This window comes from Wolbachia pipientis (genome assembly GCF_001752665.1).
Lineage (GTDB): Bacteria > Pseudomonadota > Alphaproteobacteria > Rickettsiales > Anaplasmataceae > Wolbachia > Wolbachia pipientis_A.
On record NZ_MJMG01000001.1, the window covers coordinates 160879 to 218549 of the forward strand.

Genomic DNA, 57671 nt, shown 5'->3' on the forward strand with positions numbered 1-57671 from the left:
TAATGTTTCCTGTGGAGATGAGTAATATAGTACAAAAGATCTTATCTAATAGTGCTGCTAATTGGAATATTATAGTTGCTTCTACTAAGTCTGGTGGATATAGACAACTGGTTACGCAGAATGATAAAATTGTGTTTACAACACTTTTGACTTCTACTAATGATACTCTTCCTGGAATTATTGCTGGTAAGATATATCAAGAAATAAAAAATACTGTTAAGTCTCTATCTAAATTTGGCTTTAAAAGTGGTGATCTTGTAGATTTATGTATTATAGTACAAGAAGATATTAAAACTAGTTTATCTGTTATTGATTTTGCAGAAAATAGTATCAGTATATTTACTCCGTATGAACTCAATAAATTGTTAAAATTAGGGCTAGCAATTACTGAAAAAGATAAATTTTGCGATACGGTTGTTCTGTTTCATAGTTTTAAGAATCAACCAGTATCTCTATTTAATACAAAAAAAACAAAAGAATTATATCTATTGAATGCTTTATATTTACATTCTTCTAAATTTTTTCTATTTTTAATTTTAATTTTAATTTTTATTAATGCTGTATGTGTATTAAACTTGTCATCTAATATACACATTACAGATCATTTAATCATTAAAGAACAATGTTTAAATGATCAGTTAATAGCACTAGAACAAGGTTATCCTATAAAAGAAGTGAATGAAATTTATGACTTTATTAATATAAATAATGTGTTATCAAAAATAGAATATTCTCCTTTAACACAGGTTCAGTATGTAGAGAAACTAAGAACGTCTGATACTGAGTTAAGGACATTTGAATGGTATTATGACGAAATAAATAATTCTATAGTTACAAAGTTAAAATTTTATCTCAAACATGGTACAGATGGGTATCGTAAATTACAAAATCGTTTGAATAGTAATTTCCGTACTCAGACAGTTAATATATACAGCCCGCCACTGCTTGAAGAAAAGCAAGATGTAGCTGTATATATCAATATTGAGGAAAAAACGTGACACTTTATCAGTTGAAAAAGGAAGTTGCAATACAGCTTGGACTGTACATTCTGTTATCTGTAATTCTTATTATATCTTTGGTATATATTGTGATTTATAATAAAGCAATCTGTAGTAAAAATCAGAATATTATTGATGGGATAGATCGTATTAATTTCAGAATCCTTGAGGTTCATAATGAAACCGATAAAAAGGAATCTTTGCTAAATAAATACTCAGATTTATGGAAAAGGATTTCTTTTTCACATTATAAATATATTGTTAATTTAGACTTTAAACTTAATAGTTTATATAAAAAATATTGTATATTAAGCCCTGAGATATATGTTGCAGTGCCAGAAGACGTTGAAATTTCTTACATCAGTAAATATACTAAAGTAGTCAAACGGAAAGTAAATCTAAGTTTCAGCGCAATAAGTGATAAACATGTATTTTTGTTTCTAAAATCTGTACCTAGTCTTCCAGGTTATGTTATGATTAAGTCTTTAATTTTAAGTAAAGAGAAGGATCTTGATACGATGGTCATAAATCAAATTTTAAATGGTGATATGATAGAGACAATACGAGCAAATGTAGTGTTTGATTGGTATACTATACTTAAAAATGAAAACTAAGTTAACTTTGGCATTATTAATTTTTATTTATACTGACGTATATTGTGATTGTGATAATATAATAGAAAGCATGATGCATTGCAAGAAATATACTTGCATAAGACAACTTGGTGATGGGACATATATTCATTATAAAATACTTGGACTAAACAATAAAAATTTATGCATCTACATGGAAAAATATGGTGATGATGAAATGGTTTGTTACTATTCTCAAGATGAAATGAGGATGGAAAAGAAATATTTTGAAAGTATTTCTGAGCAAGAGTTTAATGCAATAGAAAATTTACGAGCAAATAAATGCTTTTTTACGTATCTAAATTATATAAATCAAGATAATGTAATAAAAGAAGCGATGGGTAATGACATTGATTTGCTATCGCAATTTAATGGTATAAAAAGCATCTTTTTCGATGAAAATTCAGTTAATAGACTAGTAAATGAAGTGGAAAAATTTAATACAAGATATTCTACAGCTATAAATGAACCAGTTGTTGGCAATTTTAACGCTAAAACAGTGAGATTAGATTCAATAATCTACTTTTTTGTTGGTACATGGAAAATATGGGTAAATGGGAAATTATTTACTGATACTAAAGATCTTAAAATTCAGATGGTGACAGAAGATTGTGTGATTTTTATATGGAATATAGATCACAAAATGATAAAAAAGCCAATTAACGACTCTCAAAATATCACAATTGATGATAATAGCATTAAATTTACACTTTATCCCAAGCAGGAATTTGATTTAGAAAGCCTGTCTATTAAGTAATCTATGCGCTTATAGCTCAGCTGGATAGAGCATTGCCCTCCGGAGGCAAATGTCGTGGGTTCGAGTCCCCCTAAGCGCACTCTTTTATATTGCTTTAACTTGAAGAATGAAAAAGGTGATCAGGATTTGAATTAAACCAACCACTAAATACATTAGGAGGCAGTATACTATATAGGTCAATTATCTTTTTTTAATGTTTGAAATATTTCGTTTGCTCTATTTAACACTAATTCTGGAAAACCAGCAAGTTTTGCTACGTGTATTCCGTATGATTCATCAGCAATACCTTCATCCACTTCATGTAAAAATACTACTTTTCCTTCCCATTCTTTTATTTTGACACAAAAACATTTAACATATCCATTCATTTTTGTAAGTTCATTATAATGAGTAGCGAAAATAGCTCTGCATTTATTAACGTCATGTATATGTTCTATAACTGCTTGAGCAATTGATAACCCATCACATATACCAGTTCCTCTACCTATCTCATCAAGAATTACCAATGAACGTTCTGTAGCTTGATTTACTATTGTTGCAGTTTCAATCATTTCGACCATAAAAGTAGAATATCCAGCTGCTATGTTATCTGTTGCTCCGACTCTACTGAATATCTTGTCAATAGCTCCAATATGTGCATTATCTGCAGGCACAAATGATCCTATGTGAGCCAGAATTGCGATTAAGGCATTCTGTCTTAGAAAAGTACTTTTTCCAGCCATGTTTGGCCCAGTGATTAAGTGTATACCATCTAAATCAATACTGTTTGGAATAAATTTATCATTAGTCTCAATTACTGGATGTCTACCATTTTCAGTCTTAAATTTCTTGCTATCATCGATTATAGGCTTTACATATTTATTTTTAACAGCAAGTTCCGCAAATGCAGTTCTTATATCAAGCTTTGCCAGTGTACTTGCAGCAAGTACGATTTGCTCGTATTTTTCAGCAATTTTGCTGCATAATTCGTTAAAAACTTTGATTTCTAAATCAATTACAGCATAGCGTGCTGTTAATACTCTATTTTCTAATTCTTTTAATTCACTAGTAGTATATCGATTGCTATTTGCTAGATTTTGCCTAAGGATAAATATATCAGATGTTATTTTATGGTTTGATGAAACTTCAATATAATAACCTAGTATATTATTATGTAATATTTTAAGCGTTGCAATACCAGTGATATCACGGTAAGAGCTACGCAGTTTAGTTATTAACTTATTACTATTATTTAGTATATAATGTAATTCTGATAATTCTTGGTTGTATTGTGGATCAATACAACCACCTTCCTTTAGATTATTAATGTTATTATCAAGAATAGCTCTGTTAAGTAGTTTATATAGATCTTCATGTCTACCAAGATTTTTATGTATAATTCCTAACTCATTTTCACATTCACAGAATCCAGACAGTAACTCAGACAATTCAATAATTTTGTTTAGCCCTATTTTCAATAGATGCATGTCTTTTGGTGAACAGCGTGCTAGTATTAAACGCGATAATGACCTTTCAATATCTGGAACGTGAGACAATATTTCTCTGACTTTTTTACGTAATTCATGGTTATTTACAAAAAACTCAACAGTGCTAAGCCTGAAGTTAATTGCTCTAGGGCAAGTTAACGGTGAAGAGAGCATTTGTTTTAATAGACGTCCACCAAGTGCTGTTAACGTATTGTCAATTACTGAAATTAGTGAGCCTTTTTTTTCTCCAACTTGAGTTACGAACAGCTCTAAACTTCTTCTTGCTGAAGCATCTATAAGCATAAAATTTTGTTGTTTATAGGTTTTAGGCAATCCAAGTTTTGGAACAGAACCTCTTTGGGTTACCTTAACATATTCTAATAAAGCACCGCATGCTATAATTTCTGCTTTGTCAAGATTGCCTATCGTTCCGAGCTCTTTTATCCCATAAAATTCACATATTGTTCTATAGGATTTATTGTATTCAAAAAAACTATGGACATGTTGGGTTATCGATATTTTATAGTTTTTTAAAATTGATCTAAATTTTTCTTCCTCATTCATCTTTTCGGGAATTAATAGTTCTTTTGGTAAAATACGTAAAAGATCATTATCTAGCATTTCAAGACTTGTGCTGGAACAAAAGAACTTTCCTGTAGATAATTCAAGCCAAGCAATAGCATATTTGCCATCTTTCTCAACAATTGATGCAAGATAATTGTTACTTTTATCGTCTAATAATGAATCTTCGATTATTGTACCTGGCGTAACTATACGTACTACATCACGTTTAACGATTGACTTATGTCCTCTCTTTTTTGCTTCCTCAGCTGTCTCTAGCTGATCACATACTGCTACTTTAAAGCCTAAATCTATTAATTTGTGCAAATATGACTCACTAGCGTGTACAGGTACGCCACACATGGGTATATGTTTTCCATTTGAGCCACGCCTTTTGGTTAATACTATATTAAGTAGTTTTGCAGTTTGAATGGCATCATCAAAAAATAACTCATAAAAATCCCCTAATCTATAAAACAGTAGATAATCTTTGTAATATGCCTTCAAATTTAAATACTGCTCCATTGCTGGAGTTTCTTTTTCTTTCATCGTTAAGTTCACAATATCTTTTATCTTTTATTTAATAGTTCCATCAAGTCAGATTCTTTGTTTTTAGATTTACTTAATTTGCTTACCACTGAACTCATTTTATTGTATTGTTTGATTAAAAGATTAACATCAGATACGCTTGTACCTGATCCTTTGGCAATTCTCAATCTTCTTTTCCCATTTAAAACATCAGGATGTTTTTTTTCTTTTTTAGTCATTGAATTAATAATGGCTATATATTTCTTTACCTTACTTTCATCTTGTATGCCATCACCTAGTTTTTTTGTAAGTGAACCAGGAATAAATTTAATTATACTTGCTATTCCTCCCAGCTTATTCAAAGTTTGAAGTTGGTTTACCAGATCATTAAGATCAAATTTACCCTTTCTTACTTTCTGCTGTAATTGATCTATTTCTTCTTGTCCAACAATTTCTGTAGCTTTTTCAACCAGAGATACTACATCTCCCATGTTGAGTATTCTTTTCGCAATTCTATCAGGATGAAAATCGCTTAAATCACTTAATTTTTCACCACAAGCAATAAATTTTATCGGGCAATTAGTAATCATCTTCATAGAAAGAGCTGCACCACCACGCGCATCGCCATCAACACGTGTTAGAATAATTCCTGTTATACCGATTATTTCGTTAAATGACTTGGCAATATTAATTGCGTCTTGACCTGTTATAGCATCAGCTACTAGAATTGTTTCTACTGGTGAAGTAAGTGCCTTAATACTTTTCAATTCATCCATCATACTGTCGTCTATATGTAACCTGCCTGCAGTGTCAAGAATTAGTACATCATACACTTTTGCTTCTTCTATGGCCATTTTTACAATTTCAAGTGGCTTTTTGTCAATTATTATGGGTAAAGTTTTAACATCTATTTGCTTACCTAATATTTCAAGCTGTTTTTGTGCAGCAGGTCTGTAAACATCTAAAGAAGCTAGTAGGACTTTCTTTTTTTGTTTTTTTAATTTTAAAGCAAGCTTTCCTGAGGTTGTAGTTTTACCTGCACCCTGTAAACCTACCATCATAATTACAGCAGGAGGCTTAACTGTCAGGTTTAAATCGCTTTTTTCTGACCCAAGAATGGCTACTAAATTATCCTGAACAATTTTAACTATCATCTGTTCAGGAGAAACACTTTTTATGACTTTTTCCCCTATAACTTTATCTTTTATATCATTGATAAACTTTTTAGCTATTTCTAAAGCAACATCAGCCTCAATTAATGCTATACGTATTTCACGCATAGCAAGATTAAAGTCGTCTTCAGAGATAAAAGTTTTACCCTTTAATTTATTAAATACAGCACTTAAATTATCAGTTAATGATTTAAACATATTAACATTAAGAGAGTCGTAATTAAAATAACAGAAGCAACTGGTACTGAAATTTTTTCATATCTGGTAATGTTATTGAAATATGAACCAACAGTCAAGTTTTGTAGAACTTTTTTTCTTACAGTTAAACATGAAATAATATATGGTATTACTGCTCTAAATATCCAATCAATATCCATCTGAAAGCTTATTCTAGGGTAAAATAATTTGCGTAAAAGAATAAATAATAAAGTGGTGCAAAGTAGCATGTTGAATTGGTTGTAAACCGGTAATGATTTTATATGGATAAGTAAATATGGGTTAACGCACATTAATGCGAGTACCACCATAGGAATACTGGTTTTACTAATTATTGCAGATTTCTTACACTTTAAAGTAAATGTATGATAGATAAATTTTAACCCGATACTTGCGTAAAGCAGAAGATTTAAGGCTTTAAATAAATATTCGCCACCAGTGTATGCTTTAATTTCAGTTGTAATATGTGATTTAATGATAAATCCAGCAGTTCCAGGAAATGCCGCCATTGTTAATACTGCTATTGTAGCACATATACCTTCAATTGATATAAACCCAGTTATCCTATTAAAGCTCACCACTTTTGTTTTTAAAATAATTGAATTTGCAACGGAAAATAGCAGTAACTGATAAAACAAGGAAACAATAATGTATTCTACTAGAAGTGGTATGGCATTGTGTGATTTTGCAAGTAAACTCCCTGTCAATATTAACATCCCCATTTGTGCTATAATGCCGTAACATAAAAACCTGCGCATATTTTGTTCAAGAGAAGCAAACATAATGCCATAAATTACAGTAATAGATCCTAAAGTTGCTATTATTGCAGTATAATTTTTCCACAAATGATAAGTATGTATAATCATTACCAAAAAGGAAATTTTGGTTGTGAATAAAGAAAGGTATGATGTGCCATGTAGCGATGCGGCAGGATATGCATCTGTTACCCAAAATGAAAAAGGAAAACATGCACAATTCATTAACAAGCATAAAATTATCATTAAAGTGGATAAGTTATTATTATTAATAGATATACTTGCTGTTAACAGTACCCCTATTAGAAGATGTGTACATGCATATCGTATTGCTGGCTCGTAATTTTTACACCCAGATGCAATAATGAAAAATGCGCTGAGACTCATTAATTCAAGAGATATTATAACTAATTCGATTTGTTGAAATAATATCGCTCCTAATGAACTTATGGTATAAATGGTAAAAAACAGCATTTCTGAAAACGCAAGCTTGTGTGCTGATAATACAACTACTGCAGCGCATAATAAAAAAGGTGCAAATATGATAAAAATGGATAAATCTAAATTATTGATATAAAGATTATTGAATGCTAATGTTATAGTTAATATAATGAGTAAAGATAGCGATAATAATTTATAAAATTGCATAAAATAAAAACCAAGTGCTACACACCTGCCTTAACCACTAATTAAATTAATTCCTGTACAATTTAAAAGATTGAGAGGGGTTGTATAAATCGTTCAGGCCAGATTAATCTGGCCTGAACGATAGCTTTAATAGTGAGGTAAGCTTAAATATAACATGCTCAGTTCATATTGCTATGCTTATGTATAATTTTTCTTTAATTTGTGCACTTGTGTTAATACACTATTAATCTTTTATTCCAAAGCAAGTCAATAACCAAATTAGAGTGCTAGATTATAGGGCAAGTGTAGCTTGTTTAATTTGACTTTAACTTTATTCAGCAGAAATCATCTAATGAGATTGTTATTAATATCATTAACTGGGGAATGTACATCCTGCAATGTAGTATTTAATTTTTCTGTTATATTTATGTTGTTGGAGCCAAAAAGTTTATTAACCATCTCACGGAAAAATCCCACTATAATATCAAACAAATTTTTTCTTGATTGTTGCGTATCATCGTCTACTTTGTACTTTTTTAAATTTTTAGGCAGTGTAAGAGATATTTGACCATTTTTATATTCTATTTTGTTCATATTAGACTCAAGTGCAAATCCTAATGAATACGACATGTTACATATTTTTTTACCATTTTCCATATCTGTTATAGATATTACTGGATTTTTAGACTCAACTCTTATAGAATCTGGGCTCCTTATAGTTATATATATTGTACGTTGCCCATCATTGAGTTGCGTGAATAAACCATGTTTTTGAAATAATTCTTTCAATAATAATCCATATGAAAACTCATACCCTGATTGATTGCAATTAGTAACAAATTCCTCTAAAATGGCTTTGTTTGGAATAGGTGCATGAGCAGATTTAAACATTTCACTAAATATTGCTTTTGCAAAAGGACGATAATCTGTGCTTATATCTGATTCTGGTGGGCTTGGTTTGATTAGATTTTCATTCTCTATGTATAATTTATTTATCAAGTTGTTATTTATATTCTTCCCATTAATTACAAAATTCATTCTAGGAATATCTAAATATGCCTGTCTTCCACTATTTGCATTACTGGTATTTTGCCTTAAATACTGATAATTAAAATCTCTAGCATAAGATTGTAGTGTGAATACTGCATTATCTTTATTTTTTCCTATATTTACCATAAATATACCTTCCTACTAAATATCATTAGTAGAATTCTACAGGTAAATTATTAACTTTTTAATAAAATCAAAACAATATTTACTGTGTGTTATTCATAGTATAGAATATAGTATGAGATTATAAGAAATGTTTATGGTGTATACCCTTTAATCTGTTATGCCAGATGTTAAGCAATTACATTTTAGTATAAGTCGTACAGATCTTTTAAATATACTGTCTAAAGTTAGCGGGGTTGTTGAGAGTCGTAATGCTATAGCTATTTTAGCATGTGTAAATATTAGAGCAGAACATGGTAAAATAAAATTCATGGCTACTGCTCGTGATATCTCAATATTTGCTTCACTTGTTGTAAATGTATTTACAGAAGGTGAAGTAAGGATAGCAGCCCATACTTTACATGATATAGTACGAAAACTTCCACCTGATCTGGATGTAACTTTTAAAGTAGATAAAAAGGAAAAATTACTTATATCCTGTGGTAATGCAAATTTTTCTTTACCAAATGTGACATCAAGTAGATTTCCCACTGTAGAAGATGATACTTATAAACATGAATTTACTTTATCAAGTAACGATTTAGCAGATTCATTGACTAAAACTAAATTTTCTATATCTATAGATGACACAAGATATAACCTAAATGGAATATATTTGCATGCAGATGAACAATTTTTATACTTTGTAACAACTGATTGCCACCGTTTATCTTGTGTCAATGTACCTAAACCTGTGAGAGTTAATGGAAAGCTTAATGTAATTATTCCTCGCAAGACGGTTACAGAATTATTGAAGATGTTGGATGGAGATGATAAAATAAACATAGAACTTTCAGAAAGAAAAATTAAATTTACATGTGGAAACTATATTCTGATATCAAAGCTTATAGATGGTATTTTCCCAGATTATAAAGCATATATTCCAGTGTTTCAGGATAAATGTGTGGTTATTGAAAGTAAAAAACTTTCAGATGTAATCGACCGAGTTTCTGTTATTATATCTGACAAAATAAAATCTATAAAGCTGTCTTTACAGAAAGATAAATTAATTCTTAGTTCAAACTGTCAGGAAAGTAGCAATGCTGTTGAGCACATAGATGTAGATTATAATAACACTTCTATAGAAATTGGTTTTAATGCACGTTATCTGCTTGATGCCTTATCATGTATTAAAAATAAATGTAGGCTTCATTTCATCGATAGCTACAGTGCTATGAAAATAACAGATGAAAATAATGTAAATATATTGCTTATTGTTATGCCTATGCGAACTATGGATTCTCATGTAAAGGCATTAAAATCAGAAGTTTAAATATTAACTTTAACTATTTATTATAATTTGTACTTGATAAAAGTATTATTTTGTATTATAATACATTGTACTTATAATTAAAGGGAGCTGTGATTATGTCTTTTTTAAGAAGTGAACGAACTCAAGGTGCTTATTATCATGCTGGCCTTAGGGATTATTTGGCCAAGGTGTATAGCTATATGGCTTTAGCCTTGGGTATAACTGGGATTGTTGCACTTTTTGTTGTTTATTCTGATTTACACATGGTAATATCCTCTAACCCGTTATTAGCATTTGTAGTGACACTTTCTCCTATAATTTTAGTGTTTTCCATATATTATAATCTGGTACATCTTAGCATGCAAGCTATTATTGCCATGTTTCTTCTATATTCAGTGTTGATGGGTGCTTCTCTGTCACACGTTTTTCTTATTTATACGTCGGAAAATATAGCAAGGGCATTTTTTATCACGTCAATTATGTTTGGTTCTATGGCTTTATATGGGAATAATACTAAGCGTGACTTAACGAGTGCTGGTTCTTTCCTAATTATGGGAATCTGGGGAATAATTATTGCATCTTTAGTAAATTTGTTCATTGGTAGCAGTGCACTTTATTTTGCAATATCGTTGGTGTCAGTTATAGTATTTACATTAATGACTGCATATGATGCTCAAAAAATTAAGGATATATACTATAGGTATAATGATGGTTCAGAAGTAGCATCTACAAAGCTGGCTATATTGGGTGCACTTAGTCTATATTTAAACTTTATTAATATATTTCTAAACCTACTTCGGTTGTTACATATATCTGCATTATCAAACAATAGAGATTAGGATGTATCAAAAAAAAATAGTTCTTCCATAGTATTCTGTTTAGTATCTTTGGTATTATCGATGCTATGCCTTGCATATGCATCGGTGCCTTTATACAGTATTTTTTGTAAAGCTACTGGTTATGGTGGTACTATAAGGCAAGTAAATAATGTTACAGCTTATACAACCGACCAAAAAATCAGGGTCTACTTTAGCGCTGATGTTATACCAGATTTACCTTGGAAATTTACCCCAGAAGTTACTTATATTGATGTAAAAATGGGGGAGGAGAACTTAGCTTTTTATTATACGGAAAATTTATCTGAGTATCCAGTGTCTGGAATAGCTGTGTATAATGTTGCACCATTTAAAGCTGGAAAATATTTTAATAAGATTGCATGTTTTTGTTTCAATGAACAGGTATTGTTACCAAAGCAAAAAACTGTTATGCCTGTATCTTTTTTTATAGATCCAGCTATTATGCTTGATAATAACACTAAAAATTTAAGTGAGATTACTTTATCTTACACATTTTTTAGGCTTAAGTAATGCTGAATGTAGTGAAAAATCTTATTTTCCCAAATGTATGTGTAAATTGTGAATCTATTTTAGATGTAAATTATGATTTATGTGATCAATGTAATAAAACAGTCAATTTTTTAACTGAACATTACTGTAATGTTTGTGGTGCGGTAATTGCTAATAATATTGATACATGTGGTAAATGTATTTTTAATCCTCCACAATTCAAGATATTGAGGTCGGCTTTTGCGTATAATCAGCACAGCAAAAGTATGATTTTAAGGTTTAAATTTTTTGATAATTTAAATTACGTGAAAGTTTTTGCAAAGTGGATGTATAATATGAATAAAGATATATTTAAAGATTCAGAAATTATAATTCCTATGCCGTTACATAGGTTACGTTTACTTAAACGTAAGTATAATCAAGCAGCTTTACTCGCAAAGGAAGTAAGTCGGTTATCCAACCGATATTATGCACCTTTTATTATAAAGCGTTTGCGTAATACTCAGCCGCAGTCTGGACTTTCTTTGAAAGAACGTGAAAGAAATTTAAAAAATGCCTTTGATGTCTGCAATAAAAAGATAATAAAAGATAAAATTATTATACTAGTTGATGATGTTGTAACGACAAGTGCGTCTGTAAGATCTTGTTCTCAAGAGATAATAAATTCTGGAGCAAGAGAAGTACGTGTACTAACACTTGCAAGGACAATTAATACAGCATCTACTTAATAAAGGAGAAAAAAATACACTGCTAGGTCCTATGTAGTTTTTATTTGATTATTAAGTTAAATTATTTATACTAGAAGTTTAGCTGTTGGCTTATATGAAAAAGAGAAAATTAAAAACCAAGTCTTCTGTAAAAAAGCGTTTTAGTCTTACATCTCGTGGTAAGGTTATTGCTACACAATCAGGTAAAAGACACGGCATGATTAAAAGAAGCAAATCTAATATCCGTAATCAACGCGGTACTACAATCCTTGGTAAGTCTGATTCACGTATAGTGAAGCTTTATATGCCTTACGGTTTGTAAAAAATGGAGGGAAAATAAATGGCTAGGGTAAAACGTGGAGTAACTACTCACGCTCGTCACAAAAAAATATTGAAGTTAGCGAAAGGCTATAGAGGACGTGCAAAAAACTGTTATAGAATTGCACTACAAAGAGTTGAAAAGGCATTACAGTATTCTTATAGGGATCGAAGGAATCGCAAACGTGATTTTCGTGGTTTATGGATAATACGCATCAATGCAGCAGCTAGGGAACATGGGCTTACCTATGGTAGATTTATCCATGGCCTTAAAGTTGCAGGGATTAATCTGGATAGGAAAATTCTTGCTGAAATGGCTGTAAATTATAAAGATGATTTTGCGCAATTGGTAAAAACTGTTCTTGCTGCATGAGAATTATTTTCATGGGATCGCCAGAGTTTGCTGTGCGACCTCTGAAATTATTATTAGCTTCATTTCATGAAGTAGTAGCAGTTTATACTAAAGCTCCAAAACCTGCAAAACGTGGGAAGCAATTAATGGAAACACCTATACATTCTATTGACATAATCATCCTGAAGATAAATTTTTACATGATAATCTAATGGCTTTATCATGTGCAACAGATGCAACTTTATATAGTAATGAAGGACGTGCAGCTTTTTATCCTGCTATTAGTTTAAAAACAGAAAACAAACAAGAAGAAGTTAATAAATCTCAATCAAAGAAAGAGCATGATTGTGTACAACCTGGAGTTTTAGAAGCAGTAGATGTTGATAAAGTGAATAGTGATGTCAAGCAATTGTAGCTATAGAAATGTAGATCCAAAGAGATGGCTTCATCATTTACCCTTATCTATAGTAGTGGTTAGTGAATAGGTTTTCTACCATCAACATTACTCTGTGATAGTAACTTTCCTTCATCAATTACTCCGATGTTTTGTCCTGATTATCAAGTTTTAATAGTATTATTGTAGAAATTAAACCTATTGCGACTATTATTAGTGAAAATGATGCAGCTTCTCTATAACGTTCATCACTGACAAGTTCATATATCCTAGTAGATGCAGTTTCAAAATTAAATGGTCTTAGGATAAGCGTTGCTGTAAGTTCTTTTATGGTATCCATGAATACGAGAAGGAATCCTGATAATATACTTTTCTTGATTAATGGTATATGAATATTTACACATGTAGAGATAGACCCATGTCCCATAGTATGTGAGGCTAATTCAATTTCGTCTGGTACTTTTTTAAAACCGCATTCTATAGCATTAAATGAGATGGCAAAAAAACGGAATAAATATGAATATATTAAAGCTACTACAGTGCCTATCAGGCTGATTTCGACCATATATGTAGTAACTATAGAAGAGATGTTGCTGAGAAATAGTAATATACTGATTGCAATAATAATGCTGGGGATTGCATATCCTATAGAAATGATACACGCTAAATAATTTACTACCTTATTTTTACGTGCTACATAGGCAATAATCACTGCAAGTATAACAGAAATCAACGCAGTAATACATGATAGGCTAATGCTATTTGCTATTATACTGTAAAATCTTGTATCATATAAACCATTTTCTATGCTCCAATATATTAGCGGGATTATAGGGAATACAAATCCTATTAATACTGGTAGTATACACGTTGTATAAGTACACATTAAAGCTAGAATGTTATTTATACTACGTTTGCTATGGTAGTCTGCATTACAGCTTATTATTGAACAACATGTAGTATTTTTACGTGCACTTTTTTCTAGTATAATTAATACTGCTATAAAAGTTGATTCTATAACTGCAAGTACAGTAGCTGAGTATTTATCATGTAATAAAAACCAAGAACGGTATATACCTATTGAAAAAGTATCAATAGAAAGAAATTTAGATGTACCAAAATCTGTAATAGTTTCCATTAATACTAAGAACAACCCAGCCACGATTGAAGAGCGTATAGAAGGTATTATTACAAAAAATAGGCTACGTAGTGAGGAGTATCCGAGCGTTGCGGCAATAGTGACAGAATTACTAATATTCTTAAGATTTGCACGTACTAACATATAAACATATGGATATAAGCTAAATCCCATCACTATTATGGCTCCACCTAGTGATTTGATTTCCGGAAACCAGTAATCGTTTTTATTCCATTGAAAAATCTCCCTTAATAGGCTTTGTATTGGACCTGGAAACTCCAGGGTGTTTACATAAACAAATGATATTATATACCCTGGTATTGATATTGGAAATAATAAAGCAACTTCAAGGATTGTGCTACCAGGAAATGAAAAAAATGTAGTAAGCCAAGCTGGGATCACTCCAAAGATAAAAGATATACTGCATACTCCTATAATTAGAATTAATGTATTCAATATATATTCTGGTAGAAGTGTACTAACCACCCATTGGGAGCTTGCTGAATCTATAAAGAGAATGGATATTAATGATAAAATAGGGCAAATAAATAATATACTGATTAAAAGTAACAATACACTTGTGAATATCTTATAAAACATCAGACTAGATGTGAATGATTAATGAGAAAAATTACGGATACCCGTAAAAAACATAGCAATCTTATTATTGTTTGCAGTTTCTATTACTTCCTGATCCTTTAATGAGCCGCCAGGTTGAATTATGGCTTTAATCCCATGTTTTACACTTTCTATGATACTATCAGAAAATGGGAAAAATGCCTCTGAAGCAAGGACTGCATTTTTACATCTCTCACCAGCTTTTTTTATTGCAATATTTACGCTATCTATTCTGCTTGTTTGTCCAGCACCTATTCCAACAGTACACTCATCTTTGGCTATTATTATTGCATTTGATTTTACGTGTTTACATATTTTCCATGCGAATATTAAATCATTTTTTTCGTTTTCTGTGACACTACAAGAAGTGACTTGTTCTATTTTTCCTACATTTATTTTATGATTATTATTTTCCTGTACTAAAAATCCACCTGTGACATTTTTTATTTGGTATCTCATGTTACATTCTAAAGCTTTGTAAAGAATAATACGTAAGTTTTTTTTCTTAGTTAACATTTCAAATGCATCACTAGATATTGATGGTGTGATGATAACTTCTAAAAATATATCACTAAGCTCTTTTGCGAGCTGTAAATTTACTTCTCTATTGAATGCAACTATACCACCAAAACTGCTAGTCTTATCACATAATAATGCTTTTTTATATGCTGCTAAAATATTATTATCAGTGGCAACCCCGCATGGGTTAGTGTGCTTTATTATCACTGCTACCGGTTTGTCAAATTCAGAAACTATATCTATAGCAGATTCAATATCTACTATATTGTTATAGCTTAACTCTTTGCCATGTATTCTTTCTAGAGGATATTGGCTAAATTTATTACTATAAAATGCAGCTTTTTGATGAGGATTTTCACCGTATCTCAATTCTTGTACCTTATTCCCATACAACATAAAACATTCCGGTAATTCAGTATTGGATGAAAACCAGCTATAAATATTAAGATCATAATATGCAGTTAATGTAAAAGCTTTAGTTGCTAAGTATTGCCTATATTCTAGTGTTGTTTCATTATTATTCTTTTTTAACTCTGTTTTGAGGAGTGCATAATCTTGAATATTCGAGACAACAGTGACAAAATGAAAATTTTTTGCAGCTGCTCTGATCAATGCTACTCCACCTATATCTATCTGTTCTATTATTTGCTCTTCATTTAGATTATCAGTAACTGCTCGTGAAAAGGGATATAAATTTACTATGAGCAGATCTATAGGTTGAATGTCGAGATTTTGTATTTCTGGTGTATGTTTTATTCTGTCAAATAATATTCCACCATAAATCTTGGGATGCAAAGTTTTGACTCTGCCATCAAATATTTCAGGAAATCCTGTATAATCTGATACCTCTTTTGTTTTTATGCCTGCATTAGATAATGCTTTATATGTGTTACCTGTTGATAATATTTCTATATTTTGCTGAATTAAAAACGATGCAAGATCAACTATACTTGTTTTATCATAAACTGATATTAAAGCTCTTTTTATTTGCATTGCTTAAAAATTTTGATCTATTATATCTTAGAGGCATTTATCTGGCAATAGTGTATTCATAGATGCAGATCTTATCTTGTAATAGTGCTGTACTGTGTAATTTATGTGCATTTAGGTTTTTAATTACTGCTGCTCATGCTTTTACTACAAGTACAGATGTGCTATTTTTTCTTGCTAAAGTATAAATTTTGCACAAATCAACTGATTTGAAGTTTTTGCTAGTGTTAGTATTGGAAATTCCAACAGGAATATTAGCTGATAAATATAGTAAAAAACATGCTTTAACAGGTAACTGCCTTATAAGATCTATATCTTATTTTGTAATCGCAAATACAGAAACATATGGCGTTTTTCTCTTGGCCTATTGTTGTTTAGGAGCAGGGCAAGCATTTCAGTCTGGTACGTTAAATGCTTGGCTTGCAGCATATTCGCATGATGACAAAGTAGAAGTGGAGCGTCAATTTATAATAAATAGTAATTTTGGGTATAAAGGCTACTTGTATTTACTATCCTATCTGGCTCACCTATTATGTTGTTTCATTGTTTTTACTATAGCGCTACTTCTCTATTTGTTACATGCAATCGGTGCAGTAGCAAGAGACCCTACCGTGAATGCACTACTACAATACTACTGCTAACCAAAGAGCAACTGTTAAATCATGTTATTACGTACTGATTTCTGGCATACCATTATGCTTGATACATAAAACAGTAAATATTAGCATGATGCTAATATTTAAATAATATTATTAATAGTATTCGGGCCACTATAATAATTAATAATAACTTGACTGAGCATAAGACTAGATCCTTTACCATTACTGTAATTTTTAGTTAAGGCTTCTGTTCTTTCATTTTTTATGTAGTCTATAAATTTCTTATTTATTGTACCAATATCATCATTGTTAGATTTCTCGATCATTTTGCTGTGACAATCTGTTTTATTGAGATAATGTAAACTAAAATATGTAACCAATAATATAGTCATACATGAAACTGTAAGTAGCATCAATCCAGTAGTAGAATTTAAATAAAAATCCTTTACACACTGCAAATAATTAGAAGCATGTTCTGCTTCACCAATGTTTATATTTATACGTTGAGCTACATATAATTCGCAAAGAACAACTGCATTTATAACAATGCAACTAATTAACGGAGCAGTGATGCGTATTGGTCTATTGTTTAGTACAGATTCTATTTTTTCAACTTTATTAAATTTCAAATCTTTGACATCCATCAAACCGCCTTTGCATGGAATAGTACTTAATACAAATTCTGAGATAGCACCATAATCATACTTTCCTAATGGAATAGCACCATTGTCATACTTTAAACTTACAGATTTTATGATTTTACCTGCTATTTTTTCCTTATGCTCTTCATATATCTTCAACAAGATCCTGGAATTTACTTCCTCTACGTTAGAGATCATATTTTTTTTGTCTGGATCTTTAAACTCTTGACAATTTTCTTGAATTTGTTTAACAGCTGCCTTATCTTTTTCAAGTGTGTATGCTTGAGTATTATTGTACTGTTTTATTCCATTCCATGATAAAATCCCCACTAAAACTACCACTACAACAATTGGCACAGCAATGTAATTTTTATAACCTGAAATAAGTTTAAAAACATACTCTGGATTATATTTTTCTGAATCATGTAAATACATTATACCTACAGCTGTAACTATTGAGAGTATTGCAAAAGCAGTAATAACTACATGTTTTTGTTGTATAATGTACCCTATTCTTGATTTACCATTCTTTGTGAATTTGATTGTACCTATAGGTGGGAATATTTTTGGATCTTGATATGCCGGTGGTGGTAAAGATGGTTCACATGAAATGTGTACTGTAATAGATGTGCCTAAAGATTCGGATATGTCTTCTGCTTCATTTTCATTACGTGATGATGTACCATCTTCTTCTGCTGTAGAGTTTTGAATTCCAGGTTGGGATGATTCATTGTGGGATGATTCATTAACTGAATCTTCTACTTCTATATTTTGTGGACTCATATTTCTACTCTTAAATAATTACATGCTATCTTGAATACAAGGTAATTCTTAAAATAGAGTAAATGATCAGGCAAACTGCCTATCAAGTATCCTTGCATCTAATGGATATTCTTTATCAAAAAGTATGGTGATAGTGCTTTGTTGATCCTTTGCAATTTTTATATGTGATATATTATGAAGTTCCTTATAATCTGATACTACAATAGCTGGGCGATTTTCTACATCATGGATATCAAGTTCTACCACTGTATTATTTGATATAAGTGCTCCATTCCAATACTTTGGGTAATAACTATTTATTGATGTTAAGGCCAACAGATTTGAATCTAATGGTACAACCGGACCACCTGCAGCAAAATTATATGCAGGACTTCCTACAGGGGTAGATAATATTATTCCATCTCCTCGTAATTTTTCTATTTTTAGTTTACCGTTTATAATCACACTTATCTCAACTATCTGGTTTGTTTGTCTGAATATATGTACTTCATTAATGGCTTTATAATAATATTTTTTATTGTTAATATCTGTAGCTTCCATTTTTAGTAAGATTAGTTGTGTAGAAACTGCATGCTTTATACAGTGCATAATATCCTCTTCAGGTTGGTTCATGAGAAATCCTACATTTCCTGTATTGATGCCATACACGCTGATGTTCTCATTTTTTTCTATAACGTAGTTATGTAAGACACGCAGCATAAAGCCATCTCCACCCACAACTATAAGCAAGTTAACACGTGGATTATCTTCTTCTAAAATATTAATAAAATTTAGTTTTTGTAATAACTTGGAAACTGCTTGTGATTTTGGCGACTCAGAAGCAACATAGCCTATCACGCAAACTAGAAAATGTTTCCATATTTATCATTAAATTTAGCTAACTTACTAGTTTTACTTACTGACCCACTTGTTAAACTTCCGGTCCATGCAGGATGAGTTAAAGGATCTCTATCAAGCTTTATTTTATCACCATCTTTACCATAAGTAGATCGCGTTTCAAATTCTTTACCATCTGTCATTATTACAACAACTTTATGATAATCAACTTTATCTATTACCATGTTATTTACTGATTTGTGACACTTTATTATGTTAATAGCCTTGTATTATTAAGTCAAGTTTAATGATATTTTATTGCCTGGAAGACGTTCTATTTTGTTTTCCATTTCTAATTCTGAAAGAGCCGTTAAAACTACGTCAGCTGGGAGTCCACTTGCTAGTATTAATTCATCAACGTCAACAGGTGCAGAATTAATATGATCAGTTATTACTGATTTTGCCCGCTCTACTTTTTCATCAGGTTGTTTACTGCTAAATCTGATGCTTTCTGTTATATCTTCTGCAGAGTCAATAAGTTTTGCTCCATTTTTAATTAAATAATTACTTCCACTACAGCGTGGATCCAAAGGAAAACCAGGGGCTGCAAATACCTCTCTACCTTGATTGAGAGCAAAATTTGCTGTTATGAGAGAACCGGAAGATTTTGATGCTTCAATTACTACTACACCTAATGACAAACCTGATATAATGCGATTCCTTTGCGGGAAATATTGTGGTTTCGGTTGAGTAGCAAATGGAAGTTCAGTGATTACTAATCCACCACTTTCAGCTATTTTGCTATATAAAACTAAATTTTCTTTTGGATATACTACATCAATTCCACTAGCCATGACAGCTATTGTTGGATAACCTTGATGTATTATACTATTTGCTGCAGTGTCAATACCTCTTGCTAGTCCAGAGACGATTACTAAGCCAATTTTGCTTAAATCAAGAGCCAGGTTATTAGCAAACTTCCTTCCATTCATAGAGGAATTACGACCGCCAATAATTGCGATAATTTCACGATTTAATAATGCTGTATTTCCTAGTGCAGTGATCACTGGTGGACAATCTGGTATATTTCTTAAAAGATCTGGATAATCTGGGTCGCATGCCGGTATAGTTTTAGCGTTTATTTTTTCTGTATTTTCTATTTCATTTCGTGCATCCTGAACGCTGAATATTCTTTTTTTGTCTAAATGCTGTAATGCTTGATCTGGTGATTTATGTTCCTTGAGAAGAGTAAAAAATTTTGCTGCTCCTACAGTTCTTGCTATAATCAACCACATTTCTAGTTCTTCGTTGCTTAGTTTACTGATCTTCATAAGAGAACCGATATTGATTTTTACAATTATAAATTCAATTTTTAGAAAATACTATTCTTGTTGAGTTTGTATGAATTTAATGTAGCATTATATAAATACAAGTAGTTTTATGACACATTTTGTTACAGATAAATGTATTAAGTGTAAACATACAGATTGTGTTGAAGTATGCCCGGTTGATTGTTTTTACGAGGGTAGTAATATGCTTGTAATTAATCCAGATGAATGTATTGATTGTGGTGTATGTATACCAGAATGTCCAGTAGATGCAATTGTGACTGATGATGCTGTAAAAAATATTTTAGATTTAGAGGATAGTAGACTTACCGATGAGCAAAAGACATTTAAAATGTTCTACAATATTAATATAGAATACTCAGGAAAGTGGCCAAATATTACAGTTAGGAAAGATCCTCTTGATACCGCAGAGGAATACAAAGACAAGAAAGATAAAGCACTATATTTTAGTGAAAATATAGAATAATAGAGAAATATAAACAATAAAGATTTACTTGATTTTAATAATTATGTGGTAGTCAAAGTAGCATATTAACTAGATTAGGAGTCTAATATGCCAGATAACGCTAAGAAACCAATTCCACCTCTACGTACAAGCCGATCAAGTGATCCTGTAGTACTGCCAAACACGCCACCGCCTAAACCTTCTAGAGCGATACATAACGGGGATTATCAGGCTCCACATGGATGCGCTGTATCTTATCAAGAATCTGCAGCTTGTAGTGGATCTTCATCTAAAATTTCATGTTTTAATAAACGCGACTCACAAAATTATGAAGGCAATGGATATGCTACTATTGGTTGTGAAGGAGATGAATATGCTACTATTTGTAAGGATAAAGATCAACTGGAACACGGTGTGCAAACAGAAAAAAAGTCGTTGTATACTAATAGTACAAGTGGTATAAACAGTGGATCTGATAATACATCACAAAGCGGTAATAGTGTCTTGATAGAAAGTTTATGTCCAAATGATAACGGACAGCAATCCGGTATCGGATCTTCAAGTGATGAGCAAGAAAATTTAACTGCACCTATATTGACTCCTTCTGTATCATCACATGTTAGTGGACCTAGCCTTCGAAATCATCAAGAAAGTGGATCTGACACTACTTCCATCTTATTAGGCAAATGTGATGTCAAGTCTTTACAATTAAATAGAGAAGGAAGTGGTGGCAAACCTACACCTATACTATCAAATGGAGATGGTGACAAGCCTCTACAATCAAGTGTAGTAGGTGGTTGCTTAGAAGATGGTAACTTGACTCCAAAAACAAATCCAAAAACAAATAGGAAATGGAAAAAAATTCTATATCCTCTGAAGGAAAAGAAATTTGTAGTTCCTTTTTCTTTCATATATTCATTGTATGGATCCGCTGCTTTAGTGTATTTTGATAATCCAGAGTTATTTAAAGCATTTCTTCTTAAAAATGTTGTGAATCCTGGAATTATTGCAGATTATAAAATTATATGGGTTATATCGGCTATTCTTATTCCAGTAATATGTATGTTTCTTTTGTCAGCGTTGTATAGGATAAGATATATTGAGGAGCATAAAATTATAAATAATGATTACGATAATGCCATTAAAGAGGTATTTCAGTATCATAAAATAGACACTACAAAAGCTATAAGATCTATGTTTTTAAAATATACAAATAATACTATTGTGGAGCTTCACTTTAATATCCATAAAAAAGACGAAGGAGGTGGAGCTAATGCTGATGCATGGTTTATTCATAAAACTAATAAACTAAATTTATTAGTAAATAATAGGCCGATGTTTACTGTATTGTTAATCAGTTTTATTATGACAAATACAGTGCTTAATTTAGGGTTATATATTACTGGTAATAACTTAGGTATGTTTTATAAGAATATATTATCTAGCAATATAAATATTAGTCATGGCACTGTGCTTTTATTAATTGTGAATCTGTCAGGATTGGTATATTTAGGCTTCCATTATTGGGATAAAATGGGTTGTTGTAGTAGAATATATGTTGAAGATTCTACATATATTGATAATGCTAAAAAAATTAACGAGTTTATTGGAGAGAAAATGCTTAAGGGTGATGTGGGTCAATCATTAGCAGAGTCAGCTCTTGCACAAGTGCATAGACAGATAGGTAAGCAATGTAGTTTGACGTTAAAACAAGTTGTGGTAACTTCGCATAATTCAGATATTGAAGCAGTGTATAATATGGGTTAATTTTCCATCAGTTCTTTATAAAGTTCATGTGATAAATCCGTTTTTTCCCAAGAAAAGCTGCCATCTTCTTTTGCTTGTCTACCGAAATGGCCAAAACATGATGTACATTTATATATTGGACGCTGCAGAGAGAGGTGTTCTATAATTCCACTACTTGATAAGTCTATATTATCATTAATGAATGTAGTAATCCTCTCTTGATCCACTATGCTTGTGCCAAATGTATCGATATAAAATGATGTGGGTTTTGGTATTCCAATAGCATAAGAAAATTGTACAAGACAATGTTCTGCCAGGCCTGCACAAACGATATTTTTTGCTAAATATCTTGCCATATAAGCTGCAGATCTATCTACTTTTGATGCATCTTTTCCAGAAAACGCTCCACCTCCATGCTGTACATATCCACCATATGTATCCACCATGATTTTTCGTCCTGTAAGACCACAATCACCTACTGGACCACCAATGACAAATCTACCAGTAGGATTAACAAACAAATTTTCTTCTGAACACATCCATCCCACAGGTAATGATGACTGAATATGTGGATAGATAATTTCTTTAACATTACTGAAATTTTCATGATGTTGTATCGAAACAACAATATTTTCTGTATATACTGGGACATTGTTTTCATATCTTAAAGTAATCTGTAATTTTGCATCAGGACCTAGGCCATATTGTTCAACTGCATCCATAAGATTTTGCAGGGTTAAATGTGCATAGAAAATAGGTGCAGGCATGAGATTTTCTGTCTCTTTAGTTGCATAGCCATACATTATGCCTTGATCTCCAGCACCATGAGCTACACCTATAGAAATGTCGGTTGATTGTTCATGGAGCAATATCTTTATTTTGACTGTCTCCCAATGAAAGCCATCATTTTTATAGCCAATATTTTTTATTGTATGGCGTACGATCGATTTGATTTCGCTATCTTTCATATTTGGTCCCAGTACTTCTCCTGCTATAATTACATTATCTTTGGTAACTAAAGTTTCTATGGCAGCTCGTGATAGTGGGTCCTTTGTGATATACGCATCAAGTATTGCATCTGAAATTTGATCAGCTACTTTATCTGGATGACCTTTAGCTACTGATTCAGTGGTTTTATATTTATTCATGCTGTTTAAGCTCATTCCTGGTACCCTTAATAATAACCTTAGAAATTTACAGTCACAAGTTTATATATAAAACGTGGCTCAAAGAAATTTTATGTACTTACTTTCATGGTTTTTGCAATAAGTAAAAAAGCCTATTGTTTTGACAAAAAATTAGTATTATATTATAATTAAATATTATTAAGGAGTAATGTATGATAATCGGGGATAAAGTTCTAAATGATGAGGTATTTGTTAAGTTGGGTGTTAAGTTGGAAGAGAATAAGTTGGGAGAGAAATGTTCAACAAATAATATTCTTGGAGAAGTATATAGCTTATTACCAATAGCTCAACAGAAAGAATGGAATAAAGATGGCAATGGTAAATTAAACCCAAATCATGTATTCACGGTTGGTTATCATGCCGGGAAGAGAACATTACTTGAGTCAGCTGCTATGAAAGGGCATTCAAGTTTAATAAGGCATTTTGTGGATGCTGGGGTAGACGTTAATAAAACTGGTAGCAGTGATGAAGGTAGTATTTTGCTTACAATTGCTACTATTGGACGGTACTCGTGTATATCTGAGCTATTAAAGTGTAATGCAAATATTAAGGCCGAGGACAGTAATGGAAATACAATTCTACATGTTATTGCTGCAAATAATATGGGATTTAAAGAAAATAATAATTTAAAGATACTTGAATTATTAATGCAGCCTGAGTACAAAAATAAGCTTAATATTAATGCAAAGAATGATAATGGTGAAGCACCTTTGCATCTTGCTGCTAATAATGGTTATAAAGAAGTAGCTAGCCTTTTAGTAAGAAATGGTGCAGATCATTTAATAAAGGATAACAAGCATTGTGCTGCAATAGATTATGTAAAAGAACATGTAAAAGAAGAATGGAACCGAGATGTCTTTACACCGTCGACGGCATTAGAAGCAGGCAAAATTGAAAGAATTGAGCAGGAGAAATTTTTAAGTAATTAATTTTTTGCTGATCTATTTCATATCTCTAGGAAATAATGTAGCTTTAATTAAACAAATCTTTACTGTTATGAATTAAATTTAAAATTTAATTTTAGGGGAGTAATTTATGCTTATTGGCAGCGCACATATGGCTAGGATATTGAGTGAGGTAAATAATGATCCGGATTTAAGAGAAGAGAATATATCTGGCAAAATATATGAAAAATTGCCAGTATTTCACTCGGAAGAATGGAAGAAGGACAACTTGAATCTAGACCATGAGTTTACGGTTGGCTACTGTGAACGCACGTTACTTGAATCTGCTTCTATGGGGAATTTTACAAATGTGATGCATTATTTAATAAAGGCAGGTGCAAGTGTTGATATGAAAAATGCTAATGGAAATACTGTACTACACACTGTTTCTACTATTGGATTAGAAGATGGTGTACGTATTTTAATAAATAATAATGCATCGATTGATGCACAAGATCAAAATAACCATGCACCTTTACACCTTGCTGTTGCAAACAATCATGTCAGAATAGTGGAACGTCTAATAGAGCAAGGAGCCAAGGTCAATATATGTAATGTTGAACAACAAACACCTTTACACCTTGCCGTTAATAAAGAAATAGAAAACCTTTTGTTAAAAGGAGGCGCAGATCCATCATTAAAAGATTTATCCGGCCATACACCCGAATACTACAGTATGCCTTTAAGTCATTTTAATAATTGCAGCTAAAGTTGATTCGTGGATCATTTCAGAAACGGTTGGATGAGGAAAAATTGTAGATTTAATATCAAGGTCTGTGCCTTCTAATTGTTTTACAAGAGCGAAGCTGTTTATTAATTCTGTTACTTCTGCCCCTATCATATGAGCTCCTAGGATTTCTCCACTCTTTCTATCTATAATGGTTTTTACTAACCCTTCAGTTTCACCTAATGCTATAGATTTACCGTTAAAGTTAGCATAAGATCTTCCTATTTTTATATCATGGCCTGCTGTTTTTGCTTGCTCTTCGGTTAATCCGATGCTTGCTATTTGTGGATAAGAATATATACAATTTGGTATACATTCCCTTTGTAGATGATGTGGTGCCTTGTTAGCTATTTTTTCTATACAGATTACTGCTTCATGGCTTGCTTTATGTGCTAAACATGGAGGACCAGCTACATCGCCAATGGCATATGTGTTTGCCTCGTGAGTTTCATACCATTTATTTGTTTCTATGAAGCCTAAAGAACTTAACTTAATTTTTGTATGCTCTAATCCTATGTTATCAGTATTAGGATGCACACCCACTGCAACGATTACTCTATCAAATTCTATAATTTTATCATTACTAAATTGAACTTCTACAGAATCTTTTTTTTGAATTAAATTTTTTATACTGTTATTCGTGTGTATTGTTATTCCCTGTTTAGTAAATATTTCCTGGGCTAAAATAGATATTTCTTTATCCTCTAATGGTAGAATAGTATCTTTTATTTCTACTATTGTTACATCAACATTTAATGCATTATAAAAACTTGCAAATTCTATTCCAATTGCTCCAGAACCTATAATTAAAAGTGATTTTGGTAATTTATCTGGTATCATTGCATGCTGTGCGTTCCATACTAAATGCCCATCTACTTTAATTCCTGGTAAATTACGAGCCCTGACTCCAGTTGCTATAATAATATGCTCGGATAATATTTCATCATTGTCAGCTACCTTTATATTATGATTACCAGCAAGCTTAGCACAACCTCTATGGACTGTTATATTATTTTTCTGCATTAAATATTCTACACCGCTTGATAATTTATTAACAACATTTCTTGAATATTCTATTATTGATTTAATATCAAAACTTACTCCTTGAACTTTGATGCCAAATTCCTCTGAACGTTTGATTAATCTATAAATCTCGGAGACTCTTAATAGTGATTTTGTTGGTATGCATCCCCAGTTTAAACATACACCTCCTAGGTTGTCTTCTTTTTCAATAATTGCAGTTTTAAATCCAAGCTGTGCTGCTCTAATTGCTGCTATGTAACCACCTGGTCCACTACCTATTACTGTAACATCATAACTCATTGGTTGATTTTCTACTTCTATAGAATTATACCATAAGAGAAGCTTACTATCAAAGATTTAAACTCCTACGACAATATTAGAAAAAATAACTTAGAGTTTAAAAAGGTTATTGCAAGGGAGTTATTGTGCAAAAAGACAAGTTGAGTATGATACTCTTAAAAACATACCAAAATTGATTTGACTTCTATCAGAATCCATGGACAGATAGACCACTACAAAATATTGAAGTAAATAAATGAATTTTTTCAATTGGTGTAGATGGTTTATTTGGGAGACTTTATATGAATAATAATACAAAAAAAAAAGAAGGAAAAAATTGGAGACTCGCATGATATCAAATAAAGGTAGATCACTGCTGGATTATGAATTGCTAGAGCTGGTCAACATATCGTGAGATTCAGAGTAGAGCTGTTGCAGAGAGGCTTATAGATCTTTTTGGGTAATATAGGAAAAGTAATAAGCTCTAATTTCTATGAGATTAAAGATATTAAAGAAGTAAATAATTCAGCAATAGCAAGTATACTTTGTATTAAGAAGACTTTAGAAAGAACGTTGAGGAATAAATGAGAAAAATCAAGGATTATAGATAATAAAAAGGACTTGATAGAATATTTAAAATAGCAATAGGACAATCAAGCAAAGAAAATTTTAGAGTAATCTATTTAAATAAAAAATATCATTTAATAGATGAATATATCCAAGAAATAGGCACTATAGATCAAACACCATTTTATATAAGAGAGATCGTAATTTGTTATTTCCTAATACATTCCATCTTTTTTACTCATGGCTATCCCTAAGAGATAGCCAAGTTTATTATAATTATCCTGAGTAGGCTTAGCATTAGTAAGAATTTGCAGGAACTTATTAACAAAATTAGATGCATCTGTATTAGCATAATGTTCATATTGTTTCATTTCTAGATGACAACTTTAAAAGCTTTAGCTCTTCTGTTAAAGTTATAATATGATCCAATAGAAAAGCTTTAGCTCTTCTGTTAAAGGGTCAGATATATATTCATCTCATCTTATTTCTATTTCATCTGCACTTGAGTTTTCTGGATTTTATCTACGAGGATACTTTTTCACAGGTTGCTGCACAGGAGATTTACTAGGAGAGACTTCTTCAATAGTTGTGTGTGGTGCTTCTTCAAATTGTTCGGTATTAGAATAAGATGGTTGATTATCACCAAATAATTGTCTTTTAGCATTAGCATTCTTGAAAGGAGATTGAGCCTCAACAGGACTAGGACTAGCCTTCAATCCTCCAGGCGTACCGATCTCATGCTGCTTTCTAAGTGGTGTATTTGGTGGTGGTGTTGGAGGGGTATTTATAAGTATTAGAGCATGAGATATTTTTTCATAATCATTAGAATCTAAATCTATATTATCTCGAATATGCGATAAAATGTCTTTGTAACACTTCTCATTACCATAATGACCTCTAATATTCTGTACTACTCCTTTAGAAATATTCTCCCATAAAAACCTTAGCTCTGATTTTACATTCCTAGATGAAGAACATACGCGCTTAATATCCAAACCATATTCTCTAAACTTTGATAAAAATCCTGTTAACCTCTTGCCTACGCTAGCATTATCCTTATCCTTATTCTTATCCTTATCAAATTTAATCAATATTAAATAGCATAGATACATTTCAATATCATAATAACTAATATGTAATTTTTGATTATTATTAACACCTATATCACTGTCATTAGCTAACATGGATATATCAGGTGCTTGATCAGGTAAGTTAGCATGAGACAATATGAAATCACTAATGTGGTTTACTATTCTCGTTCTCGGTAGTGAGTTTCTCGTTCTCGATAGTGAGTGCTTCCCTGTACTTTCTTGTGCTTGACTTTTCTCTTCATTGCGCAAATTGTGCAATTGGGTATATGCTTTAGCAATATTATCATTGATCAGCATCTGTGGTTGTGCTGCTGCATTTATTTTAATAGAAAGCAAACACAGATTCAATAAGAGCAGCTTCTTTAATTTGATGCCTTCTTGTTTTTGCTCTGGTGTAGGTGTATGAGATAATGATATTTTATTGTATTGTTCTAATATCTGACTATATGCTTCAAATGCTTTATTATAGCCTTCTATGCAATATACAGAATGAATATAAAAATTAATATGTTTTACATACTTATCAAATTCTTTCAAATCTCTTAAAGTATCGGCTATGTGTATTGTATATTCCTTTATATATCTATTATAATCCCCTAGATAAAACGGTGACAACAGGTCTTGTATATTATTACGAATCTTTAAGTGCTTGTTATGTAAATGCTTGTAGATATCTCTTTGTAATCCTAATTTTGTATAATCATAATCTATTTTATACTTAAAAAAAGAGGATTGGTATGGATATAAATATAGGAATGCATTGATAATACTGCATTCTATATTGTTTTCCTTATGTACATTGATTTTATTTTGGTAGAAATCACCTTCTATTGTATAAAAAAGTTTTAACATCTTCTTGTACGCAGAGTACAAGTCAGATATAGCTTTCATCCTATCTTCCACATTACTAACACTGTTGGCATTAATATTTTGGATATAATCTTCTACTTTTTCACGTAGATCTTTAAGAGATTTAATCTCTATGGTGGTATTCCTACAATGACTTATGTATATAACATATGTCCTGAGTACATGAGACTGTAGTGAAACATTGTCATTAATAAAAATAGTATCATTAAAACATACCAAAGCTTTCTCAAACTTCTCTTCTAGGATTGCGTGTATACCTTGTTGAACAAGACTATTACAGTTTTTTTGTTCAAAAAAACTGAATAATTTCGACTCAGTCTTAAACATTTTTTTTATGTTATTAGTATGGAATTTATTATCATTATCATTATAATAATTTAATGAGTCCAATAGCTTTGTATTAGCCTGTGCATACATACTCTCACTAATCTTACCTAAACATGTTTTATATTCCTGTCTATGGGGCTCAAGAAAAACCATGGATTTACACTGCATTGTTATACTGCAGTCGAGATAGTCCATACTGTAGATAGTGTTAGTTAAAAAATCTTTATAGTGCTCTTTAATATCAGTTTGAACACCATTATACAAAATAGCAAGGTATACATAACTTGATGCTATATTAGGATACATTTCTTTTGCTTGATTAAAATACATACTACAATCTGTCAGCATATTTTTCAAGAATGTGCTAGCAGCAGGATGGCTTATTTGCTCAGCAGGATACATTATTTGATTTGGCCTACCTACTTCTTTCAGCATCTTTAAGTATATTGACTCAAGTATTTTTCCTGTACATAAATAAGCCTGATGTTTTAGGTAAGGGAAATGACTATTAATGACAATTTGCATATTTTTAAAATAAGATTCAAGAGAACCAACAGAATCATCTGTTGATTCTTCAATTAAATTTTTAAGGTAAATTATATTCGTACTGGTAGAATTATTATCTTCATCAATAGGGTCTGCATTTTCACTTATTTTTGCTTGAATTTCTTGACGTTTTTCGTGCCGCTTTGACATGGATTGATACTGCGGTGTTAATTTGTACTGCTTGAGTAGTGCATCTTTAATCTTATCTAAAGAATGTAGTATGTTAGAGGCATAGTGTAGTGCTATAAAATAATTAATTAATACATATTCATATGAATATGTATTCCAATTTTGTAAAGAAGCTTCTAGTTCACGAATGTGTTTCATATTTTTATGGTGTAGAAACTTTTCAAACATTATATAAATCTTATCCTGAATGATAGAACCTTCTCTGCCACAAACATGATCTTGAAGCATTATATAATTCATGTCATAACTGCTATTGTATTGAGAATACTGTAATTCACACAATGCGCTTTCTAAGCTCTTGCTCATTCTGATAAACTCATTCTCTATAAAAGATTTAATATTGATATTTGCACCATCACCATGTTCATAATATCTTCTTGATAAACGTAGAATTAAATTTTCATTCTTAATATAAGAAGCAATATTGGCTTTTAAGTCATTGCGACGATAATATAACTGTGTTATCCGTGGAATACCTATATTTTCAATCATACACGCTTCCGTAGTTAATATTACTATACCTCGACCATTGTCTTTTATACAGTAAATATCATTATTATTGTTAGCCAAATTGTGGTTAACATAATCATCTATAGTTAATATTACTACTTTACGTTTTGCTTTTCTATTGTAGTTATCTATCAATGCTTCCTTTTCCTTTAAACTTAGGCTGCTCTGCACCAGCGCTATACTTTTATAAATATAATCATCTTTTGCTATATCACGTTCAAATTTTTTAAATAATTCCATTACCTTTTCATGTTCTGAGAAACTTGTGAGCCCTTTGATTAACTTGCTTATAATGGTACTAAATCTCTTTCTATATGCTTCTTGCAAATCATTTGGAGTTAATTTTAGACATATGTCATATGCAGAATGATATTCACGCATATTTATATTAAGCTTCATCTGTAAAAAGAATATATCATTGTTCACACCGTGTGAATGCTTTCCTTGATAGATGGTGGTACACTGATCTATACAGTCAACTGCTTGTTTATAATGATTTTTTTGTAAATAAAATTCTGCAAAAGACATTAATGCTGGCAAATCATTAATATCAGATGATTTATACCACTGGTATATTTCTTTTTCTCTGATTTCTTTCTTATTAATGCAATCTAGCCCATTTACAAGATGGTATTCAGTATGTAGCATTAACATGCCTAAACACTTGAAATATTCTTTACTAAAACTATATGAGATAGAGTATGCCTTTGTTAAAAGAGTTAAAAGTTCATATTGAGCCTTAACATCATTTTTCTTACTAGAGTCCATAAATAATGCATAAGCCGCAAAAAAATGTAGTATACCTCCCTTTACATCATACTCCTTTATCATCTTTTTAGACGAGTTATAACATGATGTGTATTGATCCTTTAATATTTGTTCATTAAATATATCTATAACCTTATCACAAAGAGCGTCTACTTGATTTGCTAACGCCAAATGATACACCATCATCCTCGCTTGATCTTTTTCACAGCTACCATCTAACAAAAATTGAATGGTTTCAATTGTCATATTTATGCAATTGTGAGAAATTTGTTTACCTATACCCCCTTTATATTCTATCTTCTTAATATCTCTATCTTCTAAATATTTTTCAATCACTCTTAGCTTCGTAATGTCTAACTCGTCATTGTTATGATGATATATTGTGGCTGTCTTTTGAGGTAAATCTATATCAAGGCATAAAGCATGAGCGACACCAATGAAATGCATACCAAGAAATACGATCAATCTATTTTCTGCATAAGTATTTTTAATTATATATTCCAAATTGCTATAAACTTTACTGACACCATTAACCATTTCTTGTTTCAAGAATGCATGTGCAACACAATCCTTGTGCGTGGCTTTTACATCTTGCAATCTACAGGTTAATAGTAAATCCGCTATCATATTCATATCATACTCAGTAGCTGCCAAAAGATATGCTTTCGCATTAGCAAAAGCATCACTATCAACTTTCTCTTTTATAACTTTACTATGCTCAACATATCCCTTTACATCATCTGATAAGTCTTCCAAATAGGTTTTAAGGTATTTTTCCATCCATGCTACATCGTGTATTCTATCACTGGTTGGTGAAAGTGCTTCAACTTTAACTGTGGTTGCTGTAGTTATATCTACTGGAAGGATTTCACTTGGTGAAATTAATTCAACTTTAACTTCGATTTCTGGGTTTTCTGTAGTTATCTCTGCTGCAATATTTTCAATTGGTAAAAATGCGCTTCTTTTTTCATTTTGCATTGTAGATTGTTTACTTGTACTTGGTTCACTTGTACTAAATTGTTTGCTCGATTGCTTTATACTGAGCTCTTGTTCTACTATTCTACTATGAGTAGAATTTCCTGAATATTGTTCTGCACCATAGGATATACTAGGTATTTGTGATACACTTGTGGATTGTATATGATACTTATCCGAACTACTTTTTACTTTGTTCTGTGTATCTGTATGTATTTTCATAAAGTGAAACCTGTCTTCATTAAGCACATGAATAATCTTATCATCTTTAAAAACTGCTTTGTAGTATTCTATGGTACCGGTTGTATGTTTTTTGTGAACATCAATTGGTGCGTTATTTCCGTTTTTCTTTGGATATAATTCATGTAAAATTACTTTGCTTTCATCCGTGCCTAGTATCTCGGTAAGATGTAATCCTCGGTTAAATTTTTTACAGAGTATTTCACCTTCAATGTGTGCTCTTCCCCATATAGAATATAAATATTGTAAGTGATCCCCATATTTTCTTTTGTCACTTTCTTCTTCTTTAGCTTGGGGCATGGTTCTTTCTTTTATTTCTTCAGCGTTTATTTCTTCAGCTGTGAACTTGATTCTGTGTAAATATGCACTCCATATATCATTATCTAATTTCTGATATTCTTCGCTACCTGATTCTTTTTCTTCATCGCATAAAAAGTCTCCAGATTCTCCCATTTCATTTCTAGCCTCCTTTATAACATCTTCTTTAACAGATTTATCATTTTTAGCCTCTTCGGCACAAGTTTCACGTAATTTTTTTACCTTTCTACTGTGTGCAGATTCTTCTGATGATTGAGATTCTGATAACCCAAGATCTAATAAAGACAGAGACAAGGCCCATGCATGAAAGAAACAATCACCATCTGCATATTTTTTATCTCTTTCTATCTTGTACTTGTGTCCTTCCACAAACGCATAAAAGATTTTTGCTTGATTATTTAACCCACACTGATCTTTCTCACCTACGCCCAAACAATCCTCATCCCAATCATCTCGCGGATTATCCTCGTCACTACCTGAATCACCACTTATCTGTTCTCCCTCATCTTGATTTTCCTCACCATGATTTGAACCTACTACGTTCCTATCATCCTCATTCTCAAAATCTTGAAGATTATCCTCGTCACTACCTGTATCACTACTTGCTATCATAAATTACCCCAACTTACTAAAAATACACAATATAACGTACTAACTTAATTTTAATACCCCATTTCTAAAACAGGAATCTACTATAGTACTAAGGGTAGTAGTATAACACTACAGTTGTGTGTGTCAACATCTCACCACATAAAAAGTTAAATTTTTTAATAGCAAATTTACAATATAGCTATGTTAAACACACGGCAATAATTCTCCTAGATGCAAAACAATTAATCGTATAGAAGCTGGTGAAGTAATTGAAAGACCAGGTAGTGTAGTAAAGGAATTAGCAGAAAATTCTATTGACGCATGAAGTACAGAAATAGAGATTAAAATAGAAAATGGCGGATGTAATCTTATCTCAGTAGTAGATAATGGCGTTGTATTAGCAAAGATGAGATAATTCATGCATCATGCTACTTCTAAGCTAAAAATGATGATAATTTAACAGAGATTAGACATCTAGGATTTAGAGGAGAAGCTTTACCATCAATTGTTGCAGTTAGTAGAATCAGCTTGTCACCTAAAGTAAATAATACAGATAAAGCATGTTATGAAGGTATAAAGAGAGTAGAGAAGCTTACTCCTTGTGCTTTATATCATGGTATACATATTGAAGTTTGTAACCTGTGTTTTGCTACACCAAATAGACTAAAGTTTTTAAAGAGTGAAAGAGCTGAAACTAAGCATATAGTGAACATTATAAGTAACTTGGCAATGATCAATTATTGTATAGGGTTTACTCTGATCTCTGGTAATAAGAAACTTTTGAAGTATATTAAACAACCCTTATTACTCGGTAGATGTTGATCTTTCATTTGTTCCTCACTTACTAAAAATCACATATGTACTACAGCTACACTAATGTAAACTAGTTGTTTTCTGATATAGGAAACTACTGTAGTATTAAGTACTAGAATACGGAACTATAATTATATATCAATACTTTAATTAAATAAAAAAGTAAAAATTTTTCAATGGAAGCATTTATAATGTGAGATCCATGGCAATAATCCTGTTAGAATCTGTACTCGATCTAAAAGAAAAGGTAAGAATATAAATCCAAGCGATGTAAGTAAAGAGCAGTTCGCAATCATATTGCCAGAGCTTGAATCTTGTCGAAAGAAGAGAAAACCAAGAAAGATGGGATGTATTTTGTGGAGTGTTATATGTTTTGAAAAATGGTTGCCAATGGGGAATGTTACCGAAAGAATTTCCAAAGTTGTTATGATTACTTCAAGATAAAAGAGATGATTGGTGTAACTGTTGAGACTGCAGTCTTTTGTTGTGCTACCAACAAGATGGGTTGTGGAACGCTCCTTTGGATGATTGTGGGAAAAACTGCGAGAAACAAGCTCAATACTAGCCTGCAAATGGTTGTTTTAGCTTTTGCTGTTTTACTTCTCAAAAGATTATGAACAGGTTCTTAAAGAGTATCAATTGAATTTATCATAACAAAAGGACAAGCAAGTAGATTATGCATTAGAAAAAGAGGAAGATAAATTGAAGAAGACATTAAAAGACTTCTTGATATTTATACTGATGAATATATAAGTAAGGAAGAACTTGAGCCAAGAATTAAAGCAATGAGAGAACGTATGAAGAAGATTGAAGAACAGAAGGGAAAAGTGCTTGATCAAGAGAAATTGGAGCAAGGGTGGAAACTCATTACAGATAACCTAGAAAATTTTGCTGCAATTATTCAATTAGGATTTGAACAACCAACTTGGGAGTTGCAACGTAATATTATTAGAATATTGATTAAGCAAATCGAAATTAGTGAAGATAATATATATATAGTCTTTCGTATGAAGGAGCTTACAGTAAATCAAAATTTACATTATTCTCGTAGGAGTTTAAATGGCTGGTCATTCACAATTTTCAAATATTAAACATAGAAAGAATGCTCAAGATTCTAAGCGTTCTCAAAAATTTACTAAATTAATAAGAGAAATAACAGTTGCGGCAAGACAGGGTTTGCCCGATCCTGAACTAAATCCACGTTTACGTTCTGCAATAATTGCTGCACGCAAAGAAAATTTGCCAAAGGATAAAATAGAAACAGCTATCAAAAATGCATCTGGCAATATTACTGAAGAAAATTATGAGGAAGTACAATATGAAGGTTATGGACCTTCAGGTACTGCATTTATTATTTATGCTGTAACAAATAATCGTAATCGTACAGCTGCTGAGATACGCCATATTTTTTCTCGTATGGGAGGTAATCTAGGAGAAACAGGTAGCGTAAATTACCTTTTTAACTATATTGGCTTAGTTGTCTATAATGCTAGTAATATAAATTTTGATGAACTGTTTAATTATGGAATTGAACTAGGAGTGTTGAATGTTGAACTACAAGACGGATTATATCTAGTAACTTGTGAAGTGAAAAATTTTGGTCTGGTACGTGACACTTTATATAATAAGTTTGGAGAACCAGAATTTGCACGCCTTGCGTGGCAACCAAAAGATCCTATTGAAGTTAATGATGAAGAACTAGCTAAAAAAATATCTGCTTTGATTGAAGCATTAGAAGATAATGATGATGTACAGTATGTGGAAGGTAATTTTACCATGGTGTATAGTTGACAATATTTACCGTATACTATACACATAAATTTTAGCATAAATACGAGGTATATTTTATGAAAGTAAGTAATAATTTTTTGAGTAGAGATTTCAAAGGATGGGAAAGCCAGACAAAAGAGGTTGTATTAGATAATCTAAAAGTTGATGGACAAATTCCTAGCTGGATATCGGGTAGCTTAATCGCAAATGGGCCGGCACAGTTTGAAGTAGGAACTACTCATTTCAAGCATTGGTTTGATGGCTTTGCTATGATTAAAAAGTTTACTTTTGATTCTGGTAAAGTAAGTTTTAGGAACCGCTTTTTACTTTCTGAACAGTATGCAAAAAGTAATGCCAACGGTGGATTATATAAAAATGGGTTTGAAACATATGCAATAGAAGGGCAAGGGCATATACAACGGGTACTTTATACGGTGAAAAATCTGTTCCAAGGTCAAAGTAGCATGCTTGATGACTGTAACGTACATATATTAAAAATAGGTGAGCATTTTGGTGCTGTGACTGAAACCAGTAATATTATAAAGTTTGATCAAAATGATCTTAGAACAATCGGTTCTTTAAAGTTTGATGATGATTTGCCGGCTTTTGCTGTGAGTACAGCACATCCTCATTTAGACGTTGATACAGGTGAGATGATTAATGTTTTAGTAGAATTTGGAAGAGAAAATAAACATCATATTTATAAAATTGCTCCTAATAGCTTGAAGCGTGAAATTATTGCAACATATCCACCAAAGGGCTACCCTAAAGAGAAGCAACCATTTTATGTGCATAGTTTTAGCATTACGCCGAATTATGTTATTTTGTTTAAAACACCACTAGTTCTGAGTCCATTGAAATTGCTTTTTAATTATACGTTTAATGATGCTTTATCATATAAAAAAAAGATTGATTATTCATCTTTTGTTATTATTAATAGGAAAAATGGTGATATACGAGAAATTCAAACGGATCCATTTATCTGTTTACATAGTGCTAATGCTTATGAGCATAGAAATATTGATACACATCAAAACGAAATCATTTTAGATTTAGTATGCTATGATATGCAAAGTCAAAGTAATATTTATTCACCACTTTTTCTCTCAGACTTAAAAGAAAAAGGAATGGTGGACTTTGATGGCACTCTCAAACGTTATACAGTTAATTTAAATACAGAAAAATGTCATCATAGAAGTCTACCGGCTCACTCTTCGCCTGTAGAATTTCCGCGTATCAATTATAAAGCAGTAAATGGTAAAAAGTATAATTTCTTGTATACTACTGCAATGACAGGGTCTAGGCCGCTAAAATTTTATAATTCAGTACAAAAAATTAATCTACAGGATGAGAAAATTCAGTTATGGGGAGAAGATAATTATTATTTTGGTGAGCCTATATTTGTGCCACGTAACAACGATAACTCACAAGGAAATGATGGTGTGTTATTAGCTATTGCATATAACGATAACACAAAGTGTTCTTCTATTGTAGTCATAGATGCACATAGTATGCAGAAAATTGGAGAAGCACATCTACCAATACATTTACCTTTTGGGCTGCATGGAAATTTTTACCGTCATAATTCTTGCGCAGAAGTAGACAATGAAACAGTAAAGACAGACCATGATACTTACATGAAGGACGCGTAAACATAGAATGTAAAAGTAGCGTATGTAGTAGCGTAAACTTATAGCTTTAGCTAAAGCTATAAGTTTATCTAGATTTTAGCCAATGATCATTGATAGAATACCTATCTGTACAAGCAATACTTGCGTTATTTTTTATGCATGGGCTTTTTAGTTTAGGTTTTGTACACCCTCCTGGTAAAATAAATAAAGTTAAAACTAGAAATAATAATTTTTTTAACATAATACACCTTCTTGAACTTTATTAGCAGACAATACATTAGTCTGCTTAATGCTCAAGCGTAGCTTAATGTAACTATCTACAATCTTTATTGCTGCTTCTTCTTTGTTTCGTAAAAAGTGATTTGCATCCTCTATTGTATGGAACTGCATGTATTTACTTTTTACTGAATTTGTTAACCTCCTTACTAAATATGATATATCACTTTCATCGGACAGTGTATCATTGCTGCTATGTATAACAAGTCCGGGTACAGGACAAGGAGAGAGAAAAGAAAAATCGTAGTGAGTGGCAGGAAGTGAAATTGTTATAAAGCTTACTACTTCTGGACGTCGCATTGTAAGCTGCATGGCTATCCACGCTCCAAAAGAAAAACCAGCTACCCAGATAGGTGATTTGCTAGAATTATATTCTTGAAGCCAGTCAATAGCTACTGAAGCATCTATTAACTCTCCCATACCTTTATCAAAAGTGCCACTTGATTTTCCTATACCACGGAAATTAATCTTGAGCGTGGAAAAGTCGTTCTGAACAAAAGTTGTATATATACTATCTATCATTTTATGATTCATATTTCCACCATACTGTGGATGATGATGTAAGATTAATGCAACAGGTGCATCAACATTCTGACTTTGATGATATTCACCTTCAATTTTTTCTGTTGTATTATTTAAAAAAACTTCTACCATTACTATTAGACCCTATAAACTGACTTTATTAAGTATCTATTAATTCAGCTTTTTTTGCAATAAATTTTTGTTACGATGAAGTATGGTTATATATATGCTGATTATAATGCAACTGCTCCTATTAGCGAAAATATAAAACAAGCTATCTCCGAAGTTTTATCATTACAAACACTCAATCCCTCATCATTACATCAAGGTGGACTTGCAGCAAGAAAAATTCTGCAAAATACAAGAGATAGTATATATAATTTTATGGGTGTATGTAAAAACAAGAAAATAGTTTTTACTTCTTCTGCAACCGAAGCAAATAACCTTGCTATGAATGGACTTAAGGATCACATACATGTGGTTTCAGCAATAGAACATCCGTCAATTCTTTATTCTGCCAATAAACCTTACATAATACCTGTTAATAGAGATGGGGTAATTGAACTTATCGCGCTAGAAAAGACTCTTGAGAAATTAAGGGGCAATAAAGTATTAGTTTCTGTAATGTTAGCTAATAATGAGACAGGAGTAATACAGCCAATTCATCAAATATCTGAAATAGCTCATTCTTTTGGTGCAATATGTCACACTGATGCTGTTCAAGGTATTGGAAAAATTACGGTTAATATGGAAGATTTAGGAGTAGATCTATTGACGTTATCTGCTCATAAAATTGGCGGTATAGCTGGTAGTGGAGTGTTAATATTTGATAAACAGCAGAAAATAGAGCCCATAATTTATGGTGGAGGACAAGAAAATGGATTGCGTGGAGGAACAGAAAATATAGTTGCAATTGCAGCTTTATCTGCTGCATTACATGATGTTCCAAAATTATTGGCCAAGATGAAAGAGGTAGAAACTTTGCGTAATAGACTAGAATATGAATTATTAAGCCTTGCTCATGATATAGTAATATTTGGTAAAAACTCACATAGATTACCAAATACGAGTTATATATATATGCCTGGAGTAAAAAGCGATGTACAGCTTATGAATTTTGATTTAAACAATATTGCAGTTAGCAATGGGTCAGCTTGTTCTGCTGGCAGAGTTGAATCTTCCCATGTATTATTGGCAATGGGGGCTACAAAAGAGCAAGCTGAATGCTCACTCAGAGTAAGTATAGGGTGGAATACTACATATAGAGATATAGAAAAGATAAAAGATTGTTGGTATGCTATATATGGTAAACATATAAAACTATCTACTAAAAAGTAGTCTTTCTATATGTTTTCAAGAATACTGCTTGTTTCGTTATTATGCTGTAAACTTAGTAAATAATGGTAATGGGAGTTTAATGACTGATATGTGGAAGATCAGACCTTTTACAATAATTTTCTGTTTCGCAAAAGTCTAAAATAAGAATTAACAGACGTATATCAATTTCACATCGACTTAACTGTTTAAATTGCGGTCTGTAACATAGGGCTGTTTAGTTTTGTTTTGTACACAGAACTAATATGTTTAACATATGTTTTTCTGTCCTTCATTGCAATATTGTATAATTGTTGCTGCTACTTCTTCAATTGATTTTTGTGTAACATTAATAACTAGCCATTTTTGTTCTTTAAATAGATCTTCTGATTTTTTGATTTCAGTTTTAACTTTTTCATAATCTGCATATGTTTTATTATTTTCATTATTGATTGCGGTAAGCCTATTTTTGCGTATTTCTATAAGCCTTTTAACATCTATTGTTAGCCCTATCACCAGTTTGTTTTTTAATTTTTCTAAATCAATATAAAATGGTATATCATCAATAAACGGAATGTTTATTACTTTATAACCACGGTAAGCCAAGTACATACTGGTTGGTGATTTTGATGTGCGAGATATACCTACCAAAATTATATCTGCTTTATCGATATCTTGTATGCTTTGTCCATCGTCATGATTAATAGTATAATTTATTGCTTCAATACGTTGAAAATACTCGTTATTTATTTCAGTATATAAATTAGGGTTTAAATCTTTTTGGATATCTAGGTAAGATGAAATCTCACGTATAATATGTGATAATATTGCTATATAAGGGACTTTTAATTTTGCACAATTGTCTTTTAGATATTTTCTTAATTCATCATCAGTAACTGTGCATATTACAAAATTATATTCATTATTCTTGTTTTTAATTTTTTTTATAATATTATTAATCTGCTTTTTGCTGTCTACAAAAGACCAAACATATTCAACTGTTTCCACAGATTTAAAGTGCTTCAATGCCGATTTTGCTACTGATACGACTGTCTCACCACTTGAATCGGATACTAAGTGTAAGTTAAGTGTTTTGGGAACCATATATACTATCATTATAGTAAAATTTACAGCTTGTTAAGAAAATTTTTGCTTGTATATATTTTTATTTTAGGCACTATCTTAAAGTGCTTATGGCATAAATTTGTGTATTGATTAGGGTGTTATATGACAGCAGCAGAAGAATTACAAGTATTCCCAAGTGAAGTATATGGTGGTGTAAATTCTATGTTTAATGATGCTATTCTTGAGGAAGTGCGTGACAGTGATGGCTGCAATAGAAAAAAATATTTACACGGTAAACATAAAAGTTGGTATGGTATAAAGCAATATTCTGATGGCAAATGCTATATAAAGCAATATCCTGATGGCAAATGCTATGTAAGCATGTATGTAAAAAATATTAATGCCAGTGATTTCTTGGAGAGTGAATCTTATAAACAAATAAAGGTCAATGGATTTGTACTAAGAAGTGCAGAAAATAAAGACGCACCTGCTTTATTAATATGTAATGTAGATGAAAATGGTGTAAGAGATTATCACATGCTAGATTTGAATAATCACAATGTTACAATGATTATAAAGCGAGAAGTAAATGATAAGCAAGTTCAGATTCAATTAATTATTACAGGAAAGGGTAAAGAACTGACATATCACGTAAAATACAAACAAGCTGATCTTGATGATATAGCTGATCTTGATGATATAAAAGAATACGAAAGTCAGCACAAAACCGTCAAAATCAATGGTGTGTACTTGGACGAGTTTTTAGGAACGTTTGTCGAAGAACAGCATCCATCTACAAGAATGGACGAAGTAAATACCAATGCTGTACAACAAGAAGTCATAAGAGCAAATGACATTATGGATTGAAATATATTGATCAGTCATTGTATAAGGTGCTCAGACATGCTGTTAAGCCCAACGAGTTTTACATGTTTTTCCAAAAAAGCCTTGCCATGGCTTATGGTTATTTGTGTTCTGTTTTTTATAGTTGGTATACTAGTAGCTGTGGTTTTTTCTCCAGAGGACTATAAACAAGGAGAGATAGCCAAAGTAATGCATATCCATGTTCCTGCAGCATGGCTTTCTCTTGCAATATATTGTTTAATTGCATTATTAAGTTTTATTTCACTAGTTTGGAATAATAGTGTAGCTGCTATTTTAGCGTATAGTGCAGCACCTGCTGGTGTTGTTTTTTCTGCAATATGCTTGATTACAGGCAGTATATGGGGAAAAGGTACATGGGGTACCTGGTGGGTCTGGGATGCACGTCTTACTTCGATGTTAATTTTATTTTTCTTATATATTGGATATCTTGCATTATGGTCTTCTTTTTTTAATAAAGTTAGAGCAGAAAAGTCTGCAGCAGTATTTGCTATTTTTAGTGCTATCAATATTCCTATAGTAAAATTTTCTGTAAACTTATGGTCAACTTTACATCAACCTGCAAGTATTATAAGAAGGGGCGGTATAGCAATTGATAAGTCGTTTTTATTACCGTTGATAACAATGTTCATGTTTTGTATCACATTTTTTTTAGTAGTGTGGATATTACATTTTCTTTTTTTAATAAATTCCTATAAAATCAAGCGGGAAATAAGTTTACGATATTAAAGATGCTTTAAATCTCCAGAACTTTTCTTTACCAGTACTAATTCCTATCCGTGGTGTACAAATATAATCTAGTGTTAAATTAGATTCATAGACACAAAACTCATGGTTTGTTGTCAAGTCTTGTTTGTTGTGTGCTTTTGTAATATTTAATCTTTTACATAATATTCCAGGTCCGTGCAAATTTGTCTCCATTGGGGCAATGAGCTTGAGTCCTCGTATTAATACCGCTGCAGGAAATCCTTCTCTTTCAGTAACAATATTTAAGCAGTAGTACATACCATATATAAAATATACATATGAGAATCCAGGTGTAGAAAACATTACTGAAGAACGAGGGGTATAACCTCTTGCTGCATGACATGCTGGATCATCTGTACCTATGTATGCTTCAACTTCGGTAATAACTCCACTATAATTAGAAAATTTCAAAATTTTCCCTAATAACTCTTCAGCAACAACTAGCGTAGAACGGTTATAAAAACTTCGTGGTAATATTATCATGATTTTTAATGCTATTCTTGTGCTACATCTTTACCGTAATTTTCAAAAGAAACACAATATGAGATTCAATATCATTGCTGACCTTCAATACTTTTTCTTATTTTTGCACTCATCTTATTCCTATTTCTTCTTCTGGCATTTCACAAAAGTTGTACATAGGTTTTGCAATATCTCTTTTATTGTGTAAAAAGTTTTGTATAGAATTTTAGGAGAAGAAGGTTGCTTAATTATATATTATAATATATAATTAAAATATTTTATCATAAAAAAAGATTTCTAATGGCAGTTTTGAGTGTACGTGAGGCTTTGTGCATAGCGATTAGAGAAGAAATGCAGAATGACTATAATGTTTTTCTTATTGGTGAAGAAGTTGCAGAATACGAAGGTGCTTACAAGGTTACTAAAGGATTGCTGAAGGAATTTGGAGAAAAAAGAGTTGTTGATACTCCAATTACTGAGCATGGGTTTGCTGGTCTTGCTGTTGGGGCTGCGTTTGCTGGGTTGAAACCGATAGTGGAATTTATGACATTTAATTTTTCTATGCAGGCTATTGATCAAATTATAAATTCAGCAGCAAAAACTAACTATATGTCAGGCGGCCAGCTCGGTTGTCCAATAGTGTTCCGTGGGCCTAATGGTGCTGCAGCTAGGGTTGCTGCACAGCATTCACAGTGTCTTGCATCTTGGTATGCTCATGTGCCTGGGTTAAAGGTAATAGCTCCTTATTTTGCTTCTGATTGTAGAGGGTTGTTAAAAGCTGCTATACGTGATCCCAATCCAGTAATTTTTCTTGAGAATGAGATAGCATATGGACATGAACATGAAGTAGATGATTATCAGTTATCAGATCAGGATTATTTATTAGAAATAGGTAAAGCTGCTGTTTTAAAAGAAGGAAAAGATGTCACTATTACTGCTTTTTCACTACAGGTTATGTATGCTTTAAATGCTGCAGAATTGCTTTCAAAAGAGAATATTGAAGCTGAAGTTATAGATTTAAGAACGCTGAGGCCGCTAGATATTGATACTCTTATGAATTCTGTAAAAAAAACTAATAGGTTAGTTAGTGTGGAGGAAGGGTGGCCATTTGCTGGAATAGGATCTGAACTTTCAGCAATGATTATGGAACACAGCTTTGATGATCTTGACGCTCCTGTCATGCGAGTTACAGGTAAAGATGTGCCTTTACCATATGCTGTAAATCTAGAACGGGAAGCATTACCACAAGTAGAGGATATAGTGGAAGCTGTACGTCAAGTGTGCTTTAGTGTAAGATAGTGCAATAGATCTTTGATTATATGCTTTATAAATCAATGTACTTTTTTAAAGAACTGCTATAGCTTGTCCCTTCTTAAAGAAAATCACCTCTGTGAACAGATACCTTTTTATTTCACTCTTTCAGGTTAGAGAAGTATATTTCAGTTTCCCCTCTCACGTTACTTCTGATTGCATCAATGTAGAAGGCGTCGACGTAGAAGTATAGTTACTTAACTCAAGGCTTATTAAGTCTTTGAACTCATTCTCTACCTCTTCATCAATCTCTATTATCTTAGCATCAATTGTAATATTACCACGAGTGTATTTTTCAAGCAATTCTTTAAATGATTCACTTATTATACGCTCGTTACTTATTGCATATTTACGTATTAATTCAATAACCATCTTGAAATCATTAGCTAGATTTTCACCATTAGGAGTGAGAGTCTGGCGCCTTTCAGTAACTTTATCAATAATACATTGATTTTGGCTACTAAAAGTAGTATTGATTTGCTTAAAGCATCTATTGCCATATGTAGATCTACCTGATTAAATGTACATAATATTTCCAAAGCACACTCCTCCCATTCTGATAGAAAGATGCGTGCATCTTGACTATTAACTGCTAGTTTGTGTATAGCACAAATGCTTCTAACAAGCTCCTGAGCAGTAAATTCTTTAAGCTTTCTACGAACTGCAACAAGCCAAATTTCTATAAATTTCTTATTGTAGTGCTTGAATTGAGCTACTGCCCATATAATAGACCCATTGCGAAATGCCAGAAGAAGAAATAAGAATAAGATGAGTGCAAAAATAAGAAAAAGTATTAGACCTTTTGCGAAATTAATGCTCAGAAGATTTTCTGAGGTCCAAAAAACCATTAAGTTGGATAGCCTTTAAAACAAGAAAAATTTTATCAAAAAGACACATTTTTTACTCTTTTGCAATAATTTTCTGTTTAGCAAAAGATCTAATATTATTTACTATCTCTAATGCTTTAGGCATATCTCTGATTGCTGATATTCTCAATTTTGATCTTCTTATATGAATTTTGCAAGAGGTCTATCATTAACGTAAGTCCATGGCACGTATAACAAGATCTATTTATTGTCAATATTACTAAGCTTAAAATAATTATCAAGTAAACAATAAGTTTCATGTAATGGCAATCCTATTGCAGCAGAGTAGGAACCACGTAAGAATAGTACAAATATTCCTGCAAACCCTTGTATGTTACATCCACCTGCTTTATTTTCCCATTCTTTTGACATTAAATAATAGCTAATTTCTTCTTCTGTAAGACGCTTAAATTTTATTATTGAAACTACAGTTTTTAAATGTTGTTGAGATTGATTAGGAGCTAATAGGCAGATTGTAGTATATACTCTATGTCTTCTGCCCGATAATAGGCGAATGCATTTTTCTGCTATTTCAATATTTTCAGCTTTTGGTAATATTCTTCTGCCACATGCAATAACTGTGTCAGCACTGAGTACAAAGTAGTTAGGGTATAGTCTCTGTACTGTTTCAGCTTTATTTTTAGCCATACGTATTGAATAGTTTTTTGGCAGTTCCTTTTTTGAAGGGCTTTCATTAATATCTGCGGGCATGACGAGCCCTGGCTCACAATGCATTTGTTTAAGAAGAGATACACGCCTTTCTGATGATGAAGCAAGAAGAAGATTACTTAGCTGTTTACTACGCATTTTTTTAATCTTCTAATGATACGGCCTTTTCTAGCATTTCTATCATAAACACTCATTTCTACTAGTACTCTGTCTCCGATAATTATACGTATTTTGCTTCTTCTTACTTTACCTGAGACATGACAAATAATTTCATGTTCATTATCTAATTTAACTCGAAATTCCGTAGATGGTAATAACGCAGTTACTGTGCCTTCTACTTCAAATATTGTTTTTGATTTTTCATCTTTTATCATACTTTATATTATATAGGTTGTTATAGTCTAATCTTTGTGCAAGAAAATGTAAATAAAGTAAGGACATACTATACTATGTTCTCTATTAGAGATATTGTATTACTTATCCCATAAAGTTTAATGAAAGACCCCATCCTAGGACCAGTTTGCTGACCAAGTAACGTTTCATATAATAATTGAAACCAGTCTCGTAAATTACTATAGTTGTGTTTTTTCCCAATAGAAAATACTTCAGCTTGTATTTCTTCAGCACTAGCTGTTTGTGATAAGGATTGTAACACGCTTTTTAAATCAAGTAATGCATTTTCTTCCTTCGCAGTAGGAGTTCTGTATGATTTTGTCGGCTTAATGAAATCATGATAATATTTTACTGCAAAACCTGAAAGTTTATCTAGCACAATATTATTTGTTGGTGTGACATCTGGTGCATAGGTAGAAATAAACCCCCAAAGAATTTCTTTGTTTTCAGCATTACAAGTTGCTGCAAGATTCAAAAGCAGAGTAAAATTTATACCTGCAGTTTCTATGTATGGAACTTTTCCTTGATGAATATGCCACACAGGATTCTGTTCCTCCGGTTTTACCTCTCTCATTTGAAGATGTGCCTCAGCATTTTGTTTATGGTAGCTTTTCACTAATTCTAAATATTCATCTGTTGACTTTGGTATCACATCAAAATATAAACGTTTTGCCTTTTTTGGGCTTTGAAAAATGTATAACGCTAGACTTTCCATTGGAGCATATGTCAACCATTCTTTAATAGATATGCCATTCCCTTTGGATTTGGATATTTTCTTGCCTTCTTTATCTAAGAAAAATTCATAACAAAATAAAATTGGTGGTTTCTCTTCTAGAATTTCACATATCTTGCTTGAAAGCAGAGCTGATGGCGTAAGATCTTTCCCGTGCGCTTCGTAATTTACCTTAAACGCAGACCATCTCATTCCCCAATCTGGTTTCCATTGTAGTTTGCATCTCCCTTTGGTTACAGGAACTTCTACTGTATTACCGTGTGAGTCCTTGTAAGCGATTGTTCCCTTTTCTACGTTTATTGCAGTAATAGGAACTTGTAAAACCTGGGAGGTTTCTGGACATATGGGTAAAAAAGGACTGTAAGTTTGTTGCCTCTCTTCTCTAAATGATGGAAGCATTACTTCCATTACTTTATCATAATTTTTTAGTAAGAGCAGAAGCTTTTCATCATATATACCAGATTTATAACATTCTGTAGCACTTTTAAATTCATATTCAAATTCAAATAAATCAAGAAACTTGCAAAATAATGCATTCATATGATGCCCATAGCTTTCATCTGTTCCAAATGGGTCAGGTATCATGGTTAATGGTTTATTTAAATGTTCTTTCAGCATTTCTTGGTTTGGTACATTGTCTGGTATTTTGCGTAGACCATCCATGTCATCTGAGACTGCAATAATCTTAGTTTTTATTTCAGGGGCGATTTTTTTTAGAGCATTCACTACAATTGTAGTACGAAACACCTCTCCAAAAGTGCCAATATGTGGTAGGCCAGAAGGTCCATAACCAGTTTCAAATATTATTTCTTTCTTATCTGGAAATGTATGTAATATTTTTTCTGCTTCTTGAAAAGGCCAATTCATGTTTAAAAACTTAATTTACCATATATTACTAAAAATACTACTCCTTTCAACGAATTTTTAATATAATATATAGTATGATATAAAAATTTTTTATAAGTGATATGTCTACCGGTAGTATAAGAACAGATCAATTATTTAAAGGTCTAACTAGGCCGGCAATGCTTTTTGGTGTTAGCTACATGTTTGCAGTACTAAATGTTTTGATTTGTATGGTAATTTTTATTAATACCAATGATTTCAGAGTGCTTTTCGTGCTTTTACCTGGAATACATGTGTTGGGTTATATTGCCTCTGCAAAAGAACCATTATTTATTGAGTTGTTTATGGTAAGATCACAAAAGTGTTCAAAGTGCTTAAATCGTTTTTATCATGGAGCTAATTCTTATGACATTGCTTAAGTTTTGAAATGTTGAAATTAAGAACTATTAGATCACGAGTACAATCTGTGTTAAATAAGGAGGTTCATGCTGCTGAATTTTTACCTTATTCTTGCTATTGGAATAGTACGACCCTAATAACAAAGAAAAATTATCTAGTTAAAGTGATAAAATTGAATGGTTTTGCGTTTGAAACTGCAGATGATGAAGATCTTATCATACAGAATAATATTAGAAATCAGATGTTAAGAAGTATATCGTCCACAACGTTTAGTTTATACTTTCATACTATTAGACGTAAAAAAAATATTTTTTCCGATGAATTTGCAAAACAAGATTTGCCAAATTTTTTTGCTAATTATGTAAATGATAAATGGAAAGAAAAACATGCTACCAGGCAATCTTTTATTAATGATTTATATATTTCTGTTATTCGTAGAGTAGATACAAAAGGGGTAGAATTTTTATCATATATGCTGAAAAAGTTTGGGCGTGTAACGTCAAAACATGCCTGGGCAAATGACATGCGCGCTATATATGAGGATTTAGAAGAAACAACTAATCGTATAATCACAAGTTTAAGAAACTATTCACCTAGAATTCTTGGTATTAAAAGTACTGCTGGTGGGTTATTCTGTGAAATAACGGAATTTTTATCACGAATTGCAAATTGTGGCTTTGTGACTAATACTCTTTTTCCAGTAGGAAATGAGATATCACGGTATTTACCAGTACATAGGCTATTTTTTGGCCACAAAATGATACAAATTATTACTCATAATGAAAGTAAATACGCTGGAATAGTTAGCGTTAAAGAATATGGAAATAATACTTATGCGGGGATGCTTGATTCATTTTTACAACTTCCATATGAATTTATCATTACACAATCTTTTCAGTTTATAAACAGGCAGGCAGCAGTGACCAAAATGCAGATACAACAGAATAGAATGATACAGTCTTCTGATAAAGCGCTCTCACAAATAGCAGAAATCTCGCAAGCACTTGATGATGCAACTAGCGGCAAAGTAACATTTGGTCAGCATCATTTAACAGCTATGTGTATAGAAAGAAACCCTAAAACACTAGATAATGCTTTATCACTTGTGGAAGCTGAGCTCTCTAATTGTGGTATTTATCCTATACGAGAAAGGATTAATCTCGAGCCAGCATTTTGGGCGCAATTTCCTGGTAACTTTGATTATATTGTGAGAAAGGCAACAATAAGTAGTCTTAATTTGGCGGGATTTGCATCACAACATAATTATCCTATTGGAAATAAATTTAACAATCATTGGGGAGATGCTGTAACAGTTTTTGATACTACGTCTAGGACTCCATTTTTTTTTAATTTTCATGTAAGAGATGTTGGTCATACTATGATAATTGGCCCTACAGGTGCAGGAAAAACTGTTTTAATGAATTTTTTATGTGCTCAGGCTATGAAATTTTCTCCAAGGATATTCTTTTTTGATAAAGATCATGGTGCAGAAATTTTTCTGAGAGCATTAGGCTGCATTTATACTATGATAGAACCAAGAACTAAAACAAATTTCAACCCCTTGCAACTTGATGATACGTCTGATAATAGGACATTTTTAATGGAATGGATTAAATCTCTCATTTCTGTATATAACGATAAATTTACTTCTGAAGATATTGCACGCATTAACGATGCAATTGAAGGAAATTTTAAGTTAAAAAAAGAGGACAGAGTATTAAGTAATCTTGTTCCATTTTTAGGACTTGCAGGGCCAGATACATTAGCAGGTTCTATATCGATGTGGCATGGTAATGGTTCTCATGCTGCAATATTTGATAACAAGGAAGATTTATTGGATTTTTCACGAGCAAGAGGATTTGGTTTTGAGATGTCTCATTTACTTAAGGATCCTGTTGCACTTGGACCGACGCTGCTCTATTTGTTTCATAGAATTAATATGTCTCTGGACGGTACTCCATCTATGATAGTACTTGATGAAGCATGGGCATTAATAGACAATCCAGTTTTTGCTCCTAAGATAAAGGATTGGTTGAAGGTATTGAGAAAATCTAATGCTTTTGTAATTTTTGCTACTCAGAGTGTTGAAGATGCAAGTAAAAGTGCTATCAGTGATACACTTGTACAGCAAACGGCAACACAAATTTTTTTGCCAAATCTTAAGGCTACCAGTGTATATCGTGATGTTTTTATGTTGACTGAACGTGAGTATGTATTAATTAAACATACTGATCCGAGTACTAGATATTTTTTAGTTAAACAAGGTACTCATGCTGTGGTAGCTAAAATAGATTTAAAAGATTTAGATGATATAATTAATGTATTATCTGGACGTGCAGAAAGTGTAGTATTATTGCATGACATATTAAAAGAAGTAGGGGACACTCCAAAAGTTTGGTTGCCTTTATTTTATCAGAGGGTAAGAAATGTTTAAAACTAAGATATCCTTACTATTAATAGCAATATGTTTGTTGAATTTAGATTTTTTACTTTCATATCCTGCTCTTGCAGAACAAATTCATGATAAGCAAATTAATGATAGTAGTATAATTGTGAGCCATATTAATTCTCAAGGAGTTTTTAGTCGTGCTTCTAATCCTAATTGTAGTATATTTGAAACAACAGCAGTCATTGGTGGGGTGATTGCTTTGATATCTACAGTAGCTATTGGACTTGCAATAGTTTTGGTTAGCGTAGCCTCTAGTGTTACAACACTCTTTCTATCTAATATTGGGGCAGCAGTTGCTATTGCAGCAATGATCGCAGGAATATACTTACTATGGAAGAGTGTTGGTCCATGGGTTGTATGTACACACAGTTTTGTTGCACATCCTGTCGCACATGATAGTAAAGGTAATTTTCAGGATTTTGCATTAAATGATGCAAAATATAGTGAGTGTACGGACAAGAATTATGCAACAGAAGATGAATATTTTAAGTGTTTGGAAGATAAAAATAATCAAAATGGAGAGAGAAAAAATGGGCAAAACATAGCAAAAGAGATTTTAAGTACTACACAAGAGATTTTAAGTACTACACAAGATAGCGATGATCATTACAGGTGGCCAAAAAATAATGTTCGGTACAGTGAATATATAAGAGTGTGCCACAGAAATCCTCTATCATTTAGCCATCTGATACGAAGTAATCCAGGATTAGAAGACAAAAGTTTCAATCCTAGAGAAAAAGCGATTAATAATGCACGTAAAAATGATACATTGATACGTAATATAACAGAATCTCCTTGGAAATATGTTGATGGTGACTTGGACTGCAGAAGCATTAAAGCAGGACAAACTGCAGAAATACATGGTTCAGTCTTTAAAGCTGTGCACAAAGCAAGTAAGTTATGTGTAGTATTAGATAGCGTAAGACTTACAGGAAGTGTGTACCCACGAGGAGTAAATATAGGGTGCGTAAGTGCGTCACCTGCTCATATTGCTCCTATGTGTTCTGCGTCCAAAATAAAATTTAAGGACAAAGATGGTAACCAACGTATTTTTGGGCTTGATGAACATCAGGGTAATTATCAGGCTATGATTAAGCTTAAGGAAGAAGAAGGGCTAGTGTTTGATGGTTATGATAACGATGGATGTTTTAGTAGTTTGTCAAAAGCTTGTTACGATAGGTCAAAAAGTAATTCATTTGCTCCAGTGCCGATAACGTCTATGATAGTGGAATGTATACATGAAACATTAGGCGACCTAGTGAAAGGGGATCGTGTACGGCAACGTGACACTTTTTTGTCTATAGCTCAAAAAAGATTAAAGAATGCTGTAACAGCTGCTTTAGTTTTAGCATTAATGTTGTTTGCACTCAAAGTAATGTCTGGTGGAGTTCGTAGCCATCAAGAGATATATGTCTTAATACTTAAGTTTGCTCTAGTAGTGTATTTCACTACTGGTGATACTATGTCAGAGTATTATGGCTACCTAATGAGAATTTCAAATCATTTACAGGATGTAGTGCTGAGTGCATCATCCCAAAGTGATAATAATATATGTAATTATCCAGTAGAAAAATATGCTACAGAACATGCATATCTTGCTTCTTGGGATAAGCTTGATTGTAGAATACTTTTTTATTGGGGAGCACCTTTAAAAGGATCTATTGCAAAAGGAGGCACTCTTGCAGCATTTGCGTTACTTGGTTCTGCTTCTACATTGCTTATTGCTGGATCAGTTGTAGGCATACTGCTGGTAGGTGGGGGTATTTTAATTGCTATTGCTGCTATTTTTATGGCTTTATTACTAATGATGGTTATTTTGTGGATGTGCTATATATACATTCTATCTTTGATAGCATTAACTGTGGTAGTAATTATATCTCCGCTATTCATTCCGATGATCTTATTTCAAGTTACAAAAGGGTATTTTGATTCTTGGGTAAAAGAATTAATTACCTACAGTCTATATCCTGTTATTATGTTTTCATTCTTATCTTTTATGTTTGTAGCATGTGACAAGGTCTTTTTTAAAGATCTCAAGTTTGCTGCAAAGGAAGTAAAAGTAGAAGGTTCTGGCAGGACGCAAATATGGTTTGAATTAGCAAGAGAGGACGCGTGTAGTGCATATGGAAAGACCCAAGACAAGCATGGTACACAAGTGCGGGATGAAGATTATGTGGAAAAACCTCTTGCATGTCTATTACAAGAATTTGAATTTAAGACCCATACCCTATTGGGTTTAATCACTTTTATCATTCCTTATTTCGGGGAATTTAACACATATATTGCTAAAGAATTAATGAAATTAGGTTTGATATTATTCTTATTCTATCACTTCTTAAGCGCCCTTCCTGGTATGGCAGCTGAACTTGCGGGTAATTATAGAGCACAGTTAGGGCAAGGTGGTACCCCTGCTTCAATGGTGAATACAGCTATAAAATGGGGTAAAGCTGCTGCTTCTGGTGGTATGGAAGCAGCCAGTGCACTTGGCAGTGCAATGGGTAAGTCGCTTAATGATCAAACTCCTAATGCAGGTGGTAGTGAGACTATACGACAAAATAATACCCCTGAGTAATATGTTAAGATTTTGTTTAATAGTTATATTTTTGCCTTTTGTAAGCTATGCATCATGTATACAACCACTGGATATAAATATGCGTACAGAGTCAACTGTAATGCCTGCACAGCAAAAGTGGATATACTCTGGTATTACTGTGTTAAATACTGACTATATCACAGGCCTTGATGTATTGCATGATAAAGTAAATTTTTGTGCAGGACTCAATAAAGACTTTAATATAGTCCCAGGAGAGAAGGAATATACGTTACCATTTTCACTTTATGCTGGAGATAAGGTAAATTTTAGTATAATGGGGAGCAAGGTATGCATCAACCGAGACGGTACAAAAAGATATATTACCATTAATCAACAGTGTAATGAAATGGAGGAAGAACATTTTGCAAGGATTTTGAATAAGAGAAATTGTGAATATGGCGTATGTCCAAATAGATATATACCACAGGATAGCAATGTAAAATGGCTCAATGGCAGAGAATCTTGGAGCGGCAAGGCAAGCGAAGTGGTAGATATTGCGAAGGACTTTGTACAAATCATGGAACGTATTAAAAAGGATCCATCCTGTGATGCTCTGCCAGAGAGTGAAATTAAGAAAGTGGATACATATATTTTAAATTCTATATGCGGGAATATATGTAATAAAGAAAATTGTGTAACAACTGAATCTTTACATGAAGATGTGAATGCACATATTCAATCAATGGTTAATGAGAAACGATCTGAAGAAATTATGAAGTTAATTTTTGAAGATTTATTTGATGATACACATGTAAAGAAAGAAATAGGGAGTTATATTCCATATTTATTTATGGAAATGAAGAATGAAAATTTTCATAATGAGCCTATACACACTCATTATGATTATTCAATTAGTCGACCACACAATAAAGATGAAAATCTGACTTTTAGGCTAGGGGATGATGAGTCTCGTGAGGGTGGTGGTTATAACATCATGATGTCAGTTACAAGACAAGTGGATTTGAAAAAAACTTTATACGTACATGTCTCTACTGATGATAATATGCCAGAGCATACTCCTGGTTCTGACAGTGATAATGATATTAGTATAGATATTAGTAATACTGCAGATGTTACTGAAGTATTGAAAAGGTTAAACGAAAAAATAGGTATATTAGGTACAAGTAAAGCTAAAATATATTATGGGATCACAGACCATGGATGTGGCTATACACAGAATACTGGTGCATTTGATATGAATCTAACAATGCGAAAAAGCTCTAAAAAAATTGTTAGTACCATATATCAGTTTTTCCGAGATAAGATAACAGGCACATTTTCCATTACAGAAAGAGTTGGCGGGGAAATAAATAAAACAAGTCATGCAATGACCATTTATAATAGACTGATATCTAGAAGTAGTAAAAACAACATCAGATCTATAATAGTAGCATCACTGACACTATTTATAGTTTTATATACTTTATGCTACTTTTTTGGGTTATCTAATATCTCGGTATATGAATTTTTAATGATATGCGTTAGAATAGGTATTGTTACTCAATTATTACGAGCTGATAGTTGGAGCTTTTTTTCGCACTATGTATTTGCTTTTTTTGAAAAGATTCCTGAAGAGCTTATGCATACAGTACACTTATCTGATACGACGAGTGGTCCTGCTGAAAGTGTTTTCAGGAAATTTGATGAACCGTTTGATAGGTTTTTATCATGGAAAACATGGCAATTAATACTGACATTAGTATTTTCTGGTCCATTAGGTATTGTGGCGTTTTGTCTAATAATCTATGGAACTGTGAAAATTATTAAATCTCTATTTAATGCACTCTTCTCTTTTGCTACATATAGCGTGATAATTGCTCTGTTGGTTAGTTTAGCTCCTATTTTTATTACCTTTCTTCTGTTTAAGTACACAAGGCGGATGTTTATGTTATGGATAGGTGGTCTGGCAACGTTTGGAATACAGCCAGTGATATTGACAATTGCTATGTCTTTAGTCATTCAAGCTATGAATTATGTTATATATTCAATGTTTAATTTTCAGGCTTGTACTGGATGTATACTTGATATTAATATAGATCTACCGATAATCAATGTAAATCCATGTCTTCTGTATGGTTATGTTACTGATGTAAAACAACTTAATCTCGGCGCTGTGATGGCATTTATTATTTTAGCTGAGGCTCTTGATGCTATGGTTGACCTTTCCTCGACAATATCTCAGACATTATTCGGTAGAACGAGTATACCGGTACAAGCTGGAGCAGTGGGTGAACAATTCAAGCAAACTTTACTAGGAGTGGTTGGATTAGATGATCAGAATAGGATGATGCAATCTATTCAGAGGCCAGTTCAGAGGCCAGTTAGTAGTAATCAAGTACAAGGTCGCCAGAGATGAGGTACATAATAAAACTGTCAGTGTTTGTATTGTATTGCTTTGCAGCTGAAGCTGAATATGGAGCAAGTGACTGTGTGAATCCTGGATTACAGAACGAAATTAGTAGCGTAAATATAGAGATTCCAGTACGTAAGGATAATGATAATCTTAAAATGCACTGGGTTAATACACGTGAAACAGTCAGCAAGGGTAATGGTAAAGTAACATTCACTGTCGATGGTTTAATAGATTTTTGTCCTGAAGTTGAATCAAAAACATTAGTGCCTGCTTTATTTTGTGATGATGATTCAGAACCGGATTATAGTGAGGCAGAAAATATTGATAATGTAAGTGATGACTTTGGCCGTGACTTGGGTAAAGTATGTTCTGGAGGTAGTACAAAGAGTAGAAAGCGTTATGTTGATACTGGGATTAAAGTAAACGCTGGTGATAAATTAATCTTTAGCTTAGTACCGAGAACAAAAACAATAATATGTGACAATGCTAAAAATTTTGCAGATCAAATTACTTTGGATGAGATATATAGCAGTGACAATGGTGATGTGACTGATCCTGTTGCTATATGTAGAGGAAGTGATAAATTTTTCTGTCCAGGCCAGGAGACAAAAAGTGTAAAACAACCTCTATTTAATCTGCCAGGTAAATATGATGTCCTAATCGGTAATGGGTATACGCCATATGATAATAAAGTATATCGTAATGGTAATTTACCTGACCCATGGATGAAAAGTGCGTTATTAGATTTACGTCGTTGTCCTAGACAAAGATTAATGCAATCAGGAGAGTTGTTTCCTTTAGGCCAAGCCGTTAGGGATGAAATATTCACATCGTGTTCTGCAGATCAAGAGTGTATAAAACGCAAAGAAATAGAATACGCAGAAAAAGAAAAAAGGAAATATGGCTTGTATGAGCTGAACTGTACTGGAAATAAGATATGTTATAATGCAAGAGGAATTGGTACAGACTGTGTCTCTTCTATAAGGTATAAAAAGTATGATAGGAATAATAGATGTGATATGTATAGTTATTTGGAAGATAATATTGAAGATAATATTAAGGATGAAAAGGGTAATATATTACGCAAGATCAAGATATGGGGTAACGTAGAAAATAATAACGAAAACAATCAATGTAATATAGCTTCTGGCATTGAGGAAATAGATGACAATATATCCTGGGCTGAGTCTCTTGTCGCAAAAATAGTTAGTCCTAGTAAAGAAAGAGTTGGTGCTAATAACATTATTATAGATAGCTTTCCTTTGCCACAGTTGCTTGATGATTCTGAAGGTAGTCAATGTTTCCCGAATAAAAACAATGAAAGTGATAAAAAGTGTGCATTAATTAATAGTGATGATTTTAAGCAATCTTCTTTGCAACTTGATCACGAATACACTGTAAGCAATGTAAAGGATCATAGTTCTGTTATGTTGGCTATCGCAGGTATACAAGGTGATGATTATAATCTCTATAAAGGTGGATATCATG

50 protein-coding genes, 1 tRNA gene and 3 pseudogenes are annotated in these 57671 nt (G+C 32.1%); 31 read left to right on the forward strand and 23 right to left on the reverse strand.

Annotation, left to right across the window (positions count from 1 at the left end):
* From BIY23_RS00830 to BIY23_RS00845, 4 genes are all read left to right on the forward strand, one after another.
* A partial coding sequence (locus BIY23_RS00830; protein WP_261722484.1) for a hypothetical protein occupies window positions 1-998 on the forward strand: 998 nt, incomplete at its 5' end.
* Entirely contained in the window at window positions 995-1612 is a 618-nt protein-coding gene (locus BIY23_RS00835; RefSeq protein ID WP_070064668.1) for a hypothetical protein, read from the forward strand. The genes BIY23_RS00830 and BIY23_RS00835, both read left to right, overlap by 4 nt.
* Complete coding sequence (locus BIY23_RS00840) at window positions 1602-2387, forward strand: hypothetical protein (RefSeq protein WP_070064669.1); 786 nt, start codon at window positions 1602-1604, stop codon at window positions 2385-2387. The genes BIY23_RS00835 and BIY23_RS00840 overlap by 11 nt, the downstream gene beginning before the upstream one ends.
* Before the next feature lie 5 nt (window positions 2388-2392).
* Window positions 2393-2466: transfer RNA gene (locus tag BIY23_RS00845), tRNA-Arg, on the forward strand.
* 97 nt (window positions 2467-2563) lie between these two features.
* Here the strand turns inward: BIY23_RS00845 and mutS are convergent.
* The 4 genes from mutS to BIY23_RS00865 form a co-directional block, all read right to left on the reverse strand.
* On the reverse strand, window positions 2564-4963 hold the full coding sequence (mutS, locus tag BIY23_RS00850; protein WP_070064670.1) for a DNA mismatch repair protein MutS: 2400 nt from the start codon (window positions 4961-4963) through the stop codon (window positions 2564-2566).
* Between the two features lie 20 nt (window positions 4964-4983).
* A complete protein-coding gene (gene ffh / locus BIY23_RS00855; RefSeq protein ID WP_070064671.1) occupies window positions 4984-6312 on the reverse strand; it encodes a signal recognition particle protein in 1329 nt (442 codons plus the stop codon).
* Window positions 6297-7733: a proton-conducting transporter transmembrane domain-containing protein gene (locus BIY23_RS00860; protein WP_070064672.1), complete on the reverse strand. Its 1437-nt coding sequence runs from the start codon at window positions 7731-7733 to the stop codon at window positions 6297-6299. Before BIY23_RS00860 ends, ffh begins: the two co-directional genes overlap by 16 nt.
* 324 nt (window positions 7734-8057) lie before the next feature.
* Window positions 8058-8888, reverse strand: a complete 831-nt coding sequence (locus tag BIY23_RS00865) for a hypothetical protein (protein WP_070064673.1) — start codon at window positions 8886-8888, stop codon at window positions 8058-8060.
* Window positions 8889-9045: 157 nt separating this feature from the next.
* On the opposite strand from BIY23_RS00865, the gene dnaN reads away from it, so the two are divergent.
* The 8 genes and pseudogenes from dnaN to BIY23_RS00905 all read left to right on the forward strand — a co-directional run bounded on the left by dnaN (window position 9046) and on the right by BIY23_RS00905 (window position 13314).
* Entirely contained in the window at window positions 9046-10197 is a 1152-nt protein-coding gene (gene dnaN / locus BIY23_RS00870; RefSeq protein ID WP_070064674.1) for a DNA polymerase III subunit beta, read from the forward strand.
* Window positions 10198-10292: 95 nt separating this feature from the next.
* Complete coding sequence (locus BIY23_RS00875; RefSeq protein ID WP_070064675.1) at window positions 10293-11015, forward strand: Bax inhibitor-1/YccA family protein; 723 nt, start codon at window positions 10293-10295, stop codon at window positions 11013-11015.
* A 12-nt stretch (window positions 11016-11027) separates the two neighbouring features.
* Window positions 11028-11543, forward strand: a pseudogene (locus BIY23_RS00880) (cytochrome c oxidase assembly protein); the annotation flags it as partial.
* Window positions 11543-12250: a ComF family protein gene (locus tag BIY23_RS00885; RefSeq protein WP_070064677.1), complete on the forward strand. Its 708-nt coding sequence runs from the start codon at window positions 11543-11545 to the stop codon at window positions 12248-12250. The pseudogene BIY23_RS00880 and the gene BIY23_RS00885, both read left to right, overlap by 1 nt.
* 94 nt (window positions 12251-12344) lie before the next feature.
* A complete protein-coding gene (gene rpmI / locus BIY23_RS00890) occupies window positions 12345-12551 on the forward strand; it encodes a 50S ribosomal protein L35 (protein ID WP_070064678.1) in 207 nt (68 codons plus the stop codon).
* 18 nt (window positions 12552-12569) lie between these two features.
* Window positions 12570-12920: a 50S ribosomal protein L20 gene (gene rplT, locus BIY23_RS00895; RefSeq protein ID WP_070064679.1), complete on the forward strand. Its 351-nt coding sequence runs from the start codon at window positions 12570-12572 to the stop codon at window positions 12918-12920.
* Window positions 12917-13069: pseudogene (locus BIY23_RS00900) on the forward strand (methionyl-tRNA formyltransferase); the annotation flags it as partial. The gene rplT and the pseudogene BIY23_RS00900, both read left to right, overlap by 4 nt.
* A gap of 41 nt (window positions 13070-13110) precedes the next feature.
* Complete coding sequence (locus BIY23_RS00905; RefSeq protein ID WP_070064681.1) at window positions 13111-13314, forward strand: hypothetical protein; 204 nt, start codon at window positions 13111-13113, stop codon at window positions 13312-13314.
* 118 nt (window positions 13315-13432) lie between these two features.
* On the opposite strand, the gene BIY23_RS00910 is transcribed toward BIY23_RS00905, so the two are convergent.
* Both BIY23_RS00910 and purH read right to left on the reverse strand, forming a co-directional pair.
* Entirely contained in the window at window positions 13433-15031 is a 1599-nt protein-coding gene (locus BIY23_RS00910; RefSeq protein WP_070064682.1) for an ABC transporter permease, read from the reverse strand.
* Window positions 15032-15049: 18 nt separating this feature from the next.
* The gene (gene purH / locus BIY23_RS00915) at window positions 15050-16561 is read right to left on the reverse strand and encodes a bifunctional phosphoribosylaminoimidazolecarboxamide formyltransferase/IMP cyclohydrolase (RefSeq protein ID WP_070064683.1); all 1512 of its coding nucleotides are present in this window, start codon (window positions 16559-16561) and stop codon (window positions 15050-15052) included.
* 221 nt (window positions 16562-16782) lie between these two features.
* Here purH and BIY23_RS00920 point away from each other — a divergent pair, with 221 nt between their 5' ends.
* On the forward strand, window positions 16783-17199 hold the full coding sequence (locus tag BIY23_RS00920) for an MFS transporter (protein ID WP_148115194.1): 417 nt from the start codon (window positions 16783-16785) through the stop codon (window positions 17197-17199).
* 98 nt (window positions 17200-17297) lie between these two features.
* On the opposite strand, the gene BIY23_RS00925 is transcribed toward BIY23_RS00920, so the two are convergent.
* The 4 genes from BIY23_RS00925 to dprA all read right to left on the reverse strand — a co-directional run bounded on the left by BIY23_RS00925 (window position 17298) and on the right by dprA (window position 20728).
* Window positions 17298-18581, reverse strand: coding sequence for a hypothetical protein (locus tag BIY23_RS00925; RefSeq protein ID WP_070064685.1), 1284 nt, complete (start codon window positions 18579-18581; stop codon window positions 17298-17300).
* Window positions 18582-18647: 66 nt separating this feature from the next.
* The gene (locus BIY23_RS00930; protein WP_070064686.1) at window positions 18648-19418 is read right to left on the reverse strand and encodes an NAD kinase; all 771 of its coding nucleotides are present in this window, start codon (window positions 19416-19418) and stop codon (window positions 18648-18650) included.
* Between the two features lie 5 nt (window positions 19419-19423).
* Window positions 19424-19636: a 50S ribosomal protein L31 gene (gene rpmE / locus BIY23_RS00935; RefSeq protein WP_081326514.1), complete on the reverse strand. Its 213-nt coding sequence runs from the start codon at window positions 19634-19636 to the stop codon at window positions 19424-19426.
* A gap of 54 nt (window positions 19637-19690) precedes the next feature.
* Complete coding sequence (gene dprA / locus BIY23_RS00940) at window positions 19691-20728, reverse strand: DNA-processing protein DprA (RefSeq protein ID WP_070064688.1); 1038 nt, start codon at window positions 20726-20728, stop codon at window positions 19691-19693.
* A gap of 109 nt (window positions 20729-20837) precedes the next feature.
* On the opposite strand from dprA, the gene BIY23_RS00945 reads away from it, so the two are divergent.
* Both BIY23_RS00945 and BIY23_RS00950 read left to right on the forward strand, forming a co-directional pair.
* A complete protein-coding gene (locus tag BIY23_RS00945; protein ID WP_070064689.1) occupies window positions 20838-21212 on the forward strand; it encodes a ferredoxin family protein in 375 nt (124 codons plus the stop codon).
* 87 nt (window positions 21213-21299) lie between these two features.
* Complete coding sequence (locus BIY23_RS00950; RefSeq protein ID WP_070064690.1) at window positions 21300-22958, forward strand: hypothetical protein; 1659 nt, start codon at window positions 21300-21302, stop codon at window positions 22956-22958.
* Here the strand turns inward: BIY23_RS00950 and metK are convergent.
* Window positions 22955-24085, reverse strand: a complete 1131-nt coding sequence (gene metK, locus BIY23_RS00955; RefSeq protein ID WP_070064848.1) for a methionine adenosyltransferase — start codon at window positions 24083-24085, stop codon at window positions 22955-22957. The two genes, BIY23_RS00950 and metK, sit on opposite strands and share 4 nt — an antisense overlap.
* 191 nt (window positions 24086-24276) lie before the next feature.
* On the opposite strand from metK, the gene BIY23_RS00960 reads away from it, so the two are divergent.
* Window positions 24277-25053, forward strand: coding sequence for an ankyrin repeat domain-containing protein (locus BIY23_RS00960; RefSeq protein ID WP_070064691.1), 777 nt, complete (start codon window positions 24277-24279; stop codon window positions 25051-25053).
* A 106-nt stretch (window positions 25054-25159) separates the two neighbouring features.
* Window positions 25160-25777 (forward strand): ankyrin repeat domain-containing protein, encoded by a 618-nt coding sequence (locus BIY23_RS00965; RefSeq protein ID WP_070064692.1) that lies wholly within the window; start codon window positions 25160-25162, stop codon window positions 25775-25777.
* Here the strand turns inward: BIY23_RS00965 and lpdA are convergent.
* On the reverse strand, window positions 25751-27118 hold the full coding sequence (gene lpdA / locus BIY23_RS00970) for a dihydrolipoyl dehydrogenase (protein ID WP_070064693.1): 1368 nt from the start codon (window positions 27116-27118) through the stop codon (window positions 25751-25753). The genes BIY23_RS00965 and lpdA overlap by 27 nt on opposite strands.
* A gap of 623 nt (window positions 27119-27741) precedes the next feature.
* On the opposite strand from lpdA, the gene BIY23_RS05635 reads away from it, so the two are divergent.
* Window positions 27742-27918 carry a JAB domain-containing protein gene (locus tag BIY23_RS05635; RefSeq protein WP_390903696.1) on the forward strand — a complete coding sequence of 59 codons (177 nt, stop codon included), beginning with the start codon at window positions 27742-27744 and terminating at the stop codon, window positions 27916-27918.
* Here BIY23_RS05635 and BIY23_RS05170 read toward each other — a convergent pair.
* Entirely contained in the window at window positions 27880-28035 is a 156-nt protein-coding gene (locus tag BIY23_RS05170; protein WP_186820123.1) for a hypothetical protein, read from the reverse strand. The genes BIY23_RS05635 and BIY23_RS05170 overlap by 39 nt on opposite strands.
* Before the next feature lie 147 nt (window positions 28036-28182).
* Entirely contained in the window at window positions 28183-34110 is a 5928-nt protein-coding gene (locus tag BIY23_RS00975; protein WP_070064694.1) for an OTU domain-containing protein, read from the reverse strand.
* A 158-nt stretch (window positions 34111-34268) separates the two neighbouring features.
* Here BIY23_RS00975 and mutL point away from each other — a divergent pair.
* The 5 genes and pseudogenes from mutL to BIY23_RS01005 form a co-directional block, all read left to right on the forward strand.
* A pseudogene (gene mutL, locus BIY23_RS05365) lies at window positions 34269-34905 on the forward strand (DNA mismatch repair endonuclease MutL); the annotation flags it as partial.
* Window positions 34906-35209: 304 nt separating this feature from the next.
* Window positions 35210-35332, forward strand: coding sequence for a transposase (locus tag BIY23_RS04825; protein ID WP_081326503.1), 123 nt, complete (start codon window positions 35210-35212; stop codon window positions 35330-35332).
* A 367-nt stretch (window positions 35333-35699) separates the two neighbouring features.
* Window positions 35700-35993, forward strand: coding sequence for a hypothetical protein (locus tag BIY23_RS00995; RefSeq protein ID WP_148115195.1), 294 nt, complete (start codon window positions 35700-35702; stop codon window positions 35991-35993).
* Window positions 35962-36693, forward strand: a complete 732-nt coding sequence (locus tag BIY23_RS01000; RefSeq protein WP_070064699.1) for a YebC/PmpR family DNA-binding transcriptional regulator — start codon at window positions 35962-35964, stop codon at window positions 36691-36693. Before BIY23_RS00995 ends, BIY23_RS01000 begins: the two co-directional genes overlap by 32 nt.
* Before the next feature lie 56 nt (window positions 36694-36749).
* Window positions 36750-38324: a carotenoid oxygenase family protein gene (locus BIY23_RS01005; RefSeq protein WP_070064700.1), complete on the forward strand. Its 1575-nt coding sequence runs from the start codon at window positions 36750-36752 to the stop codon at window positions 38322-38324.
* A gap of 64 nt (window positions 38325-38388) precedes the next feature.
* Here the strand turns inward: BIY23_RS01005 and BIY23_RS01010 are convergent, their stop codons facing one another.
* Both BIY23_RS01010 and BIY23_RS01015 read right to left on the reverse strand, forming a co-directional pair.
* Entirely contained in the window at window positions 38389-38544 is a 156-nt protein-coding gene (locus tag BIY23_RS01010; RefSeq protein WP_070064701.1) for a type IV secretion system protein VirB7, read from the reverse strand.
* Window positions 38538-39233: an alpha/beta hydrolase gene (locus BIY23_RS01015; protein ID WP_070064702.1), complete on the reverse strand. Its 696-nt coding sequence runs from the start codon at window positions 39231-39233 to the stop codon at window positions 38538-38540. The genes BIY23_RS01010 and BIY23_RS01015 overlap by 7 nt, the downstream gene beginning before the upstream one ends.
* A 75-nt stretch (window positions 39234-39308) precedes the next feature.
* Here BIY23_RS01015 and BIY23_RS01020 point away from each other — a divergent pair, with 75 nt between their 5' ends.
* Window positions 39309-40439 (forward strand): cysteine desulfurase family protein, encoded by a 1131-nt coding sequence (locus tag BIY23_RS01020; RefSeq protein WP_070064703.1) that lies wholly within the window; start codon window positions 39309-39311, stop codon window positions 40437-40439.
* A 246-nt stretch (window positions 40440-40685) separates the two neighbouring features.
* On the opposite strand, the gene BIY23_RS01025 is transcribed toward BIY23_RS01020, so the two are convergent.
* Window positions 40686-41519 carry a pyruvate, water dikinase regulatory protein gene (locus BIY23_RS01025; protein ID WP_070064849.1) on the reverse strand — a complete coding sequence of 278 codons (834 nt, stop codon included), beginning with the start codon at window positions 41517-41519 and terminating at the stop codon, window positions 40686-40688.
* Window positions 41520-41642: 123 nt separating this feature from the next.
* Between BIY23_RS01025 and BIY23_RS01030 the strand changes: the two genes are divergently transcribed.
* Together BIY23_RS01030 and ccmC are read left to right on the forward strand one after the other, a co-directional pair.
* On the forward strand, window positions 41643-42347 hold the full coding sequence (locus tag BIY23_RS01030) for a hypothetical protein (RefSeq protein ID WP_070064704.1): 705 nt from the start codon (window positions 41643-41645) through the stop codon (window positions 42345-42347).
* A 9-nt stretch (window positions 42348-42356) separates the two neighbouring features.
* The gene (gene ccmC, locus BIY23_RS01035) at window positions 42357-43091 is read left to right on the forward strand and encodes a heme ABC transporter permease CcmC (RefSeq protein ID WP_261722492.1); all 735 of its coding nucleotides are present in this window, start codon (window positions 42357-42359) and stop codon (window positions 43089-43091) included.
* Here ccmC and BIY23_RS01040 read toward each other — a convergent pair.
* On the reverse strand, window positions 43080-43592 hold the full coding sequence (locus BIY23_RS01040; protein WP_070064706.1) for a DNA-3-methyladenine glycosylase: 513 nt from the start codon (window positions 43590-43592) through the stop codon (window positions 43080-43082). The genes ccmC and BIY23_RS01040 overlap by 12 nt on opposite strands.
* 279 nt (window positions 43593-43871) lie before the next feature.
* Here BIY23_RS01040 and BIY23_RS01045 point away from each other — a divergent pair, with 279 nt between their 5' ends.
* On the forward strand, window positions 43872-44870 hold the full coding sequence (locus BIY23_RS01045) for a pyruvate dehydrogenase complex E1 component subunit beta (RefSeq protein WP_070064707.1): 999 nt from the start codon (window positions 43872-43874) through the stop codon (window positions 44868-44870).
* Window positions 44871-45023: 153 nt separating this feature from the next.
* On the opposite strand, the gene BIY23_RS01050 is transcribed toward BIY23_RS01045, so the two are convergent.
* The 5 genes from BIY23_RS01050 to BIY23_RS01070 all read right to left on the reverse strand — a co-directional run bounded on the left by BIY23_RS01050 (window position 45024) and on the right by BIY23_RS01070 (window position 48410).
* Complete coding sequence (locus BIY23_RS01050; protein WP_070064708.1) at window positions 45024-45254, reverse strand: hypothetical protein; 231 nt, start codon at window positions 45252-45254, stop codon at window positions 45024-45026.
* Window positions 45255-45268: 14 nt separating this feature from the next.
* Window positions 45269-45730: a hypothetical protein gene (locus tag BIY23_RS01055; RefSeq protein ID WP_070064709.1), complete on the reverse strand. Its 462-nt coding sequence runs from the start codon at window positions 45728-45730 to the stop codon at window positions 45269-45271.
* A 219-nt stretch (window positions 45731-45949) separates the two neighbouring features.
* Window positions 45950-46555 (reverse strand): Maf family nucleotide pyrophosphatase, encoded by a 606-nt coding sequence (locus BIY23_RS01060; RefSeq protein ID WP_070064710.1) that lies wholly within the window; start codon window positions 46553-46555, stop codon window positions 45950-45952.
* Entirely contained in the window at window positions 46537-46791 is a 255-nt protein-coding gene (gene infA, locus BIY23_RS01065; protein ID WP_070064711.1) for a translation initiation factor IF-1, read from the reverse strand. The genes BIY23_RS01060 and infA overlap by 19 nt, the downstream gene beginning before the upstream one ends.
* A 68-nt stretch (window positions 46792-46859) precedes the next feature.
* Window positions 46860-48410: a lysine--tRNA ligase gene (locus BIY23_RS01070; RefSeq protein WP_070064712.1), complete on the reverse strand. Its 1551-nt coding sequence runs from the start codon at window positions 48408-48410 to the stop codon at window positions 46860-46862.
* Window positions 48411-48511: 101 nt separating this feature from the next.
* Here BIY23_RS01070 and BIY23_RS01075 point away from each other — a divergent pair, with 101 nt between their 5' ends.
* From BIY23_RS01075 to BIY23_RS01090, 4 genes are read left to right on the forward strand one after another with little or no spacing between them, the layout of a single operon-like run.
* Entirely contained in the window at window positions 48512-48808 is a 297-nt protein-coding gene (locus BIY23_RS01075; protein WP_070064713.1) for a type IV secretion system protein VirB3, read from the forward strand.
* Window positions 48809-48816: 8 nt separating this feature from the next.
* The gene (locus BIY23_RS01080; RefSeq protein WP_070064714.1) at window positions 48817-51222 is read left to right on the forward strand and encodes a VirB4 family type IV secretion/conjugal transfer ATPase; all 2406 of its coding nucleotides are present in this window, start codon (window positions 48817-48819) and stop codon (window positions 51220-51222) included.
* Window positions 51215-53809 carry a TrbL/VirB6 family protein gene (locus tag BIY23_RS01085; protein WP_070064715.1) on the forward strand — a complete coding sequence of 865 codons (2595 nt, stop codon included), beginning with the start codon at window positions 51215-51217 and terminating at the stop codon, window positions 53807-53809. The genes BIY23_RS01080 and BIY23_RS01085 overlap by 8 nt, the downstream gene beginning before the upstream one ends.
* Before the next feature lies 1 nt (window position 53810).
* The gene (locus tag BIY23_RS01090) at window positions 53811-56186 is read left to right on the forward strand and encodes a TrbL/VirB6 family protein (RefSeq protein WP_070064716.1); all 2376 of its coding nucleotides are present in this window, start codon (window positions 53811-53813) and stop codon (window positions 56184-56186) included.
* Window positions 56187-57671: the final 1485 nt, after the last annotated feature.

Bases quoted from the DNA above. Each gene is read 5' to 3' on its own strand.
- BIY23_RS00945 (WP_070064689.1), top strand. From the start codon at position 20,838: ATGACACATTTTGTTACAGATAAATGTATTAAGTGTAAACATACAGAT.
- BIY23_RS00905 (WP_070064681.1), top strand. From the start codon at position 13,111: ATGGCTTTATCATGTGCAACAGATGCAACTTTATATAGTAATGAAGGA.
- mutS (WP_070064670.1), bottom strand. From the start codon at position 4,963: ATGAAAGAAAAAGAAACTCCAGCAATGGAGCAGTATTTAAATTTGAAG.
- BIY23_RS01005 (WP_070064700.1), top strand. From the start codon at position 36,750: ATGAAAGTAAGTAATAATTTTTTGAGTAGAGATTTCAAAGGATGGGAA.
- BIY23_RS01045 (WP_070064707.1), top strand. From the start codon at position 43,872: ATGGCAGTTTTGAGTGTACGTGAGGCTTTGTGCATAGCGATTAGAGAA.
- BIY23_RS01040 (WP_070064706.1), bottom strand. From the start codon at position 43,592: ATGATAATATTACCACGAAGTTTTTATAACCGTTCTACGCTAGTTGTT.
- BIY23_RS00925 (WP_070064685.1), bottom strand. From the start codon at position 18,581: ATGAGTCCACAAAATATAGAAGTAGAAGATTCAGTTAATGAATCATCC.
- BIY23_RS00950 (WP_070064690.1), top strand. From the start codon at position 21,300: ATGCCAGATAACGCTAAGAAACCAATTCCACCTCTACGTACAAGCCGA.
- BIY23_RS01000 (WP_070064699.1), top strand. From the start codon at position 35,962: ATGGCTGGTCATTCACAATTTTCAAATATTAAACATAGAAAGAATGCT.
- BIY23_RS05170 (WP_186820123.1), bottom strand. From the start codon at position 28,035: ATGAAACAATATGAACATTATGCTAATACAGATGCATCTAATTTTGTT.
- BIY23_RS00910 (WP_070064682.1), bottom strand. From the start codon at position 15,031: ATGTTTTATAAGATATTCACAAGTGTATTGTTACTTTTAATCAGTATA.
- infA (WP_070064711.1), bottom strand. From the start codon at position 46,791: ATGATAAAAGATGAAAAATCAAAAACAATATTTGAAGTAGAAGGCACA.
- BIY23_RS01080 (WP_070064714.1), top strand. From the start codon at position 48,817: ATGTTGAAATTAAGAACTATTAGATCACGAGTACAATCTGTGTTAAAT.
- BIY23_RS00975 (WP_070064694.1), bottom strand. From the start codon at position 34,110: ATGATAGCAAGTAGTGATACAGGTAGTGACGAGGATAATCTTCAAGAT.
- purH (WP_070064683.1), bottom strand. From the start codon at position 16,561: ATGCAAATAAAAAGAGCTTTAATATCAGTTTATGATAAAACAAGTATA.
- BIY23_RS00875 (WP_070064675.1), top strand. From the start codon at position 10,293: ATGTCTTTTTTAAGAAGTGAACGAACTCAAGGTGCTTATTATCATGCT.
- BIY23_RS00995 (WP_148115195.1), top strand. From the start codon at position 35,700: ATGAAGAAGATTGAAGAACAGAAGGGAAAAGTGCTTGATCAAGAGAAA.
- BIY23_RS01060 (WP_070064710.1), bottom strand. From the start codon at position 46,555: ATGCGTAGTAAACAGCTAAGTAATCTTCTTCTTGCTTCATCATCAGAA.
- BIY23_RS01085 (WP_070064715.1), top strand. From the start codon at position 51,215: ATGTTTAAAACTAAGATATCCTTACTATTAATAGCAATATGTTTGTTG.
- BIY23_RS00865 (WP_070064673.1), bottom strand. From the start codon at position 8,888: ATGGTAAATATAGGAAAAAATAAAGATAATGCAGTATTCACACTACAA.
- ffh (WP_070064671.1), bottom strand. From the start codon at position 6,312: ATGTTTAAATCATTAACTGATAATTTAAGTGCTGTATTTAATAAATTA.
- BIY23_RS01030 (WP_070064704.1), top strand. From the start codon at position 41,643: ATGACAGCAGCAGAAGAATTACAAGTATTCCCAAGTGAAGTATATGGT.
- BIY23_RS01025 (WP_070064849.1), bottom strand. From the start codon at position 41,519: ATGGTTCCCAAAACACTTAACTTACACTTAGTATCCGATTCAAGTGGT.
- metK (WP_070064848.1), bottom strand. From the start codon at position 24,085: ATGAATAAATATAAAACCACTGAATCAGTAGCTAAAGGTCATCCAGAT.
- BIY23_RS01050 (WP_070064708.1), bottom strand. From the start codon at position 45,254: ATGGTTATTGAATTAATACGTAAATATGCAATAAGTAACGAGCGTATA.
- BIY23_RS00840 (WP_070064669.1), top strand. From the start codon at position 1,602: ATGAAAACTAAGTTAACTTTGGCATTATTAATTTTTATTTATACTGAC.
- dprA (WP_070064688.1), bottom strand. From the start codon at position 20,728: ATGAAGATCAGTAAACTAAGCAACGAAGAACTAGAAATGTGGTTGATT.
- rpmI (WP_070064678.1), top strand. From the start codon at position 12,345: ATGAAAAAGAGAAAATTAAAAACCAAGTCTTCTGTAAAAAAGCGTTTT.
- BIY23_RS00860 (WP_070064672.1), bottom strand. From the start codon at position 7,733: ATGCAATTTTATAAATTATTATCGCTATCTTTACTCATTATATTAACT.
- BIY23_RS00885 (WP_070064677.1), top strand. From the start codon at position 11,543: ATGCTGAATGTAGTGAAAAATCTTATTTTCCCAAATGTATGTGTAAAT.
- BIY23_RS01010 (WP_070064701.1), bottom strand. From the start codon at position 38,544: ATGTTAAAAAAATTATTATTTCTAGTTTTAACTTTATTTATTTTACCA.
- BIY23_RS01020 (WP_070064703.1), top strand. From the start codon at position 39,309: ATGAAGTATGGTTATATATATGCTGATTATAATGCAACTGCTCCTATT.
- BIY23_RS00960 (WP_070064691.1), top strand. From the start codon at position 24,277: ATGATAATCGGGGATAAAGTTCTAAATGATGAGGTATTTGTTAAGTTG.
- BIY23_RS01075 (WP_070064713.1), top strand. From the start codon at position 48,512: ATGTCTACCGGTAGTATAAGAACAGATCAATTATTTAAAGGTCTAACT.
- dnaN (WP_070064674.1), top strand. From the start codon at position 9,046: ATGCCAGATGTTAAGCAATTACATTTTAGTATAAGTCGTACAGATCTT.
- BIY23_RS01070 (WP_070064712.1), bottom strand. From the start codon at position 48,410: ATGAATTGGCCTTTTCAAGAAGCAGAAAAAATATTACATACATTTCCA.
- BIY23_RS01015 (WP_070064702.1), bottom strand. From the start codon at position 39,233: ATGGTAGAAGTTTTTTTAAATAATACAACAGAAAAAATTGAAGGTGAA.
- BIY23_RS00965 (WP_070064692.1), top strand. From the start codon at position 25,160: ATGCTTATTGGCAGCGCACATATGGCTAGGATATTGAGTGAGGTAAAT.
- BIY23_RS01055 (WP_070064709.1), bottom strand. From the start codon at position 45,730: ATGGTTTTTTGGACCTCAGAAAATCTTCTGAGCATTAATTTCGCAAAA.
- rplT (WP_070064679.1), top strand. From the start codon at position 12,570: ATGGCTAGGGTAAAACGTGGAGTAACTACTCACGCTCGTCACAAAAAA.
- BIY23_RS01090 (WP_070064716.1), top strand. From the start codon at position 53,811: ATGTTAAGATTTTGTTTAATAGTTATATTTTTGCCTTTTGTAAGCTAT.
- lpdA (WP_070064693.1), bottom strand. From the start codon at position 27,118: ATGAGTTATGATGTTACAGTAATAGGTAGTGGACCAGGTGGTTACATA.